This window comes from Bacillus sp. ISL-78 (genome assembly GCF_018613455.1).
Lineage (GTDB): Bacteria > Bacillota > Bacilli > Bacillales > DSM-1321 > Peribacillus > Peribacillus frigoritolerans.
Genome location: NZ_JAGGQC010000021.1, coordinates 1 through 57,671, shown reverse-complemented (window position 1 = coordinate 57,671; position 57,671 = coordinate 1). Strand labels below are relative to the sequence as shown.

Here is a 57,671-nt window from a genome sequence, read left to right as displayed (position 1 = left end):
TAGAGAAATTGCTGAAAGGCACAGAACGATTGGCCGTACATTCGAAAAAAATCAATGAGTCTTCGGATGAAAGCCTGGCATCCATACAGGAAATTGCGGCGATTTCCGAAGAAGGAGTCGCAACAATGGAGCAAATCTCGGCAGCTGCCATTCAACAAAGTACCATAATGGCTGGACTGAAGGAACAAAATGAAGATTTAGCAAAAGAATCGGCGATTTTAGAAGAAATGGTAGAAAAGTTCAATACGGAAAAATAAATATTTGAAGTAAACATCTACAAAAACCTTTCGTTATAACGAGGGGTTTTTGTTTGGGGTAATGCATGTGAGCGTTCATGTTGACCGAGGGCTGTAAGTGATAGCGACTTTGGTTACTGCTTGATTTTTAATAGAATTGAGAGAGTATTAAAAATTGCTGGAAAAAAGTTTCCCCAAACTATTTGCAATCGCTACCATTTAATGTTATGCTTAGTCTTAATTATTTTTGTTCGGTACTAAGGATACTAAAAGTACTACTTTTCGTTTTCGATGATGACTTAGAGCAAGGATAGTAATACATTGTGCTTAGATGCACTAGGAGGCAACAACAATGGAACAAGGTAAAGTAAAATGGTTTAACGCAGAAAAAGGTTTTGGATTCATCGAACGCGAAAACGGAGACGACGTATTCGTACATTTCTCAGCTATCCAAAGCGAAGGTTTCAAATCTTTAGACGAAGGCCAAGAAGTTACTTTTGAAGTAGAACAAGGTCAACGCGGACCTCAAGCTTCTAACGTTCAAAAAGCATAATTTCAATAACAAAAAAAGACGGATCCCTTTTAAAGGGTCCGTCTTTTTTTGTTTTGTGAAAATACATAACAAAAAACCCTGCTAAACGATAAGCAGGGTAAATGGTACAAGTAAAGTAAAACGCTTAAAAAGGTTTGACTAAGTATATCATAGTTTTTCTAAAAAATACTAAATTAAATATATTATACGTATCAAGGTAACGATAGGTAATTATTGAAATCACTGATTGAAGGGGCGTAAAGGAATTTATGTCGCTTCTTTTTTTTTCGCCTGAAGATCAGGAAGAGGAGAGTATGACTTTTTTGTAAGCAAAAAGGGAAACAAAAAAACGATGGCCCACATATAAAAACATATGGGCACTTTCATTAACTTTGGGAAGGGGAAAAGATTCTTATCATTCAAATATGGATTTGAATATTCAGGGAATTATGTTATATTATAATCAAACGAACATTTGAATGAGAGGTGTGAGAAGATGACGGAACTGAAAGATATATGTGATGTTCACCTGCATGATGAAGTGAAGGTCAATCGCATTCAAGAGGAAATGGGCCAGGTGGATATATCCAGCATGTCGAAGCTGTTTAAGGTTATAGGCGATGAAAATAGGGCGAAGGTAGCTTATGCGCTCTGTACGGACGAGGAATTGTGTGTGTGCGATCTGGCCAATATCATTGGTGCTTCGATGGCGACGACGTCACATCATCTTCGTACCCTTTATAAACATGCAATCGTAAAATATCGAAAAGAAGGTAAGTTGGCTTTTTATTCTTTGGATGATCACCATATTAAGCAATTGATTCTCATTGCATTAGAACATCAGCAGGAGGTAAGGGTCGATGGCTGAATCCCCAATGAAAACATATCGTATCCAGGGTCTATCCTGCACGAATTGTGCGGCTAAATTCGAGAACAATGTCCGTGAACTAGAGGGTGTGAAGGATGCCAAAATCAACTTTGGCGCCTCGAAGATATCGGTACAGGGCAGCACGACCATTGAACAGATTGAAAAGGCGGGAGCTTTCGATAACCTGAAGATCCGCGGTGAACAGGAACAGGTAACTCAAAAAGAACCGTTTTGGAAGCAAAAGGAAAATATTAAAGTGTTGTTTTCGGTTATCTTATTGCTGGTCAGCTGGATATTGGATAATCGATATGCTGATGGAAACATCATGCCGGTATTCGGTTATGCGGCTGCAATCATAGTTGGAGGATATTCATTATTTGCCAATGGTTTGAAAAACCTTGTACGGCTTCGCTTTGATATGCACACCCTTATGACGGTAGCCATTATCGGGGCGGCCGTGCTTGGTGAATGGGGCGAGGGTGCGACCGTCGTCATTCTATTTGCGATAAGTGAAGCATTGGAAAAATATTCGATGGATAAAGCACGTAATTCCATCGAATCATTAATGAACATCGCACCTAAAGAAGCTTTGATCCGCAGAGGGCATCATGAAATGATGGTTGCTGTTGACGAGATTGAAGTGGGCGACATCATGATCGTTAAACCTGGTCAAAAGCTTGCAATGGATGGCCGGATCATAAAGGGCGCCTCGACACTTAATCAGGCAGCCATTACTGGTGAATCAGAGCCGGTTTTTAAAACGGTTGAGGGTGAAGTTTTTGCCGGAACCTTAAATGGTGAAGGGCTGCTCGAAGTGGAGGTCACGAAGCGGGTCGAGGATACGACGATTGCAAAAATCATCCACCTTGTTGAAGAAGCACAGGCCGAAAAGGCTCCTTCCCAAGCCTTCGTGGATAAATTCGCGAAATTTTATACGCCGGCCATCATGCTCATTGCCCTGGCCATTGCGGTATTACCGCCGATCGTGATGAACGGGGATTGGAGTGAATGGATTTATCGGGGATTGGCTGTTCTGGTTGTCGGCTGTCCGTGTGCTTTGGTCATTTCTACGCCCATCGCCATCGTGACAGCAATCGGAAATGCTGCGAAACATGGTGTGCTGATTAAAGGCGGGGTCCATTTGGAGGAAGCGGGAGCCTTAAAGGCGATCGCGTTTGATAAAACGGGTACTTTAACAAAGGGCGTACCTGAGGTGACCGATTTCAAAATGTTATCTGATGTGTTGAATGAACAGGAAGTGCTGGCCATCGCCGCTGCTTTAGAAAGCAGATCACAGCATCCCCTTGCCACGGCCATTCTTCAAAAGGCGGAAACCTGCGATGTGGACTATCCTTCTTTATTGGTAGAGGATTTTACTGCGATTACCGGTAAAGGGATAAAAGGGAAAATTAATCAAGAAATCTATTACATTGGTAAACCCCACCTTTTTGTGGAAGAGGCAGGTTTCGTTTTCTCTGATGATGTGCTTAAATTAATCAGCGGCTATCAAAATGCTGGGAAAACGGTGATGGTGCTTGGCGATCAAGTAAAGCTCCTGGCACTCATCGCGGTGTCTGATGAAATAAGGGAAAGCAGTAAGGAAGCCATTAGGAAACTGCATGCTTTGGGAATTGAAAAAACGATCATGCTGACTGGCGATAATATCGGAACGGCAAAAGCGATTGGAGCGGCAGCTGGCGTTCATGAGATTGAGGCGGAGCTATTGCCGCAGGATAAATTGACCATCATCAAACGATGGAAACAAAAATACGATCGAGTGGCCATGGTAGGCGATGGTGTCAATGATGCTCCGGCATTGGCAGCTTCCACGGTAGGAATCGCAATGGGAGGGGCGGGCACGGATACGGCCCTGGAAACAGCCGATATTGCCTTAATGGGAGATGACTTATCGAAGCTGCCTTATACAATCCGCTTAAGCCGCAAAACATTAAAAATCATTAAGCAGAATATCACGTTCTCATTGGTGATTAAAGTCCTGGCCTTATTATTGATAGCGCCGGGCTGGTTAACACTTTGGATGGCGATATTTGCCGACATGGGTGCGACGTTATTAGTTACATTGAACAGCCTTAGGTTATTGAGAATAAAAGAATAGAATAATATGGGCTCCCTGGTGCATCTTAAGGTGCACCAGGGAGCTTTTATTTTGGGCTTTCCAATTGTTTCATGTGAAACTTTGCAAAATTTTGTTTAATTTTATCTTTTAGTAAATGGAAGTCCAATAAAAACATTTTGCTAAGGGCAGCAACCGTTATGCAAGCGATGTCTGGTATGGCTACAATGTGGCTGGCTTTTAGGCGGCATGACAGTTTGTTTAAGTATAATATAGGGAGTAAGTATGTACGGAAGGGATTTGAAATGATGGAATTACAGCAGAGGGCAATCTTGGTTGGAGTCAATCTCAACGGTTCAAAGGATTTTGAGTATTCGATGGAGGAATTGGCCAATTTAACGGAAGCATGTGACGTAGAGGTTGCAGGAACCATCACACAAAATTTGCATCGGGTGAACTCATCACATTTTATCGGTACGGGGAAGATCGAGGAAGTGAAAAATCTCGTTGAGCATAAAGAAGCTAATGTCGTCATTTTTAATGACCAGCTCTCTCCTTCGCAGCTTCGTAATCTGGAGAGGGACATGGATTGCAAGGTGATTGACCGGACAATCTTGATTCTGGATATTTTCGCGCATCGGGCGAAAACGAAGGAAGCACAGCTTCAAGTAGAAGTGGCAAAGCTGCAATATATGCTCCCGCGTCTCGTTGGTTTAAGGGAGTCATTAGGGCGTCAGAGCGGCGGGGTCGGTACAAACAAAGGTGCAGGTGAAAAGCAGTTAGAGCTTGACCGCAGGAGGATCGAGGAAAATATAAGTGTCTTGAATAAAGAACTGGAAGACCTTGTTGCACACAGGCAAACGCAGAGGAAACAGCGGAAAAAGAATGCAGTCCCTGTCGTATCCTTAGTCGGTTATACCAATGCTGGTAAATCTTCGATCATGAATGCACTGATTGAGATGTTCCATCCAAATGCCGAGAAGCAGGTGCTGGAGAAGGATATGCTGTTCGCTACGCTTGAGACGTCAGTCCGAAACATTCCGCTGCCGGATAAAAAGGAATTCTTATTGACGGATACGGTGGGATTTGTGTCTAAATTGCCGCATCATCTAGTGAAAGCATTCCGATCCACATTGGAAGAAGTGGTAGAAGCAGATCTGTTGATTCATGTTGTTGATTTTTCCAATCCTAATCATGAGCAGCAAATGGAGATAACGGAAAAGACTTTAAACGATATAGGCATTAAAGGGATTCCGACGATCTTTGCGTATAATAAAGCGGACCTTACCGAGTTGGATATCCCTCAGGTGAATCGTGGCTCTGTATATATGTCAGCAAAAAACAAAGTTGGCATCGAGGAACTGATAAATCAAATTCGCAAGCATATTTTTGTCGACTATACTCACTGTGAAATGCTGATTCCATTTGATCAAGGGCAGCTTGTTTCTTATTTCAATGAAAATGGACATATAACGGAAACGGAATATGAGGCAATCGGATATCGATTAAAGCTTGAGTGCAAGAAAACGGATTATGAGAAATATAAACGATACGTTATACATCCGGAATGAACCTTCCTGTTGATAATTTGTTAATGGGTTGTTGATAAGTGGAAAAGTCGATTCGTTAATGTGGATAACTTTTGGTTAAATGCCTCTGTTCTGCAAAAACAAAGAGAATAACGCTATATGATATGTGAATAAGTTGTGGATAAAAGTGAAAAGACCCAGGAAACCAAGATTTTCGTTTCTGGGCTTTTTTTTATGTGGACAAAGTGTTGATAAGCAGGTAATCGGAATAAGTCAGTCAAAAATATCAGTAAGTATGATGAAAAGTAAGTTTGGATGTAGAAAAATGACGAGGTTTATCACTTATTGTTAGGAAATATAACATGAATATTACATATTGCAAATTCAATGTCTGGAAATACTTTACACTTTGTATAATGTATCTTGCTTTTTAACATTATAGAATAAATAATACTCAATTCTCCGATTTATCATCAGGATTTGAGTTTTTAAGATTAGTAGGGGGGGCTTTTGTGATAGAAGGAAGCAGGGTCCGAGGCGTGACCAGTGAGAGAATGAGAGAGAAAATAGTAAACAAAATGAGAGACTTTTGGCTGGGAAATCGCCATGACCTGTTAGGTGATTAAATTGATGGAAACCATGTTGGCAATGCTTTCAATCGTTTAAATATGAGGATAGTAGAGAGAATGCACGCAATTCCTCCCTTTTTATTTTTCAAAAATAAATGTTTGGAAGGAGAAATAGTGGATGAGTATGACGAGCCCGTTAAAAGGTGGTCTAGAGATTAACTTTCAGGAAGCGGAGAGGGGATTATCCCCAAGGGAAGCTTTTGAAGAATCGAATCGATGTTTATACTGCTATGATGCCCCATGTATCCAAGCCTGTCCGACCGGAATAGACATTCCCGGTTTTATCAAGAAGATAGCTTCAGGTAATTTTAAAGGGTCGGCCAGGACAATCATGACGGCCAATCCTGTCGGTGCCAGCTGTGCGCGGGTATGTCCGACTGAAGAGTTATGTGAGGGGGCATGTGTCCTGAACCATTCTACAAAGCCGATCATGATCGGCAATCTCCAGCGTTATTCCACAGATTGGGCCATCCAAAATAAACAAGCCCTATTCAAGGCCGGGGAAAAGAATGGCAAAAAAGTTGCCATTGTAGGAAGCGGTCCGGCAGGCTTGTCTGCAGCAAGGGAGTTAGCCTTGCTTGGCTACAGTGTAACCATTTTCGAAGCTGAAAAGAATCCAGGCGGGTTAAATACTTACGGAATTGTATCGTTCCGTTTACCTCAGAGCATTTCTTATTGGGAAGTAGAACAAGTAAAGAGTTTGGATGTTGATATTAAAACGAATACACGGGTCGGAGTGGATGTTTCCGCAAATCAGCTGACTGCCGACCATGATGCGGTCATTTTAGCGATAGGCATGTCCGATGTCCCTAAGCTTGGGATTGAAGGGGAGGATTTGGCTGAAGTTTATGATGCAATCGAGTTCGTAAAGGCAACGAAAACAGGGACAATCACTGATAAATTCATTGGGAAGAAGATGGCGGTGATTGGGGCTGGAAACACGGCGATCGATGCCGCGACCTGCTCTATTCGCCTGGGCGCCGAACAGGTGAGCATTATTTATCGTCGTACCCAAAAGGAAATGACTGCCTATGATTTTGAATATGAGTTTGCCAAACAAGAAGGTGTCGGGTTTCACTGGCTAACTGCCCCTTCCAGGATCCTATCGGATGATAGCGGTCAGGTAACGGGTATCGAGTGCGTAAAAATGGTGCTTAGCGATGCAGGTGAAGATGGCCGGCGCCGTCCAGTCCAAATTACCGGATCAGAGTTCGTCATACCGGTCGATGGCGTCATTCGTGCCATAGGCCAATCCAGGTATGTAGGATTGATTGAACAGTTCGGCATTCAACATGATGATGGCATCGTAACATTGGAGGGTGATTCCTACAGGACATCGAATGAAAAGATCTTTGCGTGCGGTGACGTGATCTTCGGAAAAGGCCAAGGTGAGGCAATGGTTGTATCAGCTGCCCAGCAAGGGAAAAAGACAGCCTATGAAATTGACTCGATTTTGATGGGCGAAGCGGTGGATATTGCTTAAATAACTATGAAAATTAGGAGGCTTATCATGGCTGATTTATCAATTGATCTTGCGGGTATTAAATCTCCCAATCCTTTTTGGCTTGCTTCAGCACCACCTACTAATTCGGGTTATCAAGTTCAGCGTGCATTTGAAGCTGGCTGGGGAGGAGCAGTTTGGAAGACTTTGGGTGAACCCATCCTGAATGTCTCATCACGTTTTGCAGCGGTCAGTTTTAATGGACAAAGAGTTGCCGGGTTCAACAATATAGAATTGATAACGGACCGTCCGCTGGAAGTGAATCTGAAAGAAATATATGAAACGAAGAAGAGGTTCCCTGGTCATGCAATCATTGCATCGGTGATGGTGGAGCCACAACAGGAAAAGTGGCATGAGATCATCAAACGCATAGAAGATGTAGGGGTCGATGGTTACGAGTTGAACTTTGGCTGCCCGCACGGTATGGCAGAGCGTGGGATGGGAGCTGCTTCGGGACAGGTTCCCGAACTGGTTGAAAAGCAAACATACTGGGCGAAGGAAGCTGCATCCAAACCCGTCATCGTCAAGCTTACGCCCAATATAACCGACATTACGGTTACGGCTGAAGCGGCGGTGCGCGGCGGGGCGGATGCAATAAGCATGATCAATACGATCAACAGCTTGGCAGGAGTGGATATCCATTCATGGAATACGATTCCACATGTAGGCGGCAAGGGTGCTCACGGAGGGTATTGCGGTCCCGCTGTGAAGCCGATTGCTTTGAATATGGTGGCAGAGTGTGCAAGGAATAAAATGATCAATGTTCCCATTTCGGGAATTGGAGGCATTTCAAATTGGCAGGATACGGTGGAATTTTTGCTGATGGGTTCGACTGGAGTGCAAATTTGTACGGCTGCCATGCATCACGGTTTTAGAATAGTTGAAGACTTGATCGATGGCCTGTCCAATTATCTTGATGAAAAAGGGATATCCTCCGTGATGGATATTGTCGGTAAGTCCGTACCGCGCTATTCCGACTGGGGGAACTTAGATCTTAATTATAAGGTCGTTGCGCGCATTAATAATGATGTGTGCATTAACTGCAATAAATGCCATATTGCGTGTGAAGATACATCTCATCAATGTATTGATATGTTAAAGGACACGTCAGGCAGCTCATTCTTAAGAGTGCGCGAAGAGGATTGCGTAGGCTGTAATCTTTGCTCGATCGTCTGTCCGGTCGATGGGGCGATCGATATGATCGAATTGACAAATGAATTACCGCCAATGACGTGGAATGAACGCCAATCGTTCCTTGGGGGCATAAGCAGTGAAAGTGTTGATTTCGTAAAATGATGGAGGGGTCGAAATGAAGAAACTTATTAAAAATGGAACGATTGCAACGGCTGCGGATACGTATCAAGCGGATATATTGATTGAAAATGAGAAGATTGCAATGATTGGCAAGGGCCTGACGGCTGAGGGGGCTGAAATCATTGATGCAAAAGGCGCATATATTTTTCCGGGGGGCATTGATCCGCATACCCACCTTGATATGCCGTTTGGCGGGACAACGACAAAGGATGATTATGAAACGGGTACAATCGCTGCTGCGTATGGAGGCACGACAACGATCATCGATTTTTGTCTGACCGAAAAAGGGGTGCCTTTAAAGAAAGCAATTGAAACATGGCATGAAAAGGCCAATGAAAAAGCGGCCATAGACTATGGTTTTCATTTAATGATCAGTGAGATTAATGATGATGTATTGGCTGAGTTGCCAAGTATCATCGATAATGAAGGAATTTCCTCCTTTAAAGTGTTCATGGCTTACAAGAATGTTTTTCAAGCGGATGATGCCACGCTATACCGCACTTTGCTGCAAGCGAAGGAACTTGGCGCACTTGTCATGGTTCATGCTGAAAATGGTGATGTCATCGATTATCTTACAAAGCAGGCGCTTGCTGAAGGTAACACCGATCCAATTTACCATGCACTGACAAGACCGCCGGAGCTTGAAGGGGAAGCAACTGGACGTGCAGCTAAACTGACGGAAATGGCAAATGGCCAGCTCTATGTCGTTCATGTCACCTGTGAAGAGGCGGTTGAAAAGATCACTGAGGCAAGAAATAAAGGGGTGGATATTTGGGGTGAGACTTGTCCGCAATATTTGGTTCTTGACCAGTCATATCTTGAAAAGCCCCATTTTGAAGGATCTAAGTATGTATGGTCCCCGCCGTTAAGGGAGAAGAAAAACCAGGAAGTGCTATGGAATGCTTTGAAAACGGGGCAGCTGCAAACGATCGGCTCCGATCAATGCTCTTTTGATTTTAAGGGACAGAAGGAACTTGGACGTGAAGATTTCACGAAAATACCGAACGGCGGCCCAACGATTGAGGACCGCATGAGCATCCTCTTTTCTGAAGGGGTCATGAAAGAGCGCATTACCTTGAATCAATTCGTCGACATGACCTCTACGCGTGCTGCCAAACTATTTGGATTATTCCCTAAGAAAGGGACGATTGCAGTAGGCTCGGATGCAGATATTGTCATTTTTGACCCGAAAGTTGAAAGATCCATTTCTGTAGATACTCATCACATGGCGGTGGATTATAATGCGTTTGAGGGTATGGAAATTAAGGGTGAACCGGTTTCCGTTTTATCGAGAGGTCAATTCGTCATTAAAGACAAGCAATTTGTAGGCGAAGCTGGAAAAGGGCAATTTTTGAAACGGGCAAAATATAATGCGGCGCTGACGCCGGATACCGGGAAAAAGCTTACAGTCTAAAAACTTCGGTAAGGAATCTTGCAAATTAATTTAGGGGGATTTTTATGAGTGAGAAGAAAGATTATTTAAAGTCTCCCGATTTGCTGCCTATACCCCATAGTGAGAAAAACATAAGTGCAGCCGGATTTGGTTTCATTTGGGTGGGCATGGCTGTAGTATTGGCCGCCTTCGCGATAGGTGGGAACGGTGTTCAAAGTTTGTCCTTAGGCTGGGTCGTTCTTGCAACGGTCATTGCCTGTGTGGTTCTCGGCTTTTTGATGACAATGACAGGGGATATCGGTGTTGAACATGGAATATCATTCCCAGTCTATATGAGGGCGCCGTTCGGTACGATTGGCACCCACATCCCTTCGGTTGTACGCGGTTTTGTAGCGTCATGCTGGTTCGGCCTCAATACTTACTTTGGAGCCACTGCAATGAACGCTATCTTTACCACTCTTTTTGACTTTGATAATTGGTTTATCTGCTTCCTCATTTTTGCCGTTTTACAATTAGTCAACACGGCAATGGGAATAAAGTCGATTGAACGATTCGCCGATTTGGCGGCGCCCGTCATCATTTTAATTTCTGGCTGGATGTATTTCACCCTGTCCGATCAGGCTGTGGCCCAAGGAAGGGAGGTATGGTCCTGGATTGAGAGTCCGGTCACTGGCGGGGCTGCCGCAACGGCCTTCATGGTCGTCATTATGGCAAATATGGGATTTTGGGGCACGTTGACTGCAGATATGCCCACGCTTTCCCGCTATATTAAGGCACCAAAAAATGAAAAAAACTGGTTCAAGCGCAATAAGGGGCAAATAATTGGGAATATTATCACCTATCCCATCACCCAGACGTTCATGGTGATTATCGGAGCGGTTTCTTATATGGCTGTTTCCAATTATGATCCTGTAGTTGCCATACAGGGATCAGCAAGCGGAATTGCCCTCGGCGTCCTTTTGATCATGATCGTATTTGCTCAATGGTCGACGAATACCACGGCCAATGTCGTTCCCGCAGCTACCATTTTCTCCAATGTCTTGGGTCCTAAAATGCCATTTTGGGCGGGAGTCGTTGTAGCCGGGGTTATTGGGATAGTCGTTCAGCCATGGAGCCTGTTTGGCATCATAATAGAAGTTTTATTAATAATAGGTGGAATCCTGGCATCCATTGTCGGCATCCTGGTAGCGGATTACTATTTCCTTCGTAAACGGAGAGTGAATGTACAAGAACTCTATGAAAGTGAAGGCCAGTATAAGTACTTGAATGGAGTGAATTGGGCAGGAATCATTTCTTGGGTGATTGGAGGAATCGGTGCAACGATATTTTCAAATTATTCGTTTATTATCGGTTTCCTTCTCGGCGGTGCAAGTTATTTTATATTAGCTAAATATTGGTGGTTCAAGCGGTATGAACAAGCTGAAATCATCGATCCGAGCGATGAGAAATATTTAGGCATTTCAGTTGGAAGGGATTGGATAATCGGGAAAGGTCCAGAACTTGACGAAGAGATGGTTTTTACGGCTTCGACCGGCAAGGAGAACGTTTGAAAAAGGGGGAATGGAAATGTCCGAATATCAAGAATATCGCTTAGAAAGGGAACAAATCGATTTTTTGCTTGAAAGAGGATATCGAATCACCCGGGTTTCCGAAAGTTTAAGTGGAGCCTTTCTCGATTTTGAACTGATTGAAGGAACGAAGCAGGAATGGAAGCAATTGAACATCAAAACCCCGGAAGGAAGGAAATACTTCTCTACATTGCTTTTAAAAAAAAAATTGAATTGAAATAGTTATGGACCGGGCCTATTCCTCACGAATGGGTCCTTTTTGGTCGAGTTTTTTGTAGAATTTTGACGTTAGATTTTCTGACAAGTGTCTGGAGATTTAAGGGTTGTCCGTTTATAATAGATTTTAAAGCAGTTTTATAAAAGGATGTGGTTGGATGAATACATCGATTACAATCGAGGAAATTCTAACACGCAAGCATTTTAATCTGACGGATATAATTGCGGGCAGCAGTGGGATAAAGCGTCAAGTGAAGTGGGTCCACTGCATGGAGGTCACCCAAATCAGCCATTTGTTAAATGGAAACGAACTGATACTGACTACCGGTTTAGGGTGGAAAGACTGCGATGACACTTTTCTATCCTACTTAAGACAGTTAATAGAATGCGAGGCAGCTGGACTCTGTATAGAGATTGGCGCCAACACGATGGCAGTGCCGCAATGTGCCATCGATCTCGCTAATGAACGGCAATTCCCTATCATCCTATTTCATGAAGAAGTCCCTTTCGTGGAAATCACGCAGGATATACATTCCCTTATCATCAATAAACAATATCAGATGATCTCCAACTTAGAGAACTACTCACAGCAGTTAAATAAAAATCTCCTCGAAATTGACCATTATGAACCAATTCTAAAATTTCTCCACAGCTATTTAAATGTACAGGTTATTCTTATCTTTAATGAAAATGATATAGCCACCATTCCAAAAATTAAGAAAAAAACAACCTATCAAATGGTAGCGGACATATATGAAGAGAAGCGGAAATTGGATAAAACCGTTCTTGGACAGCCGATTCAAGTGCTCGGTGAAAATTATGCTGAACTGCTCATTTGCAGCAACGACAGGGAGTTGACGGATTTTGATTCATTGATTTTGGATCGAACGGCTACCGCATTGGCACAGCATCTATTAAGGGAGTTATATATAGAAGAAAAGAAAATGTCGGAAGAAAGTATATGGCTTACAAATTGGATTGAAGGTGAATATAGTGACGAAGCAATCCGGGAAAGGCTTTCCTATATTGATCCGAAAATGCAGTTGGATGGCGGAATTGTTTGCATTTGCAAACAACACCCAAAGTATAATAAGAATTCCGCAAAATTAGATGGAACCTATTTTAAGATCATGTTCAGAACTGTTTTTGAACAGTACGGCTTTCAGATATTCTCCATGGAAATACATCAGCATCTTGTTTTTATTTTAGGTGATAATCGTTCATCCGAAGATTGGAAATCAAGGGTTACAAGCGCGGTGGATCGAATCATGAAAATGGATGTAAGCGGGCGTAATCGTATGGGGCTGCTTTCCATTGGTTTTGGTAAGCATGTTCAAAGGTTAAGTGAGATTTATAAAAGTTATGAAACGGCCCGTGAGACCTTGCTGCTTCAGGATACGTTACCAGAGGATGACAGGAGCTTCTTTTATCAGGACTTACATATGCATCGCATGATTTCACTCATAAATAAACATGGCAATCTGGAGGAAACGGTATATGAATATTTAGGTCCTGTCATTGAATACGACAAGCAATACAATGGAGAGCTAATGCCTACCCTGAAGACATACCTTGCCTGTAACGGTTCTAAACAGGAAACATCAAAACAATTATTCATTGTCCGGCAAACGTTATATCATAGGCTTGAAAAATTGGAGAAACTGCTAGGTTCTGATTTTATGCGTTCCGATAAGCGTCTGGGCCTTGAATTCATGATTTTTGCATTGGACTTCTTACAATACAGCAGCAGGAAGGTCAGTGGGAAATATGTAGATAAATATATTGGGAGATGAAAAGATAGTAAGACTGAAGGGTGTCCAGGGGACATCCTTTTTTGAATGCAAAAGGGAGGCAGATAACAAGGTTAATGCTGACATCAAAATGGCCTATATAGCTCCTTGATGTCAGCATTCTTTATTAATATTCATCTTTTTTGGAAAGGCAGCGGTCACACTCCAAGAGGTAGGATTCAGCTTGTTCAATGATATGGGTCCCGCATTCTGCACATTGTTTAGGCGGCAGTGTCCTGAAGAATTCCAATGGGTTTTTGGTTTGCATGATGATTCCTCCTTATGATTTGGTTTAATCAGTCTTCGTGTTTGGAAAGGCAGCGGTCACATTCCAAGAGATAGGATTCAGCTTGTTCAATGATATGGGTCCCGCATTCCGAACATTGTTTAGGCGGCAGTGTCCTGAAGAATTCCAGTGGGTTTTTGGTTTGCATGATGGTTCCTCCTTTTTGATTTGGTTTTAATCAGTCTTCGCGTTTGGAAAGGCAGTGGTCACATTCCATCAAGTAAGATTCAGCTTGTTCAGTGATATGGGTTCCGCACTCCGAACATTGTTTAGGCGGCAGTGTCCTGAAGAATTCCAGTGGATTTATAGTTTGCATGATGGTTCCTCCTTTTTGATTCGCTTTAATCAGTCTTCGCGTCTGGAAAGGCAGCGGTCACATTCCATTAAGTAGGATTCAGCATGCTCGATAATATGGTCACCGCACTCAGGGCAATGTTTAGCAGGTATATTGTTAAAAAACTCAATGGATTTTTTCATTTGCATGATGATTTCCTCCTTTTAACATTGGATATATTTTCCTGTCACTTTATTCTTCACGTTTGGAAAGGCAGCGATCGCATTCCATCAGATAGGAATTTGAATGGTCCACATGTGTTTCACCACATTCCGGGCAATGTTTAAATGAATCGATTATGAGTAAATCTGATTGATTTGCTTGCATGTCTCGCTCCCCTTCTTTATAGTACAGTTTTTGATGTTTGTCTGTTGTTATAATACAGTATATACCCGAATTTGGAAAATGTATAGGTATTTTACAGAAAATTTGAAATTTTTTTCAGCCATAGTGTGAAAATCCCATTGGAAAGGGATTTATCATCTGTATATTTTTTTATTTTTCTCCATTGCAAGTAGGAAATGAAGGAAATAATGCTTTTTATAAAACGAAAAAACAATGGGGGAGTGAAGCGGACAAACAATTTTCAATGTGTTGAGTGGGGCATTAATATAACAGATGGGAAACAGGGAGTTGTGTGATTATTGAATGCTTGTTTCACAGTCGATGTAACATAAAAGTGCTTGTTCTAAAATGTCGGCAATATCCAAACGGCGGCGATTATATGTAAGTTCCTGTCTGTATGGTTTTAATACTTCAGTAAAGAGGTAACTTGCTAGTAGAAGTACAATAATGGGGGGTAGCATATGTCGAAAGCGATGATTATCGTCAATCCATCTTCAGGCAAGGAAAAGGCAGGGAAGATTTTGCCGAAAGCGGAAAAGGCACTAGGGGAACTTTTTGATGAGGTATGCGTTCGTAAAACGGAAGGAGAGGGGGATGCGACGGGTTTTGCAAAGGAGGCCTGTGCAGAAAGATTCGATGCTGTCATTTCCATGGGTGGTGATGGAACGGTGAACGAGATAGTGAATGGCTTGGGCGAGCAGCAGCATCGGCCTATCTTCGGGATCATTCCACTAGGAACCATCAATGATTTCGCCAGGTCTTTGGGAATACCACTGAATCCCAATGCAGCCATCGAGATATTTAAGGATATGCATATTAAGGAATCGGATATAGGGAAGATCAATGACCGTTACTTCATGAATGTGTTGGCCGTAGGGGCAATCGCGGAGGCCACCTATAATGTTTCCGTTGAACAAAAAACCCGTCTTGGATCTTTTGCCTATTTCATTGAAGGAGCAAAAGCGATCATTAAAAAGACTCCGTTTCCTTTAACGGTTGTACATGATCACGGGAAGTGGATGGGGGAGGCCCATTTACTAATTGCAACCATGACTAACTCTGTCGGCGGTTTTGAACAACTTGCACCAGAGGCGGAAGTGAATGATGGAAAGCTGCACACATTCATCATTAAGGATTTATCTCTTCCTCTCATCGTCAAGATCATTCCCAGTTTGATCAGGGGGGAGATCATGGGGAATGACGAAGTTGAATATATTAAAACATCCAAGCTCCATTTAACCACGTCAGAGGAACTTGCAGTCAATATCGATGGCGATGAAGGCTTTCTTCTTCCTTTCCAGGCAAATGTACTGCATAAACACATTCGTCTATTCGTCCCTGGAACTAAATGAGTCGTTTAGTCCCCACTTCATTCATCATGTGGGAAAAGCTGATCATGGTTTAGCCGATCAGCTTTTTCTTTGCGGTTGTTCATCGTAAACAATGTAAACTCCTTCGCTTTTGATAAAAGGTATCATTATTCAGAAGGATTCCAGGTTAGAATAGTTAATGCATGATTGACTGGGTATAAATATGTTACGCTTATAGTTATGATTATAGATGAGAGAGGAAGTTTGATGTTTGTATGGAGTTTTTTCTTGTTATATTAGCCCTTCTAATATTGATTGGAGTGTCTAATGTAATTAACCATTTTATACCCTTTATTCCTGTACCATTAATACAAATAGCACTCGGTGTCATATTGGCACTTTTACCCCTGGGTATGCATGTTGAGATGGAGACGGAATTATTTTTGCTATTATTCATCGCCCCCCTATTGTTCAATGATGGCAAAAATGTACCCCGAACAGCACTGTGGAAGTTGAGAGCACCCATTCTGATGCTTGCACTGGGCCTCGTATTCATAACGGTTTGGGCAGGCGGATATTTAATTAATTGGATGATCCCTTCGATACCATTGCCGGCAGCGTTCGCTTTGGCCGCCATTTTGTCACCTACGGATGTAGTGGCAGTAAGCGCTTTGGCGAGTCGGGTCAAATTGCCGAAGAGCATCATGCACCTTCTCGAAGGCGAAGGGCTGATGAATGATGCCTCAGGCTTAGTTGCCTTTAAGTTTGCCGTTGCAGCTACAGTCACTGGTGTTTTCTCCTTAGTCGACGCAACCTTCAGTTTCATATGGATTGCAATTGGTGGGTTTGTAGGTGGGGCGGTAATAGCTTTCATCATTATCAGGCTTCGCGTATTTCTTCGCCGTTTAGGGATGGAAGATGTCACGATGCATATGCTTATCCAAATCCTGACTCCTTTTATTATTTTCCTCGCTGTGGAACATTTCCACCTTTCTGGGATTTTGGCAGTCGTGGCTGGGGGAATTGTCCATGCCATTGAACGAGATCGGGAAATTTCACCAACAGTGGAACTTCAAGTTGTTTCAAAGAGTACATGGTCCGTCATTTTATATGTATTGAATGGTCTTGTATTCGTTTTGCTTGGCTTGCAAATCCCAAGCGTTGCGAAAACGATCTTTCAAGATCCAGCCTTCAATAATGGACAAGTGATCCTTTATATCGTGATCATTACACTTTTCCTTTTCGCTTTACGATTCATTTGGCTTACGGCTGCCTGGTCGATTGGCTGGATGACGAAAAAAGCGGGAGCCCAAAAACCGGACTTCAAAGCGGCCGGGATCATTACCATTTCCGGTGTTCGTGGAGCTGTAACGTTAGCGGGTTCGTTCTCGATTCCATATGTGTTGGCAGATGGAAGTCCTTTTCCTGAGCGTTCGTTAATCATTTTCATTGCAGCAGGTGTCATATTGCTGACACTGATTGTTGCGAGTGTATTCCTGCCAATCGTGGCACATTCGGAAGAAGAGGAAGTGGTGGATAAACAGGCTGACAAAACAAAAGTTGCGGCCATCCACTCACATCAAGCCGCTATTCGGGTGATTGAGTCCCAAATGACAGATGAAAACCGGGAAGCTGCTTTGTCGATCATTTCCAGGTATTGTACCAAGATCAATGAACTGTCCTATGTAGAACAGGAGAAAGAACCGGCTGCATTAAGGGAAGAAGAGAAGGAGCTTCGCTTCAAGGCACTTGAAGCAGAGCAAAGATTCCTGGATAAACTTATTAAGGATGAAAAAGTGGACCGGGAGACGGCGTATATATGCAAGGAATACATCCAGCGTATGGAAGGTGCCGTAACCAATCGATTGAAGTTCCGTTTTTTTAGGTCAGTAACGCTGTTCAGGAGAAGTATGCTGAGGGTTTTAAAATTATTTTTCCCTAATAAAAGTGAAATAAGAAAAATCAATCTTAAGAGATTAGAAAAGGTCAGGGATCTTAAAATCAGGATGTATAAAGCCGCCATCCAAGAGATACAGGCCGGAATTACAGCCGATAATCATAAGACATCCTCGATGATCATAGAAGAGTATAAAGTGTTGATTTTAAAATGCAAACGTGAGAACAGAGGCCGTACCCCTAATAAAATGGCTGAGTATGAAAGAGAACTGTTCTATAAAGCAATCCAGGCAGAACGGGACGAAGTGCAAGATATGTTTGAAAAACGACAAATCTCCCGTGATGTTGCCAACATACTCCGCCAGCAAATCAATTTACGGGAAGCATTGACAATCAATGAAAATACACATTGATTTTACGGAAGGAGCACTGCCGATTTATATTCAGCAGTGCTCCTTCTCGTTTGTGAAGGGAATATCGGACGGGGCATCGAATCATTAATGTATTGAATATTAATGAAAGAGAGTGTGAGTAATGGAAAAGGAAATCGAGACCATAACTTTAACGCCTTATATACCGGAACACCTTCACCAGCTTTCCCAGTTTTATTTACCGAATACACAAACCCCTTTTTCAGCACTGCCGGAAGAGTCACTGAAATATTGCCGGGAAGATTGCGACAGGTACCCTTTCGTAATATTGGCCAATGATATCCCAGTTGGCTTTTTCGTTTTACACATTGGCGAAAACATCACCCCTTTCACCAGCGATAAAAAAGCGATATTGCTCAGGGGATTTCTTGTTGATCAAAAACATCAGGGAAAAGGGATTGCGAAGAAAGCCTTGCAAAGCCTTCCAGAATTCGCAAAAGGGATTTTTCCAAACAAGGATTCGATCATTCTGGCAGTGGACGTCATGAACGTGAATGCAAAAACGCTTTATGCGAAATCGGGGTTTAAGGATACAGGCATTCAGAAGGAAGGCAGAAGCGGGTTGATGGAGATAATGGAATATAGATTGGATATGGGGAACAAGGATATCGAATAAGGGAGGAATAACAAATAAAATTGGCAAGTGGACTTTTCCAAAAGGGGAGGTCTTTTTTTGTCCAATTTGTTACAGGTTTCATTATGTAACCGATGATTTTAGAAGGGCTGCTTTTAATAATGCTGCTGCCTTATGGTACACTTTACTTATTGCAAAATCTTAATCGAGGTGTAGTCCTAATGAAAACAGTCGTAGTCGTAGGTGGAGGCATTACCGGTTTATCAACCATGTATTATTTACAAAAGACAGTTAAAGCGAGGAGTCTCTCCGTACGATTAATATTAATAGAAGGAAATGAGGAACTAGGCGGTAAAATAAGGACTGTGCACGATGGTCCTTTTAAAATTGAAGCGGGTGCCGATTCGATCGTCGCCAGGAAACAGAATATACAGCCATTTCTTAAAGAATTGAACCTGGAGGACCAAGTCGTCTATAACGCGACGGGAAAATCATTCATTCATACAGATGGGATGCTGAAGGGAATCCCCGAAGATGCCCTATTCGGAATACCAATGAGCCTGGAGTCACTGGCCAAAAGTGATCTGGTTTCCGCTCAAGGGAAGGTCGACGCCTTAAAGGATTTCTACACAAAAAATGAGACATTTACGAAGAATGACTCCATCGGTTTATTTCTTGAAAGTTTCTTAGGCAAGGAATTGGTGCAAAAGCAGATATCGCCTGTCCTATCAGGTGTTTACTCAGGAAAATTAAATGAATTGACCATTGCCAAAACACTTCCGGAGATGCTGGATTATAAAAATGAATATGGCAGTATAATTCGAGGTCTATCGGAAAATAAGCAGAAATACAAAAGCAAGGGGAATAAGAAGTTCCTTTCGTTTAAAAATGGCTTGTCAACATTGGTGGAAAGAATAGAGGAAAGCCTCGATATGGTCGAGATATTAAAAGGGGTCAGTGTAGATAAAGTCGAAAAAAATGATGAGTCGTACATCATTTCATTGGCAAACGGTGAAACGCTGGAAACGGACTTTATCGTATTGAGTACACCGCATACAATTGCCCAGAAATTATTGGGGGATCGGGAGTTGGATGAGGACTTCAACGGTTTGATCAATAGTTCGATGATTAGCGTTTATCTAGGATTCGATATCCCGGATAGCATGCTTCCTAAAGACGGGACAGGTTTCATTGCAGGCGATAATAGTGATTTGATCTGTAATGCATGCACCTGGACAAGCCGTAAATGGGAGCATACTTCAGAAGACAGTCAGCTTTTGGTGAGGCTTTTTTATAAAAGCTCTGGTCCGGACTATGAACGATTACAGTCCCTTACAAACCAGGAATTGATCTCCGTGGCTTTACTCGACATTAAGAACAGTCTAAGCATTTCAGGGAATCCAATTACGAGTGAAGTGACGAAATGGCAGGAAAATATGCCGAACTACCATATTAAACATCCTCAAATCGTTCAATCACTGGAGGCGAAAATCTCCGAGAAATATCCGAATGTTTTACTTGCGGGCTGTTCATACAATGGAGTCGGAATCCCTGATTGTATAGCTGATGGGGAAAAGAAAGCGGAAGAGATATGTCTGAAGTTGTAAAAGGGGGACTGCCAGGCGGCAGTCCTTTTTTTAATGAATGCCGGAAATTCCGTTTGAAGTTTCCGGCATTTACTGTATAATGATATTCGTAAAATTAAACTGAAAGTTTACTTATATAAAACTTTATCTACTATGTGTTTACTATAAGTAAACCGATTGAGGGTTATGGAATGCAAATTGGAAAAAAAATAAAGAACCTTCGCTTGAAAAAAGGATTGACCCAGGAAGAATTGGGCGAAAGAACGGATTTAAGCAAAGGATATATTTCGCAGTTGGAAAGGGATCTTAGTTCCCCTTCGATTGAAACTCTTTTCAATATTTTAGAAGTACTCGGCTGCAAGCCGAAACAGTTCTTCGATGATGAGGATCAAGTCCAAAAAGTAGTGTATGAAGAAGATGCACAAACGTTTTTCATCGATGAGGAACGGGGATACCAAATTCAGTGGCTCGTGCCTGAATCGAATGAAAAGGAAATGGAACCTATTCGCCTGACTCTCCAGGAAGAAGGGGAGTTCAAACAATTTGAACCATCCTTGTCGGAAACATTCGGTTATGTATTAAGCGGAAGAGTCATTGTAAAGCTAGGGACACATACGTATTTCGTCAAGGCAGGGGAATCGATTTATTTTCATGCTTCAGATGAACATCAAATCATCAATGATTTTGAAGGTCCGTCCGAGTTATTACTCGTGGTGACGGAATCATACTTATAAAATTCAAAAAAATGCAATCGTTGAAGATTGATGAGTAAGGGAATGGAGAGAGGGTAGAAGCTATGGCAAATGGGAATATAATACGCTTCGATCAGGTTACGAAGCAATTTGATGATGAAACGGTGGTTCTCGATAATGTTAGTTTTGAAATCGAGAGAGGGAAGTTCTATACGCTATTGGGTCCTTCCGGATGTGGGAAGACCACGATCCTTCGTTTGATTGCCGGATTTACGGAAGCTTCCAAAGGTGATATTTACTTTGAAGGGAAAAAGATCAATGATGTGCCAGCCAATAAAAGGCAAGTGAATACGGTATTTCAAGATTATGCACTGTTTCCGCATTTAAATGTGTTTGAAAATGTAGCATTTGGTCTTCGGATCAAAAAAATGAAGAATTCGGAAGTGGAAATCAAGGTGAAGGAAGCCCTCAGCTTTGTTAATTTGGAAGGGTATGAAAAACGGGAGATCAGGGAAATGTCCGGCGGTCAGCGGCAACGGGTAGCGATTGCGAGAGCTATTGTTAATGAACCTGAAGTCATCCTCCTGGATGAACCGCTATCTGCCCTCGATCTGAAATTGCGTACAGAAATGCAATATGAATTGCGGGAGCTGCAACAGAGGTTGGGAATCACGTTTATTTTCGTCACCCATGACCAAGAGGAAGCATTAGCGATGTCAGATGAGATTTTTGTCCTTAACAAAGGGAAAATCCAGCAAAGCGGGACCCCTACGGATATTTATGATGAACCGCTGAATCGATTCGTTGCCGACTTCATCGGTGAGTCCAATATTGTAAAAGGAAAAATGATTGAAGATTACCTCGTGGAATTCGTCGGCAGACAGTTCGAATGTGTTGACCAAGGATTGAACAGTAATGAAGCTGTCGATATTGTCATCCGCCCGGAAGATTTAGAGATCACTTCCATCGATCGCGGAAAACTGCAAGTTCGGGTGGACTCCCAGCTATTTCGCGGTGTTCATTATGAAATCAGCTGTTATGACCATGATGGAAATGAGTGGCTTGTCCAATCAACGAAAAAAGTGGCAGTCGGAGATGAAATAGGTCTTTATTTCGAACCGGAATCGATCCATGTCATGCGATTGGGTGAAACTGAAGAAGAATTCGATAAGCGTCTGGAAGCGTATCATGATGGGGAAAGTCATGAAGAATAAAATATCCCGGAATATTTACTTCATACCCTATGTCTTATGGATTGCTTTATTCGTGATCGCACCCATTTTGTTAATCCTTTACTATTCCTTCTTTGATATTGAAGGCAATTTATCATTGATTAACTATCAAAAGTTCTTTACGCCAGTATATTTAAAAATGACATTAAGCTCATTTTGGTATGCATTCCTGATTACGGGAATATCCCTTATAGTGGCTTACCCGACAGCCTATTTGTTAACGAAAACCAAGCATAAGCAGTTGTGGCTTTTGCTGATTATCGTGCCTTCCTGGATCAATTTACTTTTGAAGGCTTATGCCTTCATTGGAATTTTTGGCACGTATGGTGTGGCGAATGGTTTTCTGGAAGCGATAGGAATCGGAAAGCAGCAGATTCTCTTTACGGATTTCAGCTTCATATTCGTTTCGGTTTATATTTTCATCCCGTTTATGATTTTACCGATATTCAATGCGCTTGATGAAATGAATCCAACCCTTTTGGATGCGGCCAATGACTTGGGAGCGTCCCGATGGATGACATTCCGCCGTGTCATTTTTCCATTGACGTTAGATGGGGTAAAGACGGGATGCCAAGTAGTCTTCATCCCCGCACTTTCATTGTTCATGCTTACAAGATTGATTGCCGGTAACCGAGTCATTACGCTTGGTACGGCTATCGAGCAGCACTTCCTTGTAACACAGGATTGGGGGATGGGTTCCACAATCGCGGTATTTTTGATTATTATAATGTTCCTGATTATGTTTGTAACGGGTAACCGAAAGCAGGGTGTGTAAATTGGGCAATAAATTATCACCAATATCAAAAGCGTTTCTCGTTTTGATTTTTCTCATTCTCTATGCACCGATTTTCTTTTTAGTCTTTTACTCTTTTAACAGCGGTGGAACGATGTATGACTTTAAAGGGTTCACGATGGAGTGGTACAAGGAGCTGTTCCAAGATACGAGGCTGTTGATCATTGTATTGAATACACTTGTGATAGCTTTATTATCTGCACTGATCGCAACGATCGTCGGGGTGATAGGGGCAATTGGAATTCGCTCCTTTACGAGCAGAAAAGCTAAGAATACGGTATTGTCATTGAATAATGTATTGATTGTCAGTCCCGATGTGATCATCGGCGCTTCCTTCCTGATTTTATTCACAATGGCCGGGATCAAGCTTGGATTCTACTCGGTACTGTTGTCACATATCGCCTTCAGTATCCCGATCGTTGTGCTGCTGGTCCTTCCGAAACTTCAGGAAATGAGCACCACTTTAATCGATGCGGCCCGGGATTTAGGGGCAAGCCGGTGGGATGTATTGACGAAGGTCATCCTTCCATACATCTTGCCAGGTATCTTTGCTGGTTTTTTTATGGCATTGACTTATTCACTTGATGATTTTGCGGTAACGTTCTTTGTGACCGGTAATGGTTTCTCCACTCTTTCCGTGGAAATCTATTCATTGGCCCGCCGTGGAATTTCATTGAATATCAATGCACTATCGACACTGCTGTTCGTCGTGACACTGCTGTTGGTTGTCGTCTATTACTTTATAACTCAACGTGTTAGGCAAACGGGAATGGGGGGGAAACGATGAAAAGGATTCTCCAAATGTTTTTGCTCATTTCCCTCGTATCCGCTTTGCTGCTATATGCGATTTCAAAATTGAATTCAGCGCAGGGATTTACGAGCAGCAATACGCTTACCATCTATAATTGGGGCGATTACATCGATACGGATCTAATCGAACGTTTTGAAGAAGAAACAGGTATAAAGGTCATTTATGAGACATTCGATTCGAATGAGGCCATGATGACTAAAATCGAACAGGGCGGTACGACTTATGATATTGCCATTCCGTCTGAGTATATGATCGATAAGATGAGGCAAGAAGACTTGCTGGTTCCCTTGGATCATTCCAAGCTTCCGAATTTGAAAAATATCGATGAGCGATTCATCGATCTGCCATTCGATCCGGAGAATAAATATTCCGTCCCGTACTTCTGGGGAACCGTTGGAATTGTTTACAATTCCAAGATGCTCGGTGGCAAAGAAATAACGGCATGGGCGGATTTATGGGATAAAGATTTAAAAAATGAAATCCTTTTGACGGATGGCGCTAGAGAAGTGATGGGCATGGGACTGAACTCTTTGAATTATTCATTGAATGATACAGATGAAGAACACCTTCAAGAGGCAAAATCCAAACTTGATGCCCTCACCCCGAATATTAAAGCAATAGTGGGGGACGAAAGCCGCATGCTATTGGAAGCCCAGGAAGCGGCGATTGGCCTTGTTTGGTCGGGAGTTGCTTCTGAAATCATGGCTGAAAATGAAGATCTCGAATACGTTGTTCCAAAAGAGGGGTCCAATCTATGGTTTGATAATATGGTCATCCCGAAAACAACGAAAAATGTCGATGCGGCCCACCAGTTCATCAACTTCATGCTGGACCCGAAAGTTGCGGCTCAGAATGCTGAATATGTAAGTTACTCGACACCTAATAAAGAAGCACTTAAATATATGCCTGAAGAAGTGGTGAAGGATGAACGTTTCTATCCATCACCTGAACTGACGAAGAAACTGGAAGTGTATGAAAACCTTGGGAAGAAAAACTTGGCCCGTTACAATGAACTCTTCCTTGAATTCAAGATGCATCGTAAATAACAAAATAAATAAAGCATGGTGTAGGAATTCCCTCCGTACACCATGCTTTTTCGTTTGCTCGAAACTCACGAGTAAAGGCCGAATTACACTCTGTTACCTATAAATCAAAAGTTGATATAACGGTATAATACCGTTTTTTGTAATGAACAACCAAAACTTTAAAGTAAATCTGTAACAGAATGAAATACTCTAAAATATCTGTAGGGATATAAGTATGTTAGTATAATGATTGAGTTAGTGCATATTGAAGGTTGTGTTAAAATCTTAAGGATTAATTAATATTTACAAGCTATCATAATAGAAAACTTAAGGGAGATTATTCATGAAACTATTAAAAAGCACGAAGGCATATATTTGGGCAGGGAGCATTTTAATCATTGCCGGGATCATGGCATTTGCGATGATTTCGTCCATGGATAAGACAATTGCGAGTATCGATGGCAAGAAAATCAATGAGGATGAGCTGTATGACGCGCTTGTTGCGGGATACGGAGCAGATACTTTAGACCTGTTAATTACGAATAAATTGGTTGAATTGGAAGCGGAAAAAGCAGGAATCAAAATTAAGGATGAAGAAATCCAGAAAGAAATCGATGTTATGGTTGAGTCCTATGGTGATGAAAAGTCGTTAAAAGAACAAATGGAAGCAAGCGGTTCTTCAATGGATGCTTTAAAAAAGGACATCGTGGTTTACCTGCAAACGAAGAAACTGGTCGAACCGAGAATTACCATAACGGACGATGAAATCAGTACGTATTTTGAAGATAATAAAGATACATTTGCTCAACCGGAACAAGTGGAAGCTAGCCATATTCTGGTCGAAGACGAAAAAACGGCTAAAAAGGTTGCGAAAGAACTTGCAGCAGGCGGTGATTTCGCTAAGTTGGCAGCTGAATATTCCACTGATACTGAAACGGCGGATAAAGGTGGAAGCCTAGGGTATTTTGGGAAAGGCAATATGGTGCAAGAGTTTGAAGATGTTGCTTTTGATCTTGATATAAATAAAGTCAGTGATCCAGTCAAAACCGAATATGGGTACCATATCATAAAAGTGACCGGTAAGAAGGAAGCGAAAAAAGCTAATTTAGAAGACAGTAAAGAAATAATTAAAGAAACGCTTCTTTCTGAAAGATTACAAGAGGAATATCCAGTTTGGTTAGCCGAAGTGAAAAAAGACCATGATATAACGAATAAATTGGAGGACTCTAAATAAGGTTATCAAGTGAAGGATATATGAAAAAAGGGTTCTGGTGTACCTTTCATCGAATGATGTTCCAAATCCAATTGGCCCAAAGCAACACATTCAACTCCATAGGTATGGTTCTGTAAATTTTATACAGAGTTGATTGGAGCGGAAGGTACGAGACTCCTGCGTGAAATGCGCGTCTAGGGGAGACCCCGCAGGCGAAAGCCGAGGAGGCTCCCCGACCGCCCGCGGAAAGCGAGTGCCTGGAGCGGAAATCAACATCCAAATTGTACAAGCCATAAAAATAGACAAACTCGATTTTCATTGAGTTTGTCTACAGTCTGAGCTGAGGCATAATGCCTCAGCTTTTTTATATATTAGAAGTTGGATGAGATGGATTTTTGATTGGATAGTCCTGATTTTTTAACGATTTCATCACTCTCTTTTTCATTATTGGATTTCAATGATTGTGCTGGCGTTTCTTTTAGCTGTTTACCGGCAACGACCACTTTTGAACTGATGTCTTTCAATTCACTTGTTGCGTCCTTCGCTGTACCAAGGGCATCAGTGGAGATATCCTTTACTTCAGATACTTTACCCACCACGTCTTCATTGACAGTTTCATATAGTGTTTCAACGTCATTGATTGCCTCTTTAATCGTCTCCGTTGCCCCTTTGACTCCTGATACCATCTGTTCCTTCATTTCGCCGGGATTTTCCTTGACCTGTTCAATCATATTCATGGAGTTGTCTTTTAAAAGGATGGCAGATCGCTTTACTTTATTTCTCGTGTTGGAGTCGAGCAAGGTCAATGCACCGCCGACAAGCCCCCCGATTAGAATGCCTTTTAAAAGTTTGCTATTCGTTTGAGTCTCGATAGTTGTTTGAGTCATTTATATTTCCTCCTTTAGAATAGTAGATTGTTTGCTTACTTTGGGTTTTCCCTTATTTACCATAAGTTAAACTGGAAATAATAAACTGTCATGGGATTGACATAATAAATAAAACAATAGTACTCTACATATAGTTAAATGACTGAACTACTTTTTATGGAGGTGCAACCATGACTAATGAAAAAGTTACTGGATTGATTGATCGATATATGAGGGTTTCCTTCTATGTCAATAAAATGGGGGAGCTATTAATAAAAGATCAGATTTGTGATGTGCTGACGAATGAACAATACTATACTTTACGGTTCATTCAACAACAGGGTTTGTGTACATCGACGGAAATCAGTGATGCCTTTTATATTAATAAGAGTGCCGTCACGTCCAACATCAACAGGCTGGAAGGCAAAGGATTGATAGAAAGGGAACAGGACCTGGTTGACCGCAGGGTCTTTCACTTGAAGCTTTCCAAAGTGGGGGAAGCGTTGTTGCAGGAAACGGAAAATAAGATTCATAAATTGGTAGAGAGCATCATGACGAAATTCGATTATGAAGAGATTGTCAGATTCCTTGATACATATGAGAAGCTTTCACAAATTTTTATTCAAATGAAGAATGAGGAATGGGAGGAAATATAATGAGGGGGATCATAAAGGGAAGATGGCTGGTCATTATCGCTTGGGTTGCCATTACGGCAGGTTTATTGTTTGCGGCACCGAATATGGCGGACCTTGTCCGGAATAAGGGACAGCTGGATGTACCGGCAGAGTACTCCTCTGGGATGGCCAATGAGCTAATGAGAGAGATCCAGGATAAAGATGAGTCACAAGTGGCCCTCGTATTTCATGGTGATAAGAAGCTGTCTTCCCCGGAATTGAAAGAGATCGAGGTAGCGATCCAAAACCTTGAAAAGAATAAGGCAGAGCTTGGCATCAAAGAGGTCATGACCCATTTTAAAGAGCCCTCGCTAAAAGGTCAGTTGGTCTCGGAGAATGAATCAACGGTTTTGACATCCATCACGATGGTCAAGGGCGACCGGGAAGCTAAGGAAGTGATCGATGCCCTTTATAAAGAGTTGGAACAAGTGGATGTCGAGCATTATTATACAAGCAGTTGGATGATCGATGAAGATCTTAATGCGAATTCCCAAGAGGGGCTGAAGAAAACTGAAGGCATCACGGTTGTCTTCATTCTGGCTGTGTTGCTGATAGTCTTCCGTTCAGTGGTGGCACCGATCATTCCGTTGGTAACGGTAGGTTTCACTTATTTATGTTGCCAATCCATCGTCTCATTCCTGGTGGATAAATGGGACTTTCCGATTTCGTCTTACACCCAAATATTCCTGGTTGGTATTTTATTTGGAATCGGAACTGATTATTGCATCCTGCTTCTTAGTCGTTTCAAGGAGGAGCTATCATCTCGGGAGTCCTTGCCTGAAGCCATCGTGGAGACATACCGAACCGCCGGTAAGACTGTCTTCTTCAGCGGTCTGACTGTAATGATTGGCTTTGCGGCAATTGGTTTTTCTACTTTTAAGCTCTATCAATCTGCGGCGGCCGTTGCCATAGGTGTTTTCATATTAATGATCGCCCTATATACGATCGTCCCATTTTTCATGGCGGTTCTTGGCAAGAAGCTATTCTGGCCGGCGAAAGGGAAACTTGCGCATAGTGAAAGTAAACTATGGGGAACTCTTGGCAACTTCTCCTTGAACCGCCCATTATTGGCGCTTATGATTGTCGCAATCGTCTGTGTTCCCTTTTTGTTTATGTATGATGGGAAGATTTCTTATAACTCCCTTGAAGAAGCGGGTGAAGATGTTCCTTCCATCATGGCATTTAATATCATTTCCGATGAATTCGGCCCGGGACAATCGATGCCAACTCAGATTGTCATAAAGAATGACGAACGCATGGATTCGGAGGAATATGTCGCACTTGCTGAAAAAATCAGCCAGGAAATTGTCAAGGTGGATCAAGTTGAAATAGTTCGATCCATGACACGCCCGACAGGTGAACCCATTAAGGACTTATTTGTCTCCAATCAAGCCGAAACCTTGGAAAAGGGAATCGGGGAAGGAAATGAAGGCATTAAACAAATCAGCGATGGATTGAAAACGGCAGGCAGTGAGCTATCCGATTCAGGACCGCGATTGAAGCAAGCGACGGACGGAATAGGGGGGCTCATATCCGGGACCAATGAATTAAAGAGCGGCGTAGGTCAGGTGGAGAAGGCGTTAACAAGCATTGAAGCAGGCATTCGTGATGGGTCTTCAGGAACCGGGGACATAAAAAACGGATTGAATGAGGTCAAGGCAAACTTGGATAAGCTCGCCGCCGGAAGCGGACAGCTTCTCGAAGGCTATAAACAATCAGCTAATGGGTTAAGTGAGCTCACAGGTCAATATAAAGAAATTCAAACTAACCTTACGGGTGTATCACAAAGCCTTGCCGGTTTAAATCCTTCCTTTGAGCAAATGGAAGCCACTCATCCAGAATTACAGGCTGATCAGTCCTATCAAACGATCAAGCAAACAGTGCAAGGGGCACAGGGTGGCTTGGAGCCCATGGCAGCAGGCCTTTCAGAGCTCAATACGAATCTTGGTTCAGTGTCCGGCGGTTTGAATACGGCGAATGAAAATATGGCAGAAATCGTAAAGGGTCAAAATTCTCTTGGGGAGGGCCTGAACCAATTGATTTCAGGCGTTGACAATTTACAAAAGGGTCTAAGCACCATGGCTAATGGTCAGGGGGAAGTCATAAATAATCTGTCAGGTTTTAAAGGGGGCCTTACTAGCTTAAGTAATGGGCAGCAAGAACTCCTGAATGGTTTTTCAAGACTCGGCGGTCAGCTTACTGATTTGACTGAGGGCTTAAATGAAAGTGCGGATGGTCTGAATGAAGTCCATGATGGACTATCGTCCGCACAGGGTTATTTATCAGGGCTGGCAAAAACGGATAAAACGGTAACAGGCATGTACATTCCCAAAGAAGTAGTGGAAAGCGAAGAATTCGGGGGAAGCATTGAACGCGTATTTATCCGAAGATGGTAAAACCATGACCATGGATGTGGTGTTCAAGGCGAATCCTTATTCCAATGAAGCAATCGAGCAAATCGATTCGATTGAGGCAACCGTTGAAAGAGTAACGAAAGATACAAAGCTTGAAAACGCGCAAGTGGCGATAGGGGGAATCACAAGTACACATCATGACTTGGGCCTGATGTCTGGGGAGGATTTCTCAAGGACGGTCGTTTTGATGCTGTCGGGTATTGCAATCATTCTCTTTTTCATGCTGCGATCCTTGATCATGCCTGTCTATTTGATTGTGTCGCTCGTTTTGACTTATTATACAGCGGCAGCCATTACAGAGTTGATTTTTGTTAATATTCTCGGGTATGCCGGCATCGGCTGGGCAGTTCCTTTCTTTGCCTTCGTCATCTTGATTGCTCTTGGCATTGACTATAGCATTTTCTTGATGGATCGCTTTAACGAGTGGAAGGATAAGCCGGTCAAGGAAGCGATGTTACTGTCCATGAGAAAAATGGGAACGGTGATCATCTCGGCGGCTGTCATTCTGGGCGGAACCTTTGCTGCCATGATGCCAGCAGGAGTTTTATCGCTCTTGGAAATAGCCACTTTAATATTGGTGGGGCTTGCTTTATATGCATTTGTCATCTTGCCATTATTTATTCCGGTGATGGTTGCAACGTTTGGAAATGCGAATTGGTGGCCGTTTTTGAAAAATAAGGAATAAAATGGACTATAAAATAAAGAAGGGCTCCATTCCGAAACCCTTTTTGAATGATCATAAGATGGGAAATGGATTTAAAAGCTCGCCCGGTGGAGGAAGAATTGCAATCATAAGTTCCATCATACACATAATCAGGCGTACTGGTTTTGTAAACTGCATCTGCAACACAGGTTTTTCAACTTTCTCAATCGGTGTTACTCTCGTCTACAACACAAATCTGTTACGGTCTGCTGGTGCATGAAACGAATGTGTGGAATCAATAAATACATGCTTGCACTCATTCGTTAATGAAACTTTTAGTTAAAAGGGGATTGAAAAGCGTTTCAATAAAAGTTTCAGAAAGACTGTTGGCACATGGAGTTCTGTCTAATTACTAAAACTCTGTTGACTGGAAAAGGATTCTTGCTAAAAACGAGTCCAAGGGAGACATACCGTACCGGACACTAAAGGTGCCGAGGAGGCTCACGGGCCTCCAGCTCAAAAGCGGGTGCCTGCAGTGGAATTCAACCTCAACTTCCAACTCTCAAAAAAACTGTAGACCAACTCGATGGAGTTTGCCTACAGTAAGAAATAAACAACCGAAACAAAAAAACTATGTATTCCATTTCATAATTGGGGGATTCTTGTTTTATATTTAGCGATGATCTTTTGATTGTGTTCATCTGCCCCTTCGATATTACTGCTTAGGAATACGGGAGGGGTTTCCCCTGATTCAATAATCGCTTGGATGACTTGCGTGAAAATCATATTGAGGAGAACGGCCCCGACCACGGTCGATCCGGAACCAAAAGGTATATTATTTGATTTCAGTAATGTATCACCTTTGGCAATATGATTGTCTATGACCAAATCAACGACATCGTGGAGATAATGCTTCTGTTTATGCCGTGAAGAACAACTTTTTGCATACTCCGGTGATGTTAGTCCAATGACGAATGCCCCTTTTTCTTTTGCGATGGTGGCGACATCTATCGGAACGGGATTTACGCCGGATGACGAAATGACAATACAGACATCACCAGGACGGATATCTTCATCATGCATGAATTTCTCTGATAGGTCATTTTGGCGTTCAAGTTGGGATGACCTTGAAGCTCCTTTAAAAAGCATTAGATCTTCAACGAAAATTGGACGAATTGCGGCTAACCCACCTGCCCGGTAGAATACCTCTTCGGTCAAAATGTGGGAGTGTCCGCTTCCGAATAAATGGATGATCCCATCCGACATGACTGCTTTTGAGATATGTTCCACAGATTCCTTAATTGATTGCTTTTCCTGTTCTCCCACAATTGTGAGTAAAGCCTGCACTTCTTCAAAGTATGAGTTCATAAATGTGACACCCTCCGATTACCTTGGTGATTAAAGTCTAAATATTCATTTTTATCTGCTTATATTGATACTGAACTTGTACCTGTCCGCCCGATAAGCCGATTTAACATATTCAAGGGGAGTTCCGTCTATTAGGAACGTATGCCTTTGAATGAATAATATGGGTGAGTGCTTTGGAATCGCTAAATGGGTGACTTCCAATTCAGAAGCAATCGATGATTCCAACGTTTGTGTAGCATAGTCTATTTTTAGTTTAACGTAGTTCTCCACATATTGGTAAAGGGAAAGATTAATGATTTCTTCCGTTAATCCTTTAATTAAATTGGCAGACATGTACACGGTTTCGAGCGCCATTGGAACATCATCAGCCAACCGAATGCGTTTTATTTCATAAACGGGAGCATAAAGGGAAATGTGCAATTCACTTGCAATCTTCTTATCAGCCGGAATGATTTCAAAGCTCAGCAACTTGCTGCTTGGATTTAATCCCCTGGCCTTCATGTCCTCGGTAAAACTGGTCAGCCCATTGAGCTGCTGCTCCAATTTCTTATCGGCGACAAATGTTCCCCTTCCTTTCTGGCGGTATAAGTATCCGTCATTCACCAAATTATTTATGGCTTGGCGGACGGTCATCCGGCTAATTTCGAATTGCTCGGCATATTCACGTTCAGATGGAAGGGCATCGTGCGCTTGGAACTCACCGTTTTCTATTTGTCTCTTTATTTGTTCTTCAATTTGAAAATAAATCGGAAGAGGTGAGTTTTTATCAATCATCGACTTTCGCTCCTTTAGGGTATTATCACTCCGGATAACGCTTTTTGGTCTGCGATAATTGTAACATTATTATGTTTTTTTAGGATAGATGCAGGAAATTCCTCGGAAATGTCACCGTGTATCAATTTCTTCAGTGTTTCGGCTTTTTCTTCACCAGAAATCAGCAGCAGAATTTCTTTGCTTTTCATGATTGTTGAAATGCCCATCGTAACGGCATGTGTCGGAACTTCGTCTATGGAGTCGAAATAACGTGCATTCGCTTGGCGCGTTGACTCTTCAAGTGTCACGACATGTGTACCGGATGTGAAGGAAGTTCCAGGTTCATTAAAACCAATATGGCCATTTTGCCCAATGCCAAGTATCTGAAGATCGATCCCTCCCACGGAATCAATCATTTCATCATACCGTTGACATTCTCCGTTCGTGTCATCGGCTGTGCCATTTGGCAGGTGAGTGCGCTCTTTATTTATATTGATGTGAGTGAATAAGGAGTCATTCATATAATAATGGTAACTGTTTGGATCATTTGGTTTTAAGCCGATATATTCGTCAAGATTAAAAGACGTTACATGTTCATATGAAGTATGATTGCGCACGTGATCTTCAATCAAATTATCGTACATTCCTTTAGGGGTACCGCCTGTTGCAAGGCCCAATTTGATATTTGGATTTCCTTTGACTTTTCCGATCACTATTTCTGCGGCTTTCCGGCTCATTTCCGTGTAGTCCTGCACTTGTATGATATTCATTATACATTCTCCTTTTTAAAAGCTAAATTCCCTCTGCAGAACGTCATTTCAACGTCCAAGCGGTCATTCAATATTACAAGATCTGCGTCCTTGCCGACCTGGATGCTTCCTTTTCTGTCAAAAATCCGAAGTTGTTTGGCAGGGTTTTCCGCTGTCATTTTAATAATGTCAGTCATGGAACAATCGGTATATTCCATTGTGTTCTTGATGGCATCGTTCATTTTCAATATACTGCCGGCTAGTGTACCGTCTGAAAGCGTTGCTTTCGTTTCGTCAACATTAACAGGCTGACCGCCTAAATCATAGGTTCCCTTTTCAAGCCATTTGGCACGAAGCGAGTCCGTTATCAGTATCATTCGTTCGCTGGTAATTTGGTTATATGCCAGCTTGATCATTTCCGGCCTGCAGTGTATACCATCGGCAATAAGTTCAACATATAGCTCGTCTCGAAGATAAGCAGCTCCCAAAACACCAGGTTCGCGGTGATGGAGTCCACGCATCCCATTATAAAGATGTGTAACGTGGGTAGTCCCTGCCTGGATTGCTTCATCTATTTGGTCATATGTTGCATCTGAATGGCCGATGGAGGCGACGACGCCAGTTCCCCTTAAGTGGGCGGCAAGATCTAATCCGTTCGGTTGTTCAGGAGCAAGCGTTACAAGCTTGATTTGATTTTCGGCCATTTCCTGCCATCTTTTAAATAGAGTGACATCAGGATCAACGATATAATCCTCAGGCTGTGCTCCTTTACGGGCCGGTGAAATGAAAGGACCTTCTAAATGAATTCCAACTATTTCAGCGTTTTCTTGAGTTTGATTTTCGATATATTTACCAGCGTTAAGAAGTGCTGATTCAATGGCTTGGGTGGATTGGGTCATTGTAGTGGCCAGAAAGCTGGTGGTTCCTTCTTTAGGAAGGGTCTTTGCCATTGTGGATAATGCGTCATGTGTGGCATCCATTGCATCGGAATTGGATGCTCCGTGAATATGAATGTCGATGGCACCGGGAATTACCTGATAATCCGGTGAAAGGGTAATCACCTTGGCATCATCGTCCTGTTTGTATTGGCTGACTGGACCAACTTCGGCAATTTTTCCATCCACGACTTTAATGTACCCATTTTTGTATGTTTCCTTTTCGCTGTGAACCATCAGATTATTAATAATGAATGTTTTCATACATAATCTCCTTTATGAAAGTAAAACTTAATGAATGAGTCATGAAATGGTCTCATATATTTTGCCCTCATTTTATCGTTTTTATTAATAGTTGTCTAGACCAGTTAAGGAGTATCAGGAACAAAAATGATGTTTTTACTTTGTTTTCGAAGAATATAGTATATTTACAAGTAAATTGGTATAGACATCTATATATTTTCTGTGCTAGTATAATCCCAAAGAAAAGTTATCATATTGATAAAATGAAAACGCTTAATACATCTTGTTGTTGATCAAAGAAGTTAGGTACAAGGGAGATGAGTTCGATGTTAAATTTTTTGCAAAAGATCGGGAAAGCTTTAATGTTACCGATTGCCGTTTTACCAGCAGCCGCGTTATTGCTTCGTTTAGGGCAACCGGATTTACTTGATATAGCCTTTATTGCCGCAGCTGGAAAGGCGATATTCGATAACCTTGCGATATTGTTCGCCTTGGGAATAGCGATAGGATTATCCAAAGACGGAAGTGGAGCTGCGGCATTATCAGGTCTTGTTGGATACTTTGTATTAACGAATGGTACACAAGCGATTGATAAAGAGATCAACATGGCTGTTTTAGGCGGTATTATATCGGGTATAGTTGCCGCTCTTCTATATAATAGATACTCCGACATAAGACTCCCTGAATGGCTTGGATTCTTTTCAGGGAAACGATTCGTCCCGATCATCACTTCGCTTGCGATGATCATACTTGCGGGGATATTCGGTTTTGTGTGGCCTCCGATTCAAGATGTAATAAATAGTGTCGGTGACTGGATTACAGGTGCAGGGGCATTGGGTGCCGGCGTATTCGGCGTATTGAATCGCCTATTGCTTCCAGTAGGACTGCATCATGTCTTGAATAGTATGGTTTGGTTCGTCTTTGGTGAGTACAATGGAGCGACGGGTGATATAAATCGTTTCTTCGCAGGGGACCCGACTGCTGGGCCCTTCATGACCGGCTTTTTCCCGATCATGATGTTCGGTCTTCCAGCTGCAGCATTAGCTATGATTGCAGCTGCTAAGAAAGAGAAACGTAAATTGGTGACAGGGATGCTTGTTGGGTTGGCTTTCACTTCTTTCCTTACAGGAATCACTGAACCGATTGAATTTCTGTTCATGTTCATCGCACCGGTGTTATATGTAATACATGCCCTTTTAACCGGGGTCTCTCTGGCACTTGCTGTTATATTGGATATCCATCATGGGTTTGGATTCTCCGCAGGAGCCATTGATTATTTCTTGAACTTTGGTATTGCGCAAAAACCGCTATGGTTAATTCCGATTGGATTGGTATACGCGGCAGTTTACTTCGTGATCTTCTATTTTGTCATCAAGATCATGGATTTAAAAACACCTGGCCGTGAAGACGATGAGGAAGAAGTGGAAGAAGAAACAATTGTGAAAACAGGGGATAAATATACCGATATGGGATCGCTTTTCATTCAAGATCTTGGCGGTAAAGAGAATATAAAGCTAATTGATAACTGTGCAACACGCTTGCGTTTACAAGTGGCCGATTCAGGAAATGTGAATGAAGCAGCCTTAAAACGGCATGGTGCGCGCGGTGTCATGAAGTTGAATAAATCGAGTGTGCAGGTCATTGTTGGAACGAATGTTGAATTCGTTGCTAATGCAATGAAACAGCTTGTCAAAGATGGCGTCGACCCTAGTAAAGTGAAAACAAGTCCATCTGCACAAGTGGCAGAGGATGTTGTAGAGGAAAACCAAGCTTTGGGTGCAAATGACTTTGTTCTTCCAATTGAAGGAACCGTTTTACCGATAGAACAAGTTCCCGATCAAGTGTTTGCCATGAAAATGATGGGGGATGGCTTTGCTATCGAGCCGGTCAACGGAAAACTAGTATCTCCAATCGATGGTGAAGTGCTAAGTATCTTCCCGACAAATCATGCACTGGGCTTGAAAATGGATAATGGTCTGGAAATTCTGATCCATGTTGGTTTGGATACAGTTAAATTAAATGGAGAAGGGTTCACAGCTCTTGTTCAAGAAGGCCAAAGAATAACAAAAGGAACACCTCTTTTGGAAATTGATTTAGATTTCATTAAACGGAATGCACCATCAACGGTCACTCCTATTATATTCACAAACTTACCTGAAGGAACGGCAGTGAAGTTGCAAAAGTCAGGGATCCAGAAACAAAATACACCAGATATCATCCAGTTGGAAAAACTATAAATTTGTAAAAAGGGGTGTCGACTCGTCGACATTCCTTTAGACTGTAGACAAACTCAAAGAAAAGTGAGTTTGCCTGCAGTTTTTTTATGGCGCGGACGGTCGGGGAGCCTCCTCGGCTTTCGCCTGCGGGGTCTTGAGTTGGAGGGGGTGGTTTGGGTCATACTCACTGATCATCTCTCCTTCTATTGGCGATGCTCTTCGTGTTCCCGTTAATGTATCATTCCCTTCATGCTTCAGCTGTAGAAAGCGGGCTGACCACTTTCTGTTTGGGACGTACTGTTGTGGCCGTACAGTTTTCCACTTTCACCAATATCAACTCTGCTTCGATGGGAATGGCAGCCACATTGTTCAATGTACAAAACCGGATTGGCTCTGCAATTGGTGTAGCCATCCTAGCCAGCATTCTGGGGAAGTGGGCACTAGCTCGATAGGAACGAATGGGGAACACCATGTTAATTCAATATCCTATCAATTTGCTCTCCTAGGTTCTGTGGCTTGCTCGTCATAGCCCTATTATTTGCAATGCGTTTGAAAAAGTATGATTTTAAGGCCAAGATACCGAAACAACATATGGCTAAATCCCTGGATGTAAAACAGGTCAGAAGCGGATAAGTAACTCATTCAGTCAGGTTTCTGGTAGAGGAAGGCCACTGTGATTTTGCCAGTGACATCCCTTTCATTTTGCTAGCAGTATAGTGACTGCCTACATAAAATGTTAATTAAGGCTGGCTTTGCGGCTCACTACCACATATGAAAAAAAGAGCCTGTTCGATTGGAAACAGGCTCTACATAGTATATTAGGTCTTAAGGCTCGGCGGAAAAGAGTATCATGCATTCGAGCAAATGCTGGTTATTTCCGCTGCATCAACGATACGCTGAACTTCAGATCCCTCAAGTGTCTCTTTTTTCAACAACTCTTCAACGAGCTCTTCATACTGAAGGCGATTCGAGTCAATCAACATTTCTGTTTCAGATATCGCTTTCGTAAATAGTTCCTGCATCTTTTGCTCCTTCTCGCCTTTATTGAAGGTGAGGGTGAATCCATCTTGAAGCATTCCGGTATCGACCATTTGTTCAAGTAGATGTTTCGCCTGCTGCACGTCTCCGCCTACACCGATGCTATGTTCTCCTAAATACATTCTTTCCGCCACGCCGCCTGCCAAGATCATTTTGACTTGATCAAGCAATTCACTGGCTGTTGCCAGATGGAGTTCTTTTGGGATCGGCGCTACATATCCAAGGGCTTCCCCGCGCGGAATGATGGTCGCCTTTCTAACGGAGCCAGGCTTTGTCAAAGCAGCAATCAGGGCATGTCCACTTTCATGAATGGCCACACGCCGCTTCGTTTCCGCATCATTCAAGGTACGTGATGTCGCTCCAAGTATCGTACGGTCAATCGCGTAATCAAGATCCTGTTTATGAATCATATCCTGTTCATTCCTCAGGGCATGACGTGAGGCAGTATCGAAAAGGGAGCTTAAGTCAGCGCCGGAGAAACCGGATGTACTTTCAGCCAACTCATCCAGTGAAGCCAGGACATCTGTCGCTAGACGCTTTCCCTTCGTATGGATATCGATGATTTCCTTTCTTCCTTGTGTATCCGGAAGTGGGACTTGGAAAGAGAAATCGATCCTGCCCGGACGTAGAAATGCCTCATCGAGCATATCTTTCCGGTTGGTCGCTGCAATGAATAAAATGCCTTCATTTGGATGGCCCCCATCCAATTGGACAAGCAGTTCGGTTAACGTTTTTTCGCCTTCTTCCCCGCCATGGGGTTTCCTTTTACCAGCCAATGCGTCCACTTCATCGATGAAAATGACAGCTGGCGATTGCTTACGTGCATTTTGGAAAAGGCTGCGGACTCGGGCTGCACCGACTCCAACAAACATTTCGTTGAAAGCTGAACCGCTCGTTGAGAAGAAGTTTGCACCAAGCTCTTTTGCAATTGCCTGTGCAAGCAGCGTTTTCCCCGTTCCAGGAGGGCCGTATAATAAAATGCCTTGAGGCGGCTTAATTCCAATTTTAGCTGAACGTTCAGGTTCCTTTAGTGTAGTAAGTGTCTGAAGGATTTCCTGTTTGATTTCGGATTGTAAACCGCCTACATCATCCAAAGTTATCTCTGGCAGGGGTTTTGGGGTGGAAAGGCTTTGTTTTTTGCTGCCGATCCGCAATCCGCCCTTTGATTTTTTCTGTATAATGACACCGGTTGTGACGAGGGCCGCCATTAACCCGCCTAAAATCCATAATGCTGATTTATTAGTTGATGAAAAAGAATATTGAACGTTATAAGTTTCGACTAGTTTGTTGATCATTTGACTGTTGGGAGGAATACTGGAAACGTATTCTCCATCTGGTGTGGAGATGTGAAGAGTGCCATTTCTTTTTTCTTCAATGGTGACAGTAGCTCCATTTTGGGCTTTAATCGTTTTTTCCACCGATGAAAAAGGAATGACCATATCCTTTGACTGAGTAACAGCATACCAACTGATTCCAGCAATTATCACAATGAGAGCCGTAAGGAACGGCAGCAATTTCGAAACTAATTTAGAGTTCGAGTTCAATTTTTCATCTCCTTTAAGTATATATATTCAGTATAAAATTTTTAAACATGTAATCTATAGGTCTTTATGCCTTAAATTAAAGGTAAATAATGTTAAAGTCAAGAAATAATAATTATTATGAAGGTTTAAAGGGTCCGGAATTTAGGAATATTTAATCTAACCGGCATATTAGACTTTTTAAATGCAAAATGCTAAAGTGAAATGGTCTAAGTCATGAAAAAATAAAATGGTAGAAGAGTGTGAAGTTCTATGAGTAAATTTATAAAAGACTATATGATTACGATGAAGGATATCGTTAGAGAAGGTGATCCCATTCTGCGTCAGGTAACGGATGAAGTTAGCCTGCCGATTTCGGATGAAGATCGTGAAACGTTGGAATGCATGATGCAATACTTGAAAAACAGCCAGGACCCAAAACTCCAAAAGAAGTACAACTTACGTGAAGGAGTTGGGTTGTCTGCCAATCAGATAGGCTTGAATAAACGCATGTTCGTCATGTACTTTCCCGACGAAAAGGGGAAGCTGTTTGAATATGCCCTTGTGAATCCGAAAATCATCAGCCATTCTGCCACAATGATCTATTTACCGCAAAGTGAAGGCTGCCTTTCCGTCGACCGTGACATTAAGGGATATGTACCTCGTTATGAACGGGTTAAAATCAAAGCTTTGGACGGTAATGGTGAGGAAATAGAGATGCGGCTGAAGGGCTTTGCTGCAATCGTGTTTCAACATGAGCTAGATCATTTGAACGGGATGATGTTTTATGATCGGATCAATACCGAAAACCCATTCAAGCTTCCGGAAAACGTGGAAGTGAAAAGCCTGTAAAACCCAAAAAGGCAAAGCGCCATGCTTTGCCTTTTTACTGTTTTATGGCTTTAGGAAACATATCTTCTTCCATATGCTTCCGCAAATCACTGAAAATGGCCAGGCTCATTTGCTGGTATCCTTTTGAAGTGAGGTGGATGCCATCATCGCTAATCAAGGTACCCAAGTCTCCGGAGGATTTAATATGGGAACGGACGTCGATCAAAGGCACCTTTAATTCCTCTGCAAGGCTTTTCAATTGGCGATTATACATCCCATGCCAATGTTCAATACCGCCGACATGGGAAACGAAATGCCCGATTGAATGACCGAACTTATCGGCGATGGATCTGTAATACCTGGCAGGATCCAGTGGCGGAAGAGTTAAAAGGAAAGGGGTTATATGCTTGTCCTGAACCTGCTTGACAAGTTGTGTGACATTTTCCAGGTAGCGCTCGATTGGAACGATGGGCTCATGTTCACCTTCTGGATTCTTGACTACTTCGTCCCAATGGAAGTTACAGTCGTTTCCACCGACCTCTATTAATACGATATCGGGATTTTCCGACATGACGTCTTTCTCGATCCGGCTGACCAACAGGTCGGAGTTATCATTGAAAACCCCTTTATTCAACACTTCGACGAATGGCAAAGATTCTGTTAGCTTAGCTAAAGAGTTTGGATAATTTTCTTTAATGATGCGAAGGCGCCCCCTAACATAAGAAATGCCTCTGGTTAAACTGTCTCCAAAACATACGATCTTCAAACTTCTCACCTCGGTATGTGAATGTATTACTTATATTTTAGTAGTGGAATGATATTTTCGGCAATCTTCACCTCCTTTATTGAAGGGAGATGAAAATACAAAAAAGCGCTGGAAGTGCAGCGCTTTTTGTTTATTGTAAGGATTCCTTTTTTGAAGGTGTTTCCACCCTTGTTTTTCCCATGAAGAACACAGTGATGGCTGCAAGACCGATCGGAATGAGAGCCAAGGTGAAGATGAATGAAATCGAATCGGACATCGCATGAACGATTTTATCCAGGATAAAATCCGGAATCTCCGCACGTGCTTCCGATTGGAAGAGCTGGCGTGGGTCCTCCATCAATCCGGCTGTATCCGGGCTTCCTTGCATTCCTTTAAACGCATCCGTCATTTTACTTGTGAATACATTGTTCTGAATCGCTCCATATATCGTTACACCGAGTGTCATCCCAAAAGAACGGAGGAAGGAGTTCGTTGAGTTGGCCGAACCCCGGAATCTAGGTTCCAAGTTGTGGATGGATGCTATAGGCAAAAGGGAGAAGGAAAAGCCCATGCCAAATCCAGTCAAAATCATGTACAAAGTTAATAAAGTCCTGCTGGTATCAGGGGTGATGGTCCCTAATAAAAGCATTCCTGCAAAATAACAGATGACGGAAACCGTCATTAAGTTACGAAAGCTTGTCTTTGTATTGAATATCCCGCCAATTGCACTGCCGAATACAGAACCAAGCATCATGGGAGTTAGGATCAGTCCGGCATTTGTTGCGGAACCACCGTAAACTGCCTGTACGAAAATCGGGATATAAACGGTTAAAATAATGAATGTACCGCCATAAAGAATGGCTAAAATTTGAGAAGTGGCAAATAATCGCCTTTTAAACAGCCATAATGAAATGATTGGATCTTTTGCCCTTTTTTCGAAAAAGAAAAATGAAACGAAGAAAACCACAAAACTGGCAAACAGGCCTATGATGGGCGAGGAACTCCAACCATACTCCCCGCCTAGTTCAAGAGCGAACATTAAGCTGATAACGGCTATGACGAGAGTTGCTGCGCCACCCCAATCAATTTTTTGCTCCTGGGTGTTGGGTGACTCCTTGTAATAATTCCAGATGAAAAATAAAGAAATGATCCCAATCGGAACATTGACGTAGAAAATCCAGTGCCAGCTGGAGTATTCAGTAATGTAAGCACCTAAAAGTGGTCCCAATACGCTTGATGCCCCAAATACAGCACCGAAAAGGCCAGTTAATTTTCCCCGTTTTTCAGGTGGGAAAATATCAAAAATAATCGTAAAGGCTATAGGCATCAAGGCGCCTCCGCCGATCCCTTGGATTGCACGGAAGATACTTAACTGCACTATGCTCTGAGCCATGCCGCATAATGCGGAACCAATCAAAAAGACTATAAGTCCGAAAATAAAAAACCTCTTTCTTCCATACATGTCCGAAAGCTTACCGAAAATCGGCATACTTGCCATCGTGGCGACCATATAGGCAGAAGTCACCCATACAAACTTATCAAATCCGCCTAAATCAGAAACGATCGTTCCCATTGCAGTCGCAACAATCGTATTATCCATTGCTGACATCAGGATACCCAGCAGTAAACCGGCAACAATGAATTTTTGTTTTTTTTGAACGTTCATTTATTTTCCTCCTTCATCTCAACCAGCTCATGAATTTTCCTTTACATGGTTGAAGGGTAAACGTTAAGATGAAACAAAACATTTATCTTGATATTCAAGATAAATTCAAGTGTAAAAGGGGTGGCATTTTATGTCAAGCGATAATAGGTTGAATTCAGCTCTGTTAGAGAGTTTAACACGCAGATTGCAGCGGTATGGAATGAGATCCGTTTTATTTCAACAAAATATGGCCCAGAAAATAGGGGTGTCCCATACGGACTTAAAGAGTGCTGAAATATTGAATGAAACAGGACCGATTACCGCTGGTGAATTATCCAAAATTACAGGATTGAGCACGGGTTCGGTTACGGCACTGATCAATCGCCTTGAGAAATCGGGTTATGTTAAAAGGGAACGAGATCAATTGGACGGAAGACGGGTAATGATTGCGCCGATACCCGAAAGGCAGGAACAGATAAAATCGCACTATCAATCGCTCTCCATGGCCACAAAAGAATTATGCTCAGCTTATAATGAGCAAGAGCTAATATTGATCAATCAATTTGTTGAGGAAATCACAAAAATCATGGATAAAGAAAATGACAAGTTAATGAGTGAGCGTGAAAGGTAGCTGATATGGAGGCTGCCTTTTTTATTTTTAGCCAGCTGGGAGCTACTTATCCTGCGTAGGAAGAGAATGAACAATGTCTGTTTCCATTAAAATATATATTGATAATGAATTTCATTATCTGCTAATATGAATCTACAAATCATTTCAAAGGGAGAATACAATATGAAGAAAGCAAAGGCGTCATTAGCAGTCTTACTATCAACCAGTCTATTATTTGGCTGTGCGCAGGAAAAGAAAGGAACTGAACAGGCAGATGATAATGCCAAAGAAGTGAGTGCGAGTAAGCTAGATGGTGTATCTAGCGAGTACCGGGAATATGCCATTGGTGAAATAGAAGAGTTCGTAAACGCAACGGAAGAATTCACCACGGCCGTATCTGCCGGTGATATTGAAAAGGCGAAGGAATTATACGCACCAGCACGGATGCATTATGAAAGAGCGGAACCCATCGCTGAAGTTTTTGGCGATCTTGATCCCAAAATAGATGCGCGTAAAGGGGATGTCAAAGATGAAGATTGGGGCGGTTACCATAGGATTGAAATGGGGTTATGGCAAGAAAATACAACGAAAGGATACGAAAAGTTTGCTGATCAATTAATGAGTGATGTCAATTTGCTTCGTGCCAAAGTTGAAACGGTTGAGGTAACACCCGATTTGTTGATCACGGGTGCGGTGGATTTATTGAATGAAGTTTCAACAAGTAAAGTGACGGGAGAAGAGGACCGATACTCCCATACCGATTTATATGATTTCGTGGCTAATGTTGAAGGTGCGGAGAAGATCTATGAACTGCTTACTCCAGCTCTAAAAGAAAAGGATGCGAAGCTAGCTGAGGAAATCCAACAACGTTTTGACGATGTATACGGTTTGCTTGAAAAGCATAAAGAAGGGGATGGATACATCTCATATACGGATTTAAAGGAATCTGAAGTCAAAGAGTTAAGTCAAGCAATTGATGCATTGGCTGAACCACTTTCGCAAATAGGGATTGTAACGGAGGAATCTTAATTGAAAGAACAAACGCCGAAAGACGAAACCGGACTTTTTACAAAAAAGGTGAGTCGTCGTAACATGCTGAAAACGGCAGGAGTGGGTGGAATCGGAGTCGTGATAGGGGCATCCGGATTTGGCGGGCTGCTGACACTTTCTGAACAAAAGGCGAAGGGACAAACTAAGGATATTGTACCTTTTTATGGAGCGCATCAAGCTGGTATCACCACTGAAGCGCAAGATAACCTTTACTTCGCGTCATTGGAGGTAACCACGGATAAAAGATCAGACTTAATCCAATTATTCAAGGATTGGACAGAGGCTGCGGCTCAGATGACAGCGGGGAATTTGATTGGTGATACATCACTTAATACGAATATGCCCCCAAAGGATACGGGGGAAGCGAAAGAATTATCACCTTCCAATTTAACAATCACTTTTGGAGTGGGTCCGACCCTGTTTTCGAAGGATGGCAAAGATCGATTTGGTTTGAAATCAAAAAGGCCTGCTGAATTAAAGGACCTGCCCCAATTCCCTTTAGATGCGTTAGATGAAGAATGGTGCGGTGGTGATATTTGTATTCAAGCATGTGCAGATGATCTTCAAGTGGCTTTCCATGCCGTCCGGAACTTAGTGAGGATCGGCAGAGGGAAAGCGATCATTCATTGGGCACAAACAGGTTTTCAACGGACTAAGCAAGCCGATTCACAAAAAACGACACCGCGGAACCTTTTCGGGTTTAAGGATGGGACCGTCAATCCGGATACGAATGATAATAATGAAATGAATGAGCATGTTTGGGTGAAGGGCGAGGACGGTCCCGACTGGCTTGTTGGAGGCAGTTATATGGTGGTGCGGCGAATCCAGATGTACATTGAAGTTTGGGACCGGACTATTTTGAAAGAACAAGAAAATACATTTGGCCGTCATCGCGACAGTGGAGCTCCACTAGGAATGAAAAATGAGTTCGATACCGTGGATCTCGAAGCTAAAGACCCAAATGGAAATCGGATCATTCCAGAAGATTCACATGTAAGTCTCTCCAGAGGGGACGGAAAAGCAAAGATATTGCGGCGTCCATATTCATATGCAGATGGAATGGATCCCAAAACAGGGAGCTTCAATGCAGGCTTGCTATTCATTTGTTTTCAGCGAAACCCAAGTAAACAATTCATACCGATACAAGAGCGACTGGCAAAAAATGATAAGCTCAACGAATATATCGTTCACAGGGGCAGTGCCATGTTCGCTTGTTTACCAGGTGTGAATAAGGGTGGCTATATCGGGGATTCCCTTTTTGGATAAATATCATTTCAAATGAGGATGTGAAAATCGCCAGCATGGATATTATCCAGTTGGCGATTTTAGTTCATGAATAAGGAGGGACCACTATGACCGTTTCTAGATGGAAGAGTGGAATATTTGTTTTAGTCGTCAGTCTTTTATTTCTTTCGACTGATATTAAGATGGTTTCGGCGGGTGAAAACCACGATCAGCTCTTTGTTTATATTGGCGATAGTTTAATGAAGGTGAAATCAGGCGACCTTGAGGAAGTATCGAAAAATATCGAGCTATTCGAGCAAGATTGGAAAACGATAAAAACGGACAGCGAAAGTGCGAGGAAAGTCGACGAGAAGCTATCCGCAGTAAAACGTGCTGTTAGCGACCAAACCTCCACAGATGAAATCAAAAAGCGATTATCGGCATTATCAAGTACGCTTGTTATTTATGATACAAACGAAAACCCTGTTGACAAGACTGACTATAAAGAACGGTTACAAGCGATACTTCCATTAATAGATAAGTTGGAGGCATTGATAACTGAAGGTGACTTTGATCAAGCTAAAGTTCAATATACCAATCTCCTGAATCAATGGACCGATGCAGAGGTCATTGTCAGGGAGAAAAGTGTTGCTGCATATGGTGAGTTTGAAACGAAAATGGCCTTTGTGCGGATAGCGATTACCCAAGACCCTCCTGATCCGGAAAAAGCCCAAAAAAGTCTAACTGAATTGAAGGGTTTAATCGAGGATTTCCTTGCTGGTAAAGTTGAAGTAGGAAGCCAGAAGAACACCTATTCACTTGGGGATGTAACACAACTTTTACAAGGAAGTGCAACGGATATTGAAAAGGATGAAATCGATTCTGCCGTTGATAAGCTAAATGAAATCTTAACAATTTGGCCTAATGTCGAAGGGGAGGTTTCCACAAGGGACAGCAAACTTTACAGCGATATGGAAACGAAGGTCCCGACGGCAATCAGCCTATTGCAATCGAAAAAGGTAAAGGCGGATGAAGCAAAGGGAATCGTAACCGATTTAAACACAAGGTTACTCCCTTTAATTGAGGATACAGGTTATACAACATGGGATGCAGCTCTGATCCTTTTACGGGAAGGATTGGAAGCCCTCTTGATTGTAGCTACATTGCTGTCTTTCCTAAAGAAAATCGGGCAAGCGGACAAACAAAAATGGATTTGGACAGGAGTTGGTGCGGGGTTAGTTGCCAGTTCCATATTGGCGGTCATAATCAATATCGTTTTCTCTCAGATCACGGCTGCTTCAAGCCGTGAATATATTGAGGGAATCACTGGGATAATAGCCGTATTGATGATGTTGACAATTGGTCTTTGGCTTCATAGTAAATCGAACGTCCATGCATGGAACCGATATATCAGCAAGCAAATGAACCAAGCCATTGCGACGGGGAGCATCATCTCTTTCGCTTTAATCAGTTTTCTATCCATCTTCCGTGAAGGTGCCGAGACGATTATCTTTTATGCTGGAATGGCTCCTTATATGGAATTAAAGCAGCTGCTGAGCGGGATTTTCCTTGCCTTCCTCATTTTAGTGGTAATTGGTTTCATCATGCTGCGGTACAGTGTGAAATTACCGATGACCCTATTCTTTAAAGTGGCAACGATACTCATATATGCCTTGGCTTTCAAGATTCTTGGAGTCTCCATCCACTCACTTCAGGTTTCTCAAGTGATACAGACAAATACGATCAGCTCCTTCCCATTTGCAGAAACGATAGGTCTTTATCCAACAATGGAAACGCTGGTGCCGCAAGCTGTATTATTATTGCTGATTGCATTGGCCGCCATTTGGGTCAAAAAGAGTAATTCCTTACGTGCAACCGAATAATAAAATGGGACTGACAAATGTCAGTCCCATTTATGTGTGCTATTTGCGTAGTGATCGGCGATAGGAATATTGCTTCCATTGATAAAGGATGAGGCAGCCGATGCAGAATCCAAGAATGGCTATGAGTGAAGCCATTCCGACCATCAAGGTAAATATATAACCGGTAACATTCCAACCGAGCAAAAAAGAAGTGAATCCAAGTCCTAAGCAAACGACTGCTATTGCCTGGTTGAATTGTTGCTGTGAATGATCTTCAGGAATATAATCGGACGGTTTCTTTTTAAGAAAGAGCTTTGCCAGACGCATCACTGGATTGAAATTAAAGAGAAGACCCAAAAGCCCCGCTGTTAAAGGAATGGCTAATATCCATATTTGTCCCGTCAATAAGGCGGTGGCTGCGCTTAACAAAATGACCCATTGATTCGTACGTACTAAGGGACGGGGAATGGAACGAATTTCACTCGACATACAATACCAACCTTCCTTATGTGTTTTATTATATTTTATCCTTAATTTAATCATATGTGAAGAGAATGGTTAATAAAACAAAAGGTATCCTTGTTTATAATTATTTTAATTTAGTATTGATTATTATTATAAAAGCAGTATAATATATTTATCATGAAACAAAAGTTAGGAGGACAGTATAAATGGTAGCAAAAGTTTGTGAAACATGTGGAACACCAATAAAAAAGCTAAAGCATTCTTCCCTATGCCAGTGCGGTCCTAAGATACTGAGCAATCAATTCTCAGTTAAAACAAAAAAATAAACTCCACTGGAATAGATAAAAAGGGTTCCATCTTAATTTTTAAACAAAGTTGATTGGAGCGGTTGTTCGAGGCTCCCGGACCGCCCGCGGAAAACGAGTGCCTTACGTTCCAATCAACGTTCATATTTTATACACTCTCAAAAAATGAACCGATTATTCAATTAATCGGTTTTTATTTTTCCAATAAGGGGTAAAGAGCATAATAAATATTTTTCATTTCAATTAAAATAATGTACGATTATAGAATAGAATAAAACGTCATGAAGATTTGTCTAAACCATAACGTGACGGTTAGGAGGGGCTATGTTGGGAACGAGACTTTAAAAATTGGCGAGTTGGCGGAAATGGCGAATGTTACGAAACGAACCGTAGATTATTATACGAATCTTGGCTTGCTTAAAGCAGAACGTTCCGCCTCTAATTACCGTTATTATTCAGTAGGTGAACTTGAAAGGCTCCGCCGTATCGAAGGATACAAAAGAGAAAACCTTTCATTGGAAGATATTAAAGAAATACTTAAAAAGGATAAGGAAGCCGCATCAGCAATTGAGGCAAAAGGTCTTCAGCTCAAGAATAAAATGGATGACCTGAACGAAGAACTTCAGGAATTCATCAGCTTGATTGAAAAGGACGGAAAAAGTGAGCTTCTTCTAAAAAAACAGATATCCCGTGAAAGCATGGCCTTGATCCAATCATTACTAGTGTTGCTCGTATGATTAAAATTTATTTCTATAGTTTTATGCACAAAGGTGCATATTAACGATATAGGCTAAATGGTTTTGGTTCATGTTATAAGGGGAAAATCGCTTATTAAACGAAAATAACCATTTATACAGGAGGTGCTTGGGATTAAGCTGTATATGTCTAATCCGAAGATCAGTAGGATTGGAACTATATGGCGAACCCGCACATATTGGAGATTTTTATAAAATTATTGGCAGTAGCTGCATTAATAGCATTAACCGCATTTTTCGTTGCATCGGAATTTGCAATCGTGAAAGTCAGAAGCTCCCGGATCAATCAATTAATTGAAGAAGGGCATAGAAATGCCCTCGCAGCCAAGAAAGTGACATCGCATATCGATGAGTACTTATCTGCCTGTCAATTGGGGATTACAGTAACCGCCTTAGGTCTAGGGGTGTTGGGTGAACCGACGGTCGAGGCGATCTTAAAACCATTGTTCACTAAATGGGGATTAGAGGAATCTGTAAGTCACATCATCTCGTTCCTGATTGCGTTCGGTTCCGTGACATTCCTTCACGTTGTAGTCGGCGAACTCGCCCCGAAAACGGTTGCGATTCAAAAGGCAGAAGAGGTGACCTTGCTATTTGCAAAGCCGTTAATTCTCTTTTACCGCATTTTGTACCCATTCATTTGGTTACTGAATGGTTCTGCACGTCTCCTGACGGGCATGTTCGGATTAAAGCCTGCGTCCGAGTCCGAAATGGCCCATTCCGAAGAAGAGCTGCGCATCATTTTATCGGAAAGCTATAAAAGCGGTGAGATCAACCAATCGGAATACAAATATGTCAATCAGATATTTGAATTTGATGAACGTATTGCCAATGAAATCATGGTTCCGCGTACGGAAATGACCGTTATCGAAAAAGGCATGCCATTATTGGAAGTTGTTGAACTGATTCAAGAAGAACAATACACAAGGTATCCGGTCATAGACGGTGATAAAGACAATGTCGTGGGAATGGTCAATATCAAACGCCTTTATACAGCGACGATTACAGAAGATAATGTAACGGCTTTGACGGTGGATTCCTTTGTAACACCAATCATCCGTGTTCTTGAAACGATCGCCATTCATGATCTGCTGCTGAAAATGCAGAAGGAAAGGATCCATATGGCAGTTTTGACCGATGAATATGGCGGAACAGCTGGTCTTGTAACGGTTGAAGACATCCTTGAAGAAATCGTCGGGGAAATCCGTGATGAATTTGATCAGGATGAACGTCCGCTCATTCAAAAAATTGATGAAGGGCATTATGTATTCGATGCTAAAACATTGGTTGAAGATGTCAATGATACCCTTGCGATCGATTTGCCGGAGGAAGATATCGATACATTGGGAGGATGGTTCCTGACAGGCAGATTTGAAATCGCTGTTGGGGATAGAATTGAATACGCCGGATATGAATTTACTGTAAAGGAAATGGACGGCCACCATATTTTATATGTTGAAGTGAAGAAGATTAAATAAACGGGATCACACCAAAAGCCGAAAGTGAAAACTTTCGGCTTTTATTATGTATGAAACATTCATTTGGGTGTTTATGACAATGGTAAGGCAGACTGTTACTGAATTGGAAAAGGAATTCATGTAAAATGATAGTGTGGGTAACCATTTTAGCTTGGAAAATGTTAAAATTGATTTTGAACAATGAAACTATCTATATATCATTTCAAAGAATATAAAGTGAGTTCTGGTATTTTGCAATGCCATCATTTCGGGCTGGTATAAATAAGTATTGAAGGTGGGCGGGAAAATGGGTTTTAAGAAAAAGCAAATGTTGGGATTTGGTTTGATCTTGCTTTTCTTGGCTATTTTACTTTCATTCATGATGATTACGCTAAACAATTTAAAGAGCAGCATGACTGAAATAGTTGAAAATCGCTATGAAAAGGTTCAAGCTTCGATGGAAATCCGTCAGCTTTTTTCTAGGTCGGACCGTGAGATTTTGTTTGCAGCTAATGATGCAAATAAAGAAGAAAGAGCAGAGAGCCTCGAAATCATCAATGAAAATCATAATCTGATTGAATCAAAAATTGCCGGGTTATCAGGTTCGTTAAATAAGGCGAAAGCGAAGCAGCTATTGAAAGAGTTCGAGACCCAATATGCTTCTTACTCCATAACGGAGGCTGAGATCATTCAAAAGATAAAATCGGGAAACTCTTCTGATAATCTTTCAAGCCTGATGGATGACCAAAGGGAAAAACGAACGAAAGTCATCAGTACGATGGATGAATTTAAGGATTACCAAGAAGGTGTCATGAAAGATACCTTAAGTAATTCGAAACAAACCTATGAAGATATGATCGGTTTTGTAATTTTTGCGGTTATTCTCAGCATTTTGGTCATTTCCGTAACGGTTGTTTGGATGATTCGGAGCACTTCGAAAGATCTGCAATCGATTACGAAGGTCATCAAAAATATCGATTTTAACAATTTGTCGGTCATACCAAGAATTCCGGTTCGGACCACTGATGAAATTGGGGATATAGCGAAGTCGTTCAATGATATGGCGGAATCGCTTGAAATCTATAACCAAAGAGAAAAAGATTTCACTGAAAAGATCAGTGAACAGAACTGGATTCAGACCCGTGTGGCAGATATAGCTACCATGTATCAGCGCATTGTTGATGTGGAAGTCCTTGCTGACCGGTTCATTACAAGACTTGCACCGATGATGGGTGCTTCAATTGGAGCTTTTTACGTCAAACGGGGTAAGGGTGTGGATATGCGGTTTGTGAAGCTTGCCAGCTTTGCTGGAGATGGCGAAGATTCGGGCAGGCGTGAATTCCGTCTTGGCGAAGGTTTGATCGGTCAATGCGCCCTTGAAAAGAAATCCAAAGTCATCGAAGATATCCCTGAAGATTTCCAATTGGTTACGACAGGATTGGGGGAAGTCAACCCGAAAAGCATTGTCATTGCGCCAGTCATTTTTGAGGATGAAGTGGTGGCGATGGTTGAACTGGCGAGTTTGGAGGCCTTTACGAAGCTGCAAAAAACGTTCCTGAACCATGTTCTTGATACTCTGGGCATCACGATCAATAATGTAGAGGGCCGGATGGAAATAGAGCGTTTATTGAAAGAATCACAGGCACAGACTGAAGAGTTACAGGCTCAATCGGAAGAATTGCAATCACAGTCAGAGGAAATGCAAGCCCAATCGGAGGAACTGCAAACACAGGCTGAAGAGTTGCGAATGATCAATGAACAATTGGAAGAGAGAAATCGTGAAACGGAAGAAAAGTCGAAAGAACTTCAAGTCGCTAAATTGAATCTTGAAAAACAAGCGGAAGAATTGAAGTTAAGTTCAAAATATAAATCGGAGTTCATGGCAAATATGTCCCATGAATTGCGGACACCTCTCAATAGTATCCTGATTTTATCAGAAATGCTTTCAGATCCTAATGATAGTAAATTGAATGAAGAGCAACAGGAATTCGCTCGTGTCATCAATTCATCAGGCCAAGACTTATTAACGTTGATCAATGACATTTTGGATTTATCAAAAGTTGAAGTCGGAAAGCTTGAAGTGGTCTTTGATGAAATGAATTTGAGTGAGCTTCCTGAGTTATTGCACCGTAACTTCGATCATGTAGCGAAGAAAAAGAACATTGACTTCATAATCGAAAAAAGTAAAAACGTTCCGGATATTTTCTTTACGGATGAACAGCGCTTCCAGCAAATTTTGAAAAACCTGCTATCCAATGCATTTAAATTCACGGAAAAAGGTTCTGTGTCTGTCCAAATCAAAAAAGCTGATGAAGAAAATGTAGCACAATGGATACAGACAAAAGGAGCAAGCAATTGGGTTGAAATTAAGGTGACGGATACTGGCATCGGAATATCAAAAGAGAAGCAAAAACTTATCTTTGAAGCATTCCAGCAAGGTGATGGAGCTACAATGAGAAAATATGGCGGTACAGGGCTTGGGCTATCGATTTGTCGGGAGTTTGCCAAACTTCTGGGAGGCTGGGTCATTGTAGATAGTGAAGAAGGGCAAGGCAGTACCTTTACTTTCTTTATTCCAAGCATGCCAGAGGGTTTCAAAAATGTCGACGAAGCAATAGCTGCTTCTCCGGAAGTGGCAGCAGCTAACCACGATGATTCTGCAGCGCCTTTTGGCGATCGGGGAGAACCGGATGCAGGTATGTTGGAAGAAGAAGATCGGGATAAGGCAAAACCATTCTGCAATAAAACGGTACTGGTCGTCGATGATGATCACCGTAATATATTTGCCCTGAAAAATGCGCTGAAGCATGAGGGGATGGAAATCCTTACAGCTGAAAACGGCTTTGAATGTTTGGATCTACTTGAAAAAGGAAACAATATAGATGTAATATTGATGGATATCATGATGCCTGGTATGGACGGTTACGAAACGATGACCAGAATCCGCGAGCAAAGTAAATTCGAGGATCTTCCAATCATCGCGTTAACTGCGAAAGCGATGAAAGGCGATAGGGAAAAATGCCTGAAGGCCGGCGCTTCCGATTATGTCAGCAAACCATTAAAATTGGATCAGCTGCTATCCGTCCTAAGAGTATGGCTGACTAATTGATTGATAGTATGGGTGAGGAAGGATTTTCATGAAGGATACTTTAACGATTGAAGAAAGAGAAGATTTAGAAATCGAATTATTGTTAGAGGCCATTTATTCCGTTTCTGGCTTTGACTTTCGCAAATATATGCGCTCTTCAATTAAAAGAAGAGTTGAAAATAGAATGAGACTGGACCATATACGCAGGATTAGCGGAATGATAGAAATGGTTTTATATGAAAAAGGGTATGTCGAGAAGCTTTTGAAAGATTTTTCAATAAATGTCACTGAAATGTTTCGCGATCCGGAGTTCTTTAAAGCCTTTCGTTTAAATCTTGTACCGCTCCTGAAAAAACTTCCGGAAATCAGAATTTGGCATGCGGGTTGTTCAACCGGTGAAGAAGCCTTTTCCATGGCGATCATCCTCAAGGAAGAAGGACTTTATGATAAGGCAAGGATATATGCCACTGATATGAATGATGAAGTCCTCCGTCATGCGGAAAAAGGGATATTACCTTTAAATAGAATGCAGTCTTATACGAAAAACTATCTGCAAGCTGGAGGTAACCAGGAATTTTCGGAGTATTATACAACCGATTATCAAAATGCTTATCTTGATTCGGATCTCCTAAAAAACATTGTGTTTTTCCAGCATAATTTAGTTACAGATGGTTCGTTCAATGAGTTCCATATCATCATGTGCCGGAATGTGATGATTTATTTTACCGGTGAATTGCAGACCTATGTTAATCAGTTGTTTTATGACAGCCTTTGTAAAGACGGCTTCCTTGCGGTTGGCAGCAAGGAAACACTTCGTACATCATCCTTTTCGGAGGATTATGAGGACTTTGATTCAAAGGAACGGATTTATCGGAAACTGTAAAAAGAAAGAGTTCGCATTTATGCGGACTCTTTCTTTTTGATTAGAGAATTTTTCACTTTTTTTGCATTACTATGTTTAAGGCATCGGAGATAGGGGTATATATAATGAGTTGGTCTCCATACAGAATCTCTACTGCAGTTTATTATTATTAAAAGAGACTGAACTTCGTTATAATATAATGGAAAAATCCCTGTTAAGGGAGCTCTATAAAAGTACTGTTTCATATAAAAAAGATAAATGTTGCCGCTCGATATAAGCCAAAAGGGGAATGAAAGAATGACGATTTTAATCGTAGATGATAACCAGGTTAACCTTTTCGTTATAGAGAAAATTCTAAAACGAGCTGGCTATACGGATTTTCTATCATTAACTTCAGCTGTTGAGATGTTTGAATATTTACAGGTGGATAGTCCGCAACCTAAAGAGACTTCAGTTGATATCATTCTGCTCGATATCATGATGCCGGAGATCGATGGGATAGAGGCGTGCAGGAGACTTCAAAGCATTCCTCACCTTAGAGATATACCCGTAATTTTTGTGACCGCCCTTGAAGATTCAAACAAGGTTGCCGAGGCACTTGATGTTGGCGGAATTGATTATATAATGAAGCCTATCAATAAAATAGATTTACTTGCGAGGATTCGCGTGGGGTTAAGACTTAAATATGAAAAAGATTGGCATAAAATGCAGGATGAAAAAATCCGCAATGAATTGGACCTTTCCATGCAGGTTCAAAGTAGCTTATTAAGTGAACCCATTATAAATGACCACCTAACTATAAGGGCATCATACTTACCTGCGAATAAATTGGCAGGGGATATGTACTATTGGCACCGCATCGATGAAAGTCGGTATGGTATCATCCTGCTGGATATGATGGGGCATGGCATATCCGCATCACTTGTGTGCATGTTCATTTCCTCCGTATTGAGGGATGCCATCAGGATACATACGGATCCGGTGGCAGTAATAAACGAAATGAATCGCTGGATGAGTACCCTTAATAAAGAAGATAATCCAGTGCATTATTATTTTACCGCGATTTATATGGTCATTGATACAGAGCAAAAGGCTGTGGAATATGTGAATGCCGGACATCCTCCGGGCTTTGCTTTAATGGACGATGGAAAAGTGGCCTCACTTTCAAAAGGGACATGCCCTGTTGGTTTCTTCACCGAAATGAAAATAGAGAAGTCAGTCATTCATTATGAAGAGAAGATTCAGCTTATGCTATTTACGGATGGAGTCATGGAAGCGATAGATCGAGAAGGGACGGAAGGGCTCGACCAAATAAAAGAAGCGGTCTTGACGAGATGGTTCGATTGTAAAGAATCTCCCCCTATCGACTTTTTGATGTCCCCGGAAATGCAGCAAGATCAACCTGATGATATGTGTGTTGTTGTTATTCAAGCTAATTGAACAAGGAAGAGGCGGCAGATTATCTGCCGCCTCTTCTCTATAATAGAGGGTATATGAAATGAGAATGTGTTAAGAGAGTGAATCATATATTCGGCTATTTGTAATTAACGGTCATTTTTTAATTTACCAATGCCATCTTGGAGATTGCCTTTTAATTTATCGACTTTACCTTCTGCCTGTAAGTGAGGATCATTTTTCGCGTTTCCGACTTGGTCTTTCGTTTCACCTTTAACCTTATTTACAGCGCCTTTTACTTTGTCTGATAAACCGCTCATTATGTTACCTCCTTTTTCTTTATATACTGAATATACCCATGAAGAGTAGGGATAAACCTGTTTTTTATGGAGGAAGTTTAAGAAGCGATTATAGCCCTTTTATTTAACCTTTGGATGAACTGATATGACCGTTCAATGATATGATCCTTGTCATGATCCAATGAGGCCACATGATATGAATTTTCAAGGCGCACCATCTCTTTATCACCGGACATGACAGTATCGTAAATCTGATAGGAACACGAGTCCGGTACAACGTGGTCTTCTGGTGAATGGAAGATAAGAATCGGGCACGAAACGTCTATTAGTTTTTGACTGGTATGTTCCATTATATCAAGCAATTGATTAATCGCTTTGGACGGAACTTGCTCATATGTGATTTCTTTAGGTGTATCGTCTTTGATGTCAGGCTTGCCTTCGGGAATGAAGCGTGGAACCGATTGGTTACGATATCTTTCATATTCAGGAACTTTGAGAGCGGCGTTGATGGTGAGAATTCCATCACAAGCCAATTTTGTCGCTAAATCAAGAACTAGGGCGCCTCCCATTGATTGTCCGATGGCGAAAACATGGGTGCAGGTTCGCTTTAATTTTGCATAAGCCATTTCAACATCTTGTATCCATTCCAGATAATGAATTGATTCCATTTCATATTCATCTGTTCCGTGGCCTGCCAGTCGAGGAGCGAAGACAGTAAAGCCTTTGGCGGCAAATTTTTCACCTAAATACCTTACGCTTTGTGGCGTTCCGTTAAAACCATGGCAAATAAGGATGCCGATAGAATTGCCGGGTAAGAAAAAAGATTCCGCACCTGGTATTACCATTGCTGCTGTCATATTCCCATCTCCTTTGATTTAGCTAAGTTTTGTTAATAGAAGGTTTTAATATAATTAACTATTCCGATTATTTTACTTGGTTATATAATAGCATAATGAAAATTATGAAGTCAACTTGGTTATGTTCCAAAACTTCACTATTATTAAGAAGCATCAAAAGGATATAAAGATACTTATCAGGTCACTTTCGTCTTTCTGATTATATAAGAGCTGTCTTGGAATTTTTGATAAACTGAAGATGTTAATCACCGGTAATATATAAATATAAGAAATGGAGAAAAAGCATTGACTTTAAAGTGAAATGGGATTAATATAAATAAGCACCAACTAAGACATGCAAAAAACTTCATCGCTTTTGGCAGGTTGCTGAAAGAAATAATAACTATTGACTTCTTACTATGAAAATGATAAGATGAAATGGTCGCTGAAAAACACAGCGATTTAAAATAAGTTAAAAACTTCGTAGAAGTTGACAACTAATCAATAAGGTGTTATGATGAATAAACAGCCGTTCGAAAGAACGATTGTGGAAATTGCTCTTTGAAAACTGAACAAAACAAAGCGCCAACGTTAAATTTTAAGTGAGCACACACTATCAAAAAAGCAAATGAGCAAGTCAAACAT

The 57,671-nt window shown here is 41.8% G+C and carries 51 protein-coding genes and 1 pseudogene (1 of these 52 running past the window's edge); 36 read left to right on the top strand and 16 right to left on the bottom strand.

What is annotated here, in order from left to right; all coding sequences use genetic code 11:
* The 11 genes from J7I96_RS19175 to J7I96_RS19125 all read left to right on the top strand — a co-directional run.
* Positions 1 to 257 carry the 3' end of a methyl-accepting chemotaxis protein gene (locus tag J7I96_RS19175; protein ID WP_214774692.1) on the top strand. The gene continues 1,438 nt to the left of window position 1, outside the view, so the window shows 257 of its 1,695 coding nt (coding positions 1,439-1,695); the start codon falls outside the window, past its left edge; it ends in the stop codon at positions 255 to 257.
* Positions 258 to 588: 331 nt separating this feature from the next.
* Positions 589 to 789, top strand: a complete 201-nt coding sequence (locus J7I96_RS19170; RefSeq protein WP_034304915.1) for a cold-shock protein — start codon at positions 589 to 591, stop codon at positions 787 to 789.
* Between the two features lie 475 nt (positions 790 to 1,264).
* On the top strand, positions 1,265 to 1,636 hold the full coding sequence (locus tag J7I96_RS19165; RefSeq protein WP_214774694.1) for an ArsR/SmtB family transcription factor: 372 nt from the start codon (positions 1,265 to 1,267) through the stop codon (positions 1,634 to 1,636).
* Positions 1,629 to 3,752, top strand: coding sequence for a heavy metal translocating P-type ATPase (locus tag J7I96_RS19160; RefSeq protein ID WP_214774696.1), 2,124 nt, complete (start codon positions 1,629 to 1,631; stop codon positions 3,750 to 3,752). The genes J7I96_RS19165 and J7I96_RS19160 overlap by 8 nt, the downstream gene beginning before the upstream one ends.
* 263 nt (positions 3,753 to 4,015) lie before the next feature.
* Positions 4,016 to 5,281 (top strand): GTPase HflX, encoded by a 1,266-nt coding sequence (gene hflX, locus J7I96_RS19155; protein WP_214774698.1) that lies wholly within the window; start codon positions 4,016 to 4,018, stop codon positions 5,279 to 5,281.
* A 711-nt stretch (positions 5,282 to 5,992) separates the two neighbouring features.
* Complete coding sequence (locus tag J7I96_RS19150) at positions 5,993 to 7,351, top strand: NAD(P)-dependent oxidoreductase (RefSeq protein WP_396020120.1); 1,359 nt, start codon at positions 5,993 to 5,995, stop codon at positions 7,349 to 7,351.
* 27 nt (positions 7,352 to 7,378) lie between these two features.
* Positions 7,379 to 8,665 (top strand): NAD-dependent dihydropyrimidine dehydrogenase subunit PreA, encoded by a 1,287-nt coding sequence (gene preA / locus J7I96_RS19145; protein WP_214774703.1) that lies wholly within the window; start codon positions 7,379 to 7,381, stop codon positions 8,663 to 8,665.
* Positions 8,666 to 8,678: 13 nt separating this feature from the next.
* Entirely contained in the window at positions 8,679 to 10,097 is a 1,419-nt protein-coding gene (hydA, locus tag J7I96_RS19140) for a dihydropyrimidinase (protein WP_214774705.1), read from the top strand.
* 44 nt (positions 10,098 to 10,141) lie between these two features.
* The gene (locus J7I96_RS19135) at positions 10,142 to 11,626 is read left to right on the top strand and encodes an NCS1 family transporter (RefSeq protein ID WP_214774707.1); all 1,485 of its coding nucleotides are present in this window, start codon (positions 10,142 to 10,144) and stop codon (positions 11,624 to 11,626) included.
* Positions 11,627 to 11,642: 16 nt separating this feature from the next.
* Positions 11,643 to 11,861 (top strand): hypothetical protein, encoded by a 219-nt coding sequence (locus J7I96_RS19130; protein ID WP_214774709.1) that lies wholly within the window; start codon positions 11,643 to 11,645, stop codon positions 11,859 to 11,861.
* Between the two features lie 157 nt (positions 11,862 to 12,018).
* Complete coding sequence (locus tag J7I96_RS19125; RefSeq protein ID WP_214774711.1) at positions 12,019 to 13,653, top strand: PucR family transcriptional regulator; 1,635 nt, start codon at positions 12,019 to 12,021, stop codon at positions 13,651 to 13,653.
* Between the two features lie 124 nt (positions 13,654 to 13,777).
* On the opposite strand, the gene yhfH (J7I96_RS19120) is transcribed toward J7I96_RS19125, so the two are convergent.
* Genes yhfH (J7I96_RS19120) through yhfH (J7I96_RS28460) form a run of 5 tightly spaced genes read right to left on the bottom strand, consistent with a single transcriptional unit; the run spans position 13,778 to position 14,597 of the window.
* Positions 13,778 to 13,918 carry a protein YhfH gene (yhfH, locus tag J7I96_RS19120; RefSeq protein ID WP_082352252.1) on the bottom strand — a complete coding sequence of 47 codons (141 nt, stop codon included), beginning with the start codon at positions 13,916 to 13,918 and terminating at the stop codon, positions 13,778 to 13,780.
* Positions 13,919 to 13,946: 28 nt separating this feature from the next.
* Positions 13,947 to 14,084, bottom strand: coding sequence for a protein YhfH (gene yhfH / locus J7I96_RS19115; RefSeq protein ID WP_082201097.1), 138 nt, complete (start codon positions 14,082 to 14,084; stop codon positions 13,947 to 13,949).
* 30 nt (positions 14,085 to 14,114) lie between these two features.
* Positions 14,115 to 14,252, bottom strand: coding sequence for a protein YhfH (gene yhfH / locus J7I96_RS19110; protein WP_076372630.1), 138 nt, complete (start codon positions 14,250 to 14,252; stop codon positions 14,115 to 14,117).
* A gap of 29 nt (positions 14,253 to 14,281) precedes the next feature.
* Positions 14,282 to 14,419: a protein YhfH gene (yhfH, locus tag J7I96_RS19105; RefSeq protein WP_082162914.1), complete on the bottom strand. Its 138-nt coding sequence runs from the start codon at positions 14,417 to 14,419 to the stop codon at positions 14,282 to 14,284.
* Positions 14,420 to 14,462: 43 nt separating this feature from the next.
* Positions 14,463 to 14,597 (bottom strand): protein YhfH, encoded by a 135-nt coding sequence (yhfH, locus tag J7I96_RS28460; protein ID WP_258249957.1) that lies wholly within the window; start codon positions 14,595 to 14,597, stop codon positions 14,463 to 14,465.
* Positions 14,598 to 15,076: 479 nt separating this feature from the next.
* Here yhfH (J7I96_RS28460) and J7I96_RS19100 point away from each other — a divergent pair, with 479 nt between their 5' ends.
* The 10 genes from J7I96_RS19100 (at position 15,077) to J7I96_RS19055 (ending at position 26,199) form a co-directional block, all read left to right on the top strand.
* Positions 15,077 to 15,967: a diacylglycerol/lipid kinase family protein gene (locus J7I96_RS19100; protein ID WP_214774713.1), complete on the top strand. Its 891-nt coding sequence runs from the start codon at positions 15,077 to 15,079 to the stop codon at positions 15,965 to 15,967.
* Between the two features lie 233 nt (positions 15,968 to 16,200).
* A complete protein-coding gene (locus J7I96_RS19095) occupies positions 16,201 to 18,234 on the top strand; it encodes a Na+/H+ antiporter (RefSeq protein WP_214774715.1) in 2,034 nt (677 codons plus the stop codon).
* A gap of 121 nt (positions 18,235 to 18,355) precedes the next feature.
* Positions 18,356 to 18,868 carry a GNAT family N-acetyltransferase gene (locus tag J7I96_RS19090; protein ID WP_214774717.1) on the top strand — a complete coding sequence of 171 codons (513 nt, stop codon included), beginning with the start codon at positions 18,356 to 18,358 and terminating at the stop codon, positions 18,866 to 18,868.
* A 179-nt stretch (positions 18,869 to 19,047) separates the two neighbouring features.
* Positions 19,048 to 20,433: a protoporphyrinogen oxidase gene (locus J7I96_RS19085; RefSeq protein ID WP_214774719.1), complete on the top strand. Its 1,386-nt coding sequence runs from the start codon at positions 19,048 to 19,050 to the stop codon at positions 20,431 to 20,433.
* Between the two features lie 170 nt (positions 20,434 to 20,603).
* Positions 20,604 to 21,146, top strand: coding sequence for a helix-turn-helix domain-containing protein (locus J7I96_RS19080; protein WP_214774721.1), 543 nt, complete (start codon positions 20,604 to 20,606; stop codon positions 21,144 to 21,146).
* A gap of 62 nt (positions 21,147 to 21,208) precedes the next feature.
* The gene (locus tag J7I96_RS19075; RefSeq protein WP_214774723.1) at positions 21,209 to 22,318 is read left to right on the top strand and encodes an ABC transporter ATP-binding protein; all 1,110 of its coding nucleotides are present in this window, start codon (positions 21,209 to 21,211) and stop codon (positions 22,316 to 22,318) included.
* Positions 22,308 to 23,111, top strand: coding sequence for an ABC transporter permease (locus tag J7I96_RS19070; RefSeq protein WP_134784274.1), 804 nt, complete (start codon positions 22,308 to 22,310; stop codon positions 23,109 to 23,111). The genes J7I96_RS19075 and J7I96_RS19070 overlap by 11 nt, the downstream gene beginning before the upstream one ends.
* 1 nt (position 23,112) lies before the next feature.
* Positions 23,113 to 23,916: an ABC transporter permease gene (locus J7I96_RS19065; RefSeq protein ID WP_214924360.1), complete on the top strand. Its 804-nt coding sequence runs from the start codon at positions 23,113 to 23,115 to the stop codon at positions 23,914 to 23,916.
* On the top strand, positions 23,913 to 24,986 hold the full coding sequence (locus J7I96_RS19060) for an ABC transporter substrate-binding protein (protein WP_214774727.1): 1,074 nt from the start codon (positions 23,913 to 23,915) through the stop codon (positions 24,984 to 24,986). The genes J7I96_RS19065 and J7I96_RS19060 overlap by 4 nt, the downstream gene beginning before the upstream one ends.
* 322 nt (positions 24,987 to 25,308) lie before the next feature.
* Positions 25,309 to 26,199 (top strand): peptidylprolyl isomerase, encoded by an 891-nt coding sequence (locus J7I96_RS19055; protein WP_214924357.1) that lies wholly within the window; start codon positions 25,309 to 25,311, stop codon positions 26,197 to 26,199.
* Positions 26,200 to 26,549: 350 nt separating this feature from the next.
* Here J7I96_RS19055 and J7I96_RS19050 read toward each other — a convergent pair whose 3' ends face one another.
* Positions 26,550 to 27,065, bottom strand: coding sequence for a YtxH domain-containing protein (locus tag J7I96_RS19050; protein WP_214774731.1), 516 nt, complete (start codon positions 27,063 to 27,065; stop codon positions 26,550 to 26,552).
* Positions 27,066 to 27,235: 170 nt separating this feature from the next.
* Between J7I96_RS19050 and J7I96_RS19045 the strand changes: the two genes are divergently transcribed.
* The 3 genes from J7I96_RS19045 to J7I96_RS29010 are packed head-to-tail and all read left to right on the top strand — an operon-like array spanning position 27,236 to position 30,817.
* Complete coding sequence (locus tag J7I96_RS19045; RefSeq protein WP_214774732.1) at positions 27,236 to 27,700, top strand: MarR family winged helix-turn-helix transcriptional regulator; 465 nt, start codon at positions 27,236 to 27,238, stop codon at positions 27,698 to 27,700.
* Positions 27,700 to 30,114, top strand: a complete 2,415-nt coding sequence (locus tag J7I96_RS19040) for an MMPL family transporter (RefSeq protein ID WP_483861584.1) — start codon at positions 27,700 to 27,702, stop codon at positions 30,112 to 30,114. Before J7I96_RS19045 ends, J7I96_RS19040 begins: the two co-directional genes overlap by 1 nt.
* Positions 30,086 to 30,817: an MMPL family transporter gene (locus tag J7I96_RS29010; protein WP_483861571.1), complete on the top strand. Its 732-nt coding sequence runs from the start codon at positions 30,086 to 30,088 to the stop codon at positions 30,815 to 30,817. The genes J7I96_RS19040 and J7I96_RS29010 overlap by 29 nt, the downstream gene beginning before the upstream one ends.
* A 603-nt stretch (positions 30,818 to 31,420) precedes the next feature.
* On the opposite strand, the gene J7I96_RS19035 is transcribed toward J7I96_RS29010, so the two are convergent.
* The 4 genes from J7I96_RS19035 to nagA are packed head-to-tail and all read right to left on the bottom strand — an operon-like array spanning position 31,421 to position 34,844.
* Positions 31,421 to 32,143: an SIS domain-containing protein gene (locus J7I96_RS19035; protein ID WP_214774733.1), complete on the bottom strand. Its 723-nt coding sequence runs from the start codon at positions 32,141 to 32,143 to the stop codon at positions 31,421 to 31,423.
* Between the two features lie 51 nt (positions 32,144 to 32,194).
* The gene (locus tag J7I96_RS19030; RefSeq protein WP_214774734.1) at positions 32,195 to 32,917 is read right to left on the bottom strand and encodes a GntR family transcriptional regulator; all 723 of its coding nucleotides are present in this window, start codon (positions 32,915 to 32,917) and stop codon (positions 32,195 to 32,197) included.
* Between the two features lie 14 nt (positions 32,918 to 32,931).
* Positions 32,932 to 33,666 carry a glucosamine-6-phosphate deaminase gene (gene nagB, locus J7I96_RS19025; RefSeq protein WP_214774735.1) on the bottom strand — a complete coding sequence of 245 codons (735 nt, stop codon included), beginning with the start codon at positions 33,664 to 33,666 and terminating at the stop codon, positions 32,932 to 32,934.
* Positions 33,666 to 34,844 carry an N-acetylglucosamine-6-phosphate deacetylase gene (gene nagA, locus J7I96_RS19020; protein WP_214774736.1) on the bottom strand — a complete coding sequence of 393 codons (1,179 nt, stop codon included), beginning with the start codon at positions 34,842 to 34,844 and terminating at the stop codon, positions 33,666 to 33,668. Before nagA ends, nagB begins: the two co-directional genes overlap by 1 nt.
* 305 nt (positions 34,845 to 35,149) lie before the next feature.
* Between nagA and nagE the strand changes: the two genes are divergently transcribed.
* Positions 35,150 to 37,060, top strand: coding sequence for an N-acetylglucosamine-specific PTS transporter subunit IIBC (gene nagE / locus J7I96_RS19015; RefSeq protein WP_214774738.1), 1,911 nt, complete (start codon positions 35,150 to 35,152; stop codon positions 37,058 to 37,060).
* A gap of 170 nt (positions 37,061 to 37,230) precedes the next feature.
* Positions 37,231 to 37,467: pseudogene (locus tag J7I96_RS28875) on the top strand (MFS transporter); the annotation flags it as partial.
* A gap of 420 nt (positions 37,468 to 37,887) precedes the next feature.
* Here the strand turns inward: J7I96_RS28875 and J7I96_RS19005 are convergent.
* Positions 37,888 to 39,621, bottom strand: a complete 1,734-nt coding sequence (locus J7I96_RS19005; protein ID WP_214774742.1) for an AAA family ATPase — start codon at positions 39,619 to 39,621, stop codon at positions 37,888 to 37,890.
* A gap of 249 nt (positions 39,622 to 39,870) precedes the next feature.
* Between J7I96_RS19005 and def the strand changes: the two genes are divergently transcribed.
* Positions 39,871 to 40,449: a peptide deformylase gene (def, locus tag J7I96_RS19000; RefSeq protein ID WP_101225705.1), complete on the top strand. Its 579-nt coding sequence runs from the start codon at positions 39,871 to 39,873 to the stop codon at positions 40,447 to 40,449.
* Between the two features lie 34 nt (positions 40,450 to 40,483).
* On the opposite strand, the gene J7I96_RS18995 is transcribed toward def, so the two are convergent.
* Together J7I96_RS18995 and J7I96_RS18990 are read right to left on the bottom strand one after the other, a co-directional pair.
* Positions 40,484 to 41,194: an SGNH/GDSL hydrolase family protein gene (locus tag J7I96_RS18995; RefSeq protein ID WP_214774744.1), complete on the bottom strand. Its 711-nt coding sequence runs from the start codon at positions 41,192 to 41,194 to the stop codon at positions 40,484 to 40,486.
* A gap of 130 nt (positions 41,195 to 41,324) precedes the next feature.
* A complete protein-coding gene (locus J7I96_RS18990; RefSeq protein ID WP_214774746.1) occupies positions 41,325 to 42,839 on the bottom strand; it encodes an MDR family MFS transporter in 1,515 nt (504 codons plus the stop codon).
* Between the two features lie 130 nt (positions 42,840 to 42,969).
* Here J7I96_RS18990 and J7I96_RS18985 point away from each other — a divergent pair, with 130 nt between their 5' ends.
* The 4 genes from J7I96_RS18985 to J7I96_RS18970 all read left to right on the top strand — a co-directional run bounded on the left by J7I96_RS18985 (position 42,970) and on the right by J7I96_RS18970 (position 47,585).
* The gene (locus J7I96_RS18985) at positions 42,970 to 43,449 is read left to right on the top strand and encodes a MarR family winged helix-turn-helix transcriptional regulator (protein WP_214774748.1); all 480 of its coding nucleotides are present in this window, start codon (positions 42,970 to 42,972) and stop codon (positions 43,447 to 43,449) included.
* A gap of 162 nt (positions 43,450 to 43,611) precedes the next feature.
* On the top strand, positions 43,612 to 44,457 hold the full coding sequence (efeO, locus tag J7I96_RS18980) for an iron uptake system protein EfeO (RefSeq protein ID WP_214924354.1): 846 nt from the start codon (positions 43,612 to 43,614) through the stop codon (positions 44,455 to 44,457).
* Positions 44,458 to 45,744, top strand: a complete 1,287-nt coding sequence (gene efeB, locus J7I96_RS18975) for an iron uptake transporter deferrochelatase/peroxidase subunit (RefSeq protein WP_214774752.1) — start codon at positions 44,458 to 44,460, stop codon at positions 45,742 to 45,744.
* Positions 45,745 to 45,830: 86 nt separating this feature from the next.
* A complete protein-coding gene (locus J7I96_RS18970; protein WP_214774754.1) occupies positions 45,831 to 47,585 on the top strand; it encodes an FTR1 family protein in 1,755 nt (584 codons plus the stop codon).
* A gap of 39 nt (positions 47,586 to 47,624) precedes the next feature.
* Here the strand turns inward: J7I96_RS18970 and J7I96_RS18965 are convergent, their stop codons facing one another.
* The gene (locus J7I96_RS18965) at positions 47,625 to 48,053 is read right to left on the bottom strand and encodes a DUF4395 domain-containing protein (RefSeq protein ID WP_214774756.1); all 429 of its coding nucleotides are present in this window, start codon (positions 48,051 to 48,053) and stop codon (positions 47,625 to 47,627) included.
* A 562-nt stretch (positions 48,054 to 48,615) separates the two neighbouring features.
* Here J7I96_RS18965 and J7I96_RS18960 point away from each other — a divergent pair.
* The 5 genes from J7I96_RS18960 (at position 48,616) to J7I96_RS18940 (ending at position 55,936) form a co-directional block, all read left to right on the top strand.
* Positions 48,616 to 49,071, top strand: coding sequence for a MerR family transcriptional regulator (locus J7I96_RS18960; protein WP_251025482.1), 456 nt, complete (start codon positions 48,616 to 48,618; stop codon positions 49,069 to 49,071).
* Positions 49,072 to 49,250: 179 nt separating this feature from the next.
* A complete protein-coding gene (locus tag J7I96_RS18955; protein WP_396020118.1) occupies positions 49,251 to 50,567 on the top strand; it encodes a hemolysin family protein in 1,317 nt (438 codons plus the stop codon).
* Between the two features lie 286 nt (positions 50,568 to 50,853).
* Positions 50,854 to 53,655: a response regulator gene (locus J7I96_RS18950; protein ID WP_214774758.1), complete on the top strand. Its 2,802-nt coding sequence runs from the start codon at positions 50,854 to 50,856 to the stop codon at positions 53,653 to 53,655.
* Between the two features lie 28 nt (positions 53,656 to 53,683).
* Entirely contained in the window at positions 53,684 to 54,517 is an 834-nt protein-coding gene (locus J7I96_RS18945; RefSeq protein ID WP_214774760.1) for a CheR family methyltransferase, read from the top strand.
* A gap of 276 nt (positions 54,518 to 54,793) precedes the next feature.
* The gene (locus J7I96_RS18940) at positions 54,794 to 55,936 is read left to right on the top strand and encodes a PP2C family protein-serine/threonine phosphatase (protein ID WP_214774762.1); all 1,143 of its coding nucleotides are present in this window, start codon (positions 54,794 to 54,796) and stop codon (positions 55,934 to 55,936) included.
* Between the two features lie 104 nt (positions 55,937 to 56,040).
* Here J7I96_RS18940 and J7I96_RS18935 read toward each other — a convergent pair whose 3' ends face one another.
* Positions 56,041 to 56,211: a CsbD family protein gene (locus J7I96_RS18935; RefSeq protein WP_098866101.1), complete on the bottom strand. Its 171-nt coding sequence runs from the start codon at positions 56,209 to 56,211 to the stop codon at positions 56,041 to 56,043.
* Positions 56,212 to 56,288: 77 nt separating this feature from the next.
* A complete protein-coding gene (locus J7I96_RS18930) occupies positions 56,289 to 57,047 on the bottom strand; it encodes an alpha/beta hydrolase (protein WP_214774764.1) in 759 nt (252 codons plus the stop codon).
* Positions 57,048 to 57,671: the final 624 nt, after the last annotated feature.

What these genes read in the sequence shown, in the direction of transcription:
- J7I96_RS19170 (WP_034304915.1), top strand. Translation starts at nt 589, where the DNA reads ATGGAACAAGGTAAAGTAAAATGGTTTAACGCAGAAAAAGGTTTTGGA.
- J7I96_RS19165 (WP_214774694.1), top strand. Translation starts at nt 1,265, where the DNA reads ATGACGGAACTGAAAGATATATGTGATGTTCACCTGCATGATGAAGTG.
- J7I96_RS19160 (WP_214774696.1), top strand. Translation starts at nt 1,629, where the DNA reads ATGGCTGAATCCCCAATGAAAACATATCGTATCCAGGGTCTATCCTGC.
- hflX (WP_214774698.1), top strand. Translation starts at nt 4,016, where the DNA reads ATGATGGAATTACAGCAGAGGGCAATCTTGGTTGGAGTCAATCTCAAC.
- J7I96_RS19150 (WP_396020120.1), top strand. Translation starts at nt 5,993, where the DNA reads ATGACGAGCCCGTTAAAAGGTGGTCTAGAGATTAACTTTCAGGAAGCG.
- preA (WP_214774703.1), top strand. Translation starts at nt 7,379, where the DNA reads ATGGCTGATTTATCAATTGATCTTGCGGGTATTAAATCTCCCAATCCT.
- hydA (WP_214774705.1), top strand. Translation starts at nt 8,679, where the DNA reads ATGAAGAAACTTATTAAAAATGGAACGATTGCAACGGCTGCGGATACG.
- J7I96_RS19135 (WP_214774707.1), top strand. Translation starts at nt 10,142, where the DNA reads ATGAGTGAGAAGAAAGATTATTTAAAGTCTCCCGATTTGCTGCCTATA.
- J7I96_RS19130 (WP_214774709.1), top strand. Translation starts at nt 11,643, where the DNA reads ATGTCCGAATATCAAGAATATCGCTTAGAAAGGGAACAAATCGATTTT.
- J7I96_RS19125 (WP_214774711.1), top strand. Translation starts at nt 12,019, where the DNA reads ATGAATACATCGATTACAATCGAGGAAATTCTAACACGCAAGCATTTT.
- yhfH (WP_082352252.1), bottom strand. Translation starts at nt 13,918, where the DNA reads ATGCAAACCAAAAACCCATTGGAATTCTTCAGGACACTGCCGCCTAAA.
- yhfH (WP_082201097.1), bottom strand. Translation starts at nt 14,084, where the DNA reads ATGCAAACCAAAAACCCACTGGAATTCTTCAGGACACTGCCGCCTAAA.
- yhfH (WP_076372630.1), bottom strand. Translation starts at nt 14,252, where the DNA reads ATGCAAACTATAAATCCACTGGAATTCTTCAGGACACTGCCGCCTAAA.
- yhfH (WP_082162914.1), bottom strand. Translation starts at nt 14,419, where the DNA reads ATGCAAATGAAAAAATCCATTGAGTTTTTTAACAATATACCTGCTAAA.
- yhfH (WP_258249957.1), bottom strand. Translation starts at nt 14,597, where the DNA reads ATGCAAGCAAATCAATCAGATTTACTCATAATCGATTCATTTAAACAT.
- J7I96_RS19100 (WP_214774713.1), top strand. Translation starts at nt 15,077, where the DNA reads ATGTCGAAAGCGATGATTATCGTCAATCCATCTTCAGGCAAGGAAAAG.
- J7I96_RS19095 (WP_214774715.1), top strand. Translation starts at nt 16,201, where the DNA reads ATGGAGTTTTTTCTTGTTATATTAGCCCTTCTAATATTGATTGGAGTG.
- J7I96_RS19090 (WP_214774717.1), top strand. Translation starts at nt 18,356, where the DNA reads ATGGAAAAGGAAATCGAGACCATAACTTTAACGCCTTATATACCGGAA.
- J7I96_RS19085 (WP_214774719.1), top strand. Translation starts at nt 19,048, where the DNA reads ATGAAAACAGTCGTAGTCGTAGGTGGAGGCATTACCGGTTTATCAACC.
- J7I96_RS19080 (WP_214774721.1), top strand. Translation starts at nt 20,604, where the DNA reads ATGCAAATTGGAAAAAAAATAAAGAACCTTCGCTTGAAAAAAGGATTG.
- J7I96_RS19075 (WP_214774723.1), top strand. Translation starts at nt 21,209, where the DNA reads ATGGCAAATGGGAATATAATACGCTTCGATCAGGTTACGAAGCAATTT.
- J7I96_RS19070 (WP_134784274.1), top strand. Translation starts at nt 22,308, where the DNA reads ATGAAGAATAAAATATCCCGGAATATTTACTTCATACCCTATGTCTTA.
- J7I96_RS19060 (WP_214774727.1), top strand. Translation starts at nt 23,913, where the DNA reads ATGAAAAGGATTCTCCAAATGTTTTTGCTCATTTCCCTCGTATCCGCT.
- J7I96_RS19055 (WP_214924357.1), top strand. Translation starts at nt 25,309, where the DNA reads ATGAAACTATTAAAAAGCACGAAGGCATATATTTGGGCAGGGAGCATT.
- J7I96_RS19050 (WP_214774731.1), bottom strand. Translation starts at nt 27,065, where the DNA reads ATGACTCAAACAACTATCGAGACTCAAACGAATAGCAAACTTTTAAAA.
- J7I96_RS19045 (WP_214774732.1), top strand. Translation starts at nt 27,236, where the DNA reads ATGACTAATGAAAAAGTTACTGGATTGATTGATCGATATATGAGGGTT.
- J7I96_RS19040 (WP_483861584.1), top strand. Translation starts at nt 27,700, where the DNA reads ATGAGGGGGATCATAAAGGGAAGATGGCTGGTCATTATCGCTTGGGTT.
- J7I96_RS19035 (WP_214774733.1), bottom strand. Translation starts at nt 32,143, where the DNA reads ATGAACTCATACTTTGAAGAAGTGCAGGCTTTACTCACAATTGTGGGA.
- J7I96_RS19030 (WP_214774734.1), bottom strand. Translation starts at nt 32,917, where the DNA reads ATGATTGATAAAAACTCACCTCTTCCGATTTATTTTCAAATTGAAGAA.
- nagB (WP_214774735.1), bottom strand. Translation starts at nt 33,666, where the DNA reads ATGAATATCATACAAGTGCAGGACTACACGGAAATGAGCCGGAAAGCC.
- nagA (WP_214774736.1), bottom strand. Translation starts at nt 34,844, where the DNA reads ATGAAAACATTCATTATTAATAATCTGATGGTTCACAGCGAAAAGGAA.
- nagE (WP_214774738.1), top strand. Translation starts at nt 35,150, where the DNA reads ATGTTAAATTTTTTGCAAAAGATCGGGAAAGCTTTAATGTTACCGATT.
- def (WP_101225705.1), top strand. Translation starts at nt 39,871, where the DNA reads ATGAGTAAATTTATAAAAGACTATATGATTACGATGAAGGATATCGTT.
- J7I96_RS18990 (WP_214774746.1), bottom strand. Translation starts at nt 42,839, where the DNA reads ATGAACGTTCAAAAAAAACAAAAATTCATTGTTGCCGGTTTACTGCTG.
- J7I96_RS18985 (WP_214774748.1), top strand. Translation starts at nt 42,970, where the DNA reads ATGTCAAGCGATAATAGGTTGAATTCAGCTCTGTTAGAGAGTTTAACA.
- efeO (WP_214924354.1), top strand. Translation starts at nt 43,612, where the DNA reads ATGAAGAAAGCAAAGGCGTCATTAGCAGTCTTACTATCAACCAGTCTA.
- J7I96_RS18970 (WP_214774754.1), top strand. Translation starts at nt 45,831, where the DNA reads ATGACCGTTTCTAGATGGAAGAGTGGAATATTTGTTTTAGTCGTCAGT.
- J7I96_RS18965 (WP_214774756.1), bottom strand. Translation starts at nt 48,053, where the DNA reads ATGTCGAGTGAAATTCGTTCCATTCCCCGTCCCTTAGTACGTACGAAT.
- J7I96_RS18960 (WP_251025482.1), top strand. Translation starts at nt 48,616, where the DNA reads ATGAAGATTTGTCTAAACCATAACGTGACGGTTAGGAGGGGCTATGTT.
- J7I96_RS18955 (WP_396020118.1), top strand. Translation starts at nt 49,251, where the DNA reads ATGGCGAACCCGCACATATTGGAGATTTTTATAAAATTATTGGCAGTA.
- J7I96_RS18950 (WP_214774758.1), top strand. Translation starts at nt 50,854, where the DNA reads ATGGGTTTTAAGAAAAAGCAAATGTTGGGATTTGGTTTGATCTTGCTT.
- J7I96_RS18945 (WP_214774760.1), top strand. Translation starts at nt 53,684, where the DNA reads ATGAAGGATACTTTAACGATTGAAGAAAGAGAAGATTTAGAAATCGAA.
- J7I96_RS18940 (WP_214774762.1), top strand. Translation starts at nt 54,794, where the DNA reads ATGACGATTTTAATCGTAGATGATAACCAGGTTAACCTTTTCGTTATA.
- J7I96_RS18935 (WP_098866101.1), bottom strand. Translation starts at nt 56,211, where the DNA reads ATGAGCGGTTTATCAGACAAAGTAAAAGGCGCTGTAAATAAGGTTAAA.
- J7I96_RS18930 (WP_214774764.1), bottom strand. Translation starts at nt 57,047, where the DNA reads ATGACAGCAGCAATGGTAATACCAGGTGCGGAATCTTTTTTCTTACCC.